General features: G+C 36.2%; 50 protein-coding genes, 2 tRNA genes, 1 rRNA gene and 1 pseudogene (1 of these 54 running past the window's edge). 23 read left to right on the top strand and 31 right to left on the bottom strand.

All coding sequences use genetic code 11. From position 1 onward, the window contains the following. Positions 1 to 82, bottom strand: partial view of a fumarylacetoacetate hydrolase family protein gene (locus tag ACU8DI_RS09360; protein ID WP_447112512.1) — the beginning only. 530 nt of this gene lie to the left of the window's left edge; only the first 82 of its 612 coding nucleotides appear in the window; the start codon lies at positions 80 to 82; the stop codon falls past the left edge of the window. Between the two features lie 12 nt (positions 83 to 94). Continuing rightward, the gene (locus ACU8DI_RS09355) at positions 95 to 871 is read right to left on the bottom strand and encodes an exonuclease domain-containing protein (protein ID WP_447112511.1); all 777 of its coding nucleotides are present in this window, start codon (positions 869 to 871) and stop codon (positions 95 to 97) included. A 172-nt stretch (positions 872 to 1,043) separates the two neighbouring features. Between ACU8DI_RS09355 and ACU8DI_RS09350 the strand changes: the two genes are divergently transcribed. The 3 genes from ACU8DI_RS09350 to ACU8DI_RS09340 are packed head-to-tail and all read left to right on the top strand — an operon-like array spanning position 1,044 to position 2,234. After that, positions 1,044 to 1,583, top strand: a complete 540-nt coding sequence (locus tag ACU8DI_RS09350) for an RNA polymerase sigma factor (protein WP_447112510.1) — start codon at positions 1,044 to 1,046, stop codon at positions 1,581 to 1,583. An 11-nt stretch (positions 1,584 to 1,594) separates the two neighbouring features. Beyond that, complete coding sequence (locus tag ACU8DI_RS09345) at positions 1,595 to 1,990, top strand: hypothetical protein (RefSeq protein ID WP_447112509.1); 396 nt, start codon at positions 1,595 to 1,597, stop codon at positions 1,988 to 1,990. Then, a complete protein-coding gene (locus ACU8DI_RS09340; protein ID WP_447112508.1) occupies positions 1,971 to 2,234 on the top strand; it encodes a hypothetical protein in 264 nt (87 codons plus the stop codon). Before ACU8DI_RS09345 ends, ACU8DI_RS09340 begins: the two co-directional genes overlap by 20 nt. Positions 2,235 to 2,319: 85 nt before the next feature. On the opposite strand, the gene ACU8DI_RS09335 is transcribed toward ACU8DI_RS09340, so the two are convergent. The 4 genes from ACU8DI_RS09335 to ACU8DI_RS09320 all read right to left on the bottom strand — a co-directional run bounded on the left by ACU8DI_RS09335 (position 2,320) and on the right by ACU8DI_RS09320 (position 8,070). After that, entirely contained in the window at positions 2,320 to 3,654 is a 1,335-nt protein-coding gene (locus ACU8DI_RS09335; RefSeq protein WP_447112507.1) for a dihydrolipoamide acetyltransferase family protein, read from the bottom strand. Positions 3,655 to 3,740: 86 nt separating this feature from the next. Continuing rightward, entirely contained in the window at positions 3,741 to 4,841 is a 1,101-nt protein-coding gene (locus tag ACU8DI_RS09330; RefSeq protein WP_447112506.1) for a glycosyltransferase family 2 protein, read from the bottom strand. 7 nt (positions 4,842 to 4,848) lie between these two features. Continuing rightward, positions 4,849 to 5,466 (bottom strand): recombination mediator RecR, encoded by a 618-nt coding sequence (gene recR, locus ACU8DI_RS09325; protein WP_447112505.1) that lies wholly within the window; start codon positions 5,464 to 5,466, stop codon positions 4,849 to 4,851. Positions 5,467 to 5,553: 87 nt separating this feature from the next. Continuing rightward, positions 5,554 to 8,070: a T9SS type A sorting domain-containing protein gene (locus tag ACU8DI_RS09320; RefSeq protein ID WP_447112504.1), complete on the bottom strand. Its 2,517-nt coding sequence runs from the start codon at positions 8,068 to 8,070 to the stop codon at positions 5,554 to 5,556. Between the two features lie 160 nt (positions 8,071 to 8,230). Here ACU8DI_RS09320 and ACU8DI_RS09315 point away from each other — a divergent pair, with 160 nt between their 5' ends. Next, complete coding sequence (locus ACU8DI_RS09315; RefSeq protein ID WP_447112862.1) at positions 8,231 to 9,706, top strand: sodium:solute symporter; 1,476 nt, start codon at positions 8,231 to 8,233, stop codon at positions 9,704 to 9,706. On the opposite strand, the gene ACU8DI_RS09310 is transcribed toward ACU8DI_RS09315, so the two are convergent. Then, on the bottom strand, positions 9,703 to 10,065 hold the full coding sequence (locus tag ACU8DI_RS09310; RefSeq protein ID WP_447112503.1) for a CoA-binding protein: 363 nt from the start codon (positions 10,063 to 10,065) through the stop codon (positions 9,703 to 9,705). The genes ACU8DI_RS09315 and ACU8DI_RS09310 overlap by 4 nt on opposite strands. A 159-nt stretch (positions 10,066 to 10,224) precedes the next feature. Here ACU8DI_RS09310 and ACU8DI_RS09305 point away from each other — a divergent pair, with 159 nt between their 5' ends. Then, on the top strand, positions 10,225 to 12,708 hold the full coding sequence (locus ACU8DI_RS09305; protein ID WP_447112502.1) for a TonB-dependent receptor domain-containing protein: 2,484 nt from the start codon (positions 10,225 to 10,227) through the stop codon (positions 12,706 to 12,708). Between the two features lie 435 nt (positions 12,709 to 13,143). Here the strand turns inward: ACU8DI_RS09305 and ACU8DI_RS09300 are convergent, their stop codons facing one another. Then, positions 13,144 to 14,154 carry a 3-oxoacyl-ACP synthase III family protein gene (locus ACU8DI_RS09300; RefSeq protein WP_447112501.1) on the bottom strand — a complete coding sequence of 337 codons (1,011 nt, stop codon included), beginning with the start codon at positions 14,152 to 14,154 and terminating at the stop codon, positions 13,144 to 13,146. Positions 14,155 to 14,338: 184 nt separating this feature from the next. Here ACU8DI_RS09300 and htpG point away from each other — a divergent pair, with 184 nt between their 5' ends. The 7 genes from htpG (at position 14,339) to ACU8DI_RS09265 (ending at position 23,299) form a co-directional block, all read left to right on the top strand. Further along, positions 14,339 to 16,249, top strand: coding sequence for a molecular chaperone HtpG (htpG, locus tag ACU8DI_RS09295; protein ID WP_447112500.1), 1,911 nt, complete (start codon positions 14,339 to 14,341; stop codon positions 16,247 to 16,249). A gap of 128 nt (positions 16,250 to 16,377) precedes the next feature. Next, complete coding sequence (locus tag ACU8DI_RS09290; protein WP_447112499.1) at positions 16,378 to 17,505, top strand: META domain-containing protein; 1,128 nt, start codon at positions 16,378 to 16,380, stop codon at positions 17,503 to 17,505. Positions 17,506 to 17,761: 256 nt separating this feature from the next. Then, on the top strand, positions 17,762 to 18,346 hold the full coding sequence (locus tag ACU8DI_RS09285; protein ID WP_447112498.1) for a Crp/Fnr family transcriptional regulator: 585 nt from the start codon (positions 17,762 to 17,764) through the stop codon (positions 18,344 to 18,346). Positions 18,347 to 18,629: 283 nt separating this feature from the next. Further along, complete coding sequence (locus ACU8DI_RS09280; RefSeq protein ID WP_447112497.1) at positions 18,630 to 19,949, top strand: MFS transporter; 1,320 nt, start codon at positions 18,630 to 18,632, stop codon at positions 19,947 to 19,949. 95 nt (positions 19,950 to 20,044) lie between these two features. Further along, positions 20,045 to 20,569, top strand: coding sequence for a nuclear transport factor 2 family protein (locus tag ACU8DI_RS09275; RefSeq protein ID WP_447112496.1), 525 nt, complete (start codon positions 20,045 to 20,047; stop codon positions 20,567 to 20,569). 108 nt (positions 20,570 to 20,677) lie between these two features. Then, positions 20,678 to 21,913 carry a DEAD/DEAH box helicase gene (locus ACU8DI_RS09270; protein WP_447112495.1) on the top strand — a complete coding sequence of 412 codons (1,236 nt, stop codon included), beginning with the start codon at positions 20,678 to 20,680 and terminating at the stop codon, positions 21,911 to 21,913. A gap of 60 nt (positions 21,914 to 21,973) precedes the next feature. Beyond that, positions 21,974 to 23,299, top strand: coding sequence for a hypothetical protein (locus tag ACU8DI_RS09265; protein WP_447112494.1), 1,326 nt, complete (start codon positions 21,974 to 21,976; stop codon positions 23,297 to 23,299). On the opposite strand, the gene ACU8DI_RS09260 is transcribed toward ACU8DI_RS09265, so the two are convergent. Further along, positions 23,300 to 23,713: a hypothetical protein gene (locus ACU8DI_RS09260; protein ID WP_447112493.1), complete on the bottom strand. Its 414-nt coding sequence runs from the start codon at positions 23,711 to 23,713 to the stop codon at positions 23,300 to 23,302. Beyond that, positions 23,694 to 24,284, bottom strand: coding sequence for an RNA polymerase sigma factor (locus ACU8DI_RS09255; protein ID WP_447112492.1), 591 nt, complete (start codon positions 24,282 to 24,284; stop codon positions 23,694 to 23,696). The genes ACU8DI_RS09260 and ACU8DI_RS09255 overlap by 20 nt, the downstream gene beginning before the upstream one ends. A 139-nt stretch (positions 24,285 to 24,423) precedes the next feature. Between ACU8DI_RS09255 and ACU8DI_RS09250 the strand changes: the two genes are divergently transcribed. From ACU8DI_RS09250 to ACU8DI_RS09240, 3 genes are all read left to right on the top strand, one after another. After that, the gene (locus ACU8DI_RS09250) at positions 24,424 to 24,768 is read left to right on the top strand and encodes a DUF6249 domain-containing protein (protein ID WP_447112491.1); all 345 of its coding nucleotides are present in this window, start codon (positions 24,424 to 24,426) and stop codon (positions 24,766 to 24,768) included. A 177-nt stretch (positions 24,769 to 24,945) separates the two neighbouring features. Next, positions 24,946 to 25,932 (top strand): hypothetical protein, encoded by a 987-nt coding sequence (locus ACU8DI_RS09245; RefSeq protein WP_447112490.1) that lies wholly within the window; start codon positions 24,946 to 24,948, stop codon positions 25,930 to 25,932. Continuing rightward, complete coding sequence (locus ACU8DI_RS09240) at positions 25,925 to 26,281, top strand: DoxX family protein (RefSeq protein WP_447112489.1); 357 nt, start codon at positions 25,925 to 25,927, stop codon at positions 26,279 to 26,281. Before ACU8DI_RS09245 ends, ACU8DI_RS09240 begins: the two co-directional genes overlap by 8 nt. Positions 26,282 to 26,325: 44 nt before the next feature. Here ACU8DI_RS09240 and ACU8DI_RS09235 read toward each other — a convergent pair whose 3' ends face one another. Then, positions 26,326 to 27,216, bottom strand: a complete 891-nt coding sequence (locus tag ACU8DI_RS09235; protein ID WP_447112488.1) for a DUF4349 domain-containing protein — start codon at positions 27,214 to 27,216, stop codon at positions 26,326 to 26,328. Between the two features lie 179 nt (positions 27,217 to 27,395). On the opposite strand from ACU8DI_RS09235, the gene ACU8DI_RS09230 reads away from it, so the two are divergent. The 4 genes from ACU8DI_RS09230 (at position 27,396) to ACU8DI_RS09215 (ending at position 29,960) form a co-directional block, all read left to right on the top strand. After that, a complete protein-coding gene (locus ACU8DI_RS09230) occupies positions 27,396 to 28,223 on the top strand; it encodes a hypothetical protein (RefSeq protein ID WP_447112487.1) in 828 nt (275 codons plus the stop codon). After that, positions 28,220 to 28,687 (top strand): hypothetical protein, encoded by a 468-nt coding sequence (locus ACU8DI_RS09225; RefSeq protein ID WP_447112486.1) that lies wholly within the window; start codon positions 28,220 to 28,222, stop codon positions 28,685 to 28,687. Before ACU8DI_RS09230 ends, ACU8DI_RS09225 begins: the two co-directional genes overlap by 4 nt. A 77-nt stretch (positions 28,688 to 28,764) precedes the next feature. Further along, complete coding sequence (locus ACU8DI_RS09220; protein ID WP_447112485.1) at positions 28,765 to 29,667, top strand: DnaJ C-terminal domain-containing protein; 903 nt, start codon at positions 28,765 to 28,767, stop codon at positions 29,665 to 29,667. Next, positions 29,664 to 29,960, top strand: a complete 297-nt coding sequence (locus ACU8DI_RS09215) for a chaperone modulator CbpM (protein WP_447112484.1) — start codon at positions 29,664 to 29,666, stop codon at positions 29,958 to 29,960. Before ACU8DI_RS09220 ends, ACU8DI_RS09215 begins: the two co-directional genes overlap by 4 nt. Positions 29,961 to 29,963: 3 nt before the next feature. Here the strand turns inward: ACU8DI_RS09215 and ACU8DI_RS09210 are convergent, their stop codons facing one another. The 7 genes and pseudogenes from ACU8DI_RS09210 to porU all read right to left on the bottom strand — a co-directional run bounded on the left by ACU8DI_RS09210 (position 29,964) and on the right by porU (position 40,155). Next, the gene (locus ACU8DI_RS09210) at positions 29,964 to 30,650 is read right to left on the bottom strand and encodes an SDR family NAD(P)-dependent oxidoreductase (RefSeq protein ID WP_447112483.1); all 687 of its coding nucleotides are present in this window, start codon (positions 30,648 to 30,650) and stop codon (positions 29,964 to 29,966) included. Further along, on the bottom strand, positions 30,640 to 31,593 hold the full coding sequence (locus tag ACU8DI_RS09205; RefSeq protein ID WP_447112482.1) for a M28 family metallopeptidase: 954 nt from the start codon (positions 31,591 to 31,593) through the stop codon (positions 30,640 to 30,642). The genes ACU8DI_RS09210 and ACU8DI_RS09205 overlap by 11 nt, the downstream gene beginning before the upstream one ends. Positions 31,594 to 31,690: 97 nt before the next feature. Beyond that, positions 31,691 to 33,370 (bottom strand): pyruvate dehydrogenase complex dihydrolipoamide acetyltransferase, encoded by a 1,680-nt coding sequence (locus tag ACU8DI_RS09200; protein WP_447112481.1) that lies wholly within the window; start codon positions 33,368 to 33,370, stop codon positions 31,691 to 31,693. Between the two features lie 3 nt (positions 33,371 to 33,373). Further along, the gene (pdhA, locus tag ACU8DI_RS09195; RefSeq protein WP_447112480.1) at positions 33,374 to 34,372 is read right to left on the bottom strand and encodes a pyruvate dehydrogenase (acetyl-transferring) E1 component subunit alpha; all 999 of its coding nucleotides are present in this window, start codon (positions 34,370 to 34,372) and stop codon (positions 33,374 to 33,376) included. Between the two features lie 90 nt (positions 34,373 to 34,462). Then, entirely contained in the window at positions 34,463 to 34,945 is a 483-nt protein-coding gene (gene cdd, locus ACU8DI_RS09190; RefSeq protein WP_447112479.1) for a cytidine deaminase, read from the bottom strand. Between the two features lie 72 nt (positions 34,946 to 35,017). Next, positions 35,018 to 36,247, bottom strand: a pseudogene (gene porV, locus ACU8DI_RS09185) (type IX secretion system outer membrane channel protein PorV). A 65-nt stretch (positions 36,248 to 36,312) separates the two neighbouring features. Beyond that, entirely contained in the window at positions 36,313 to 40,155 is a 3,843-nt protein-coding gene (gene porU / locus ACU8DI_RS09180) for a type IX secretion system sortase PorU (RefSeq protein WP_447112478.1), read from the bottom strand. Between the two features lie 251 nt (positions 40,156 to 40,406). Here porU and gldJ point away from each other — a divergent pair, with 251 nt between their 5' ends. Both gldJ and ACU8DI_RS09170 read left to right on the top strand, forming a co-directional pair. Beyond that, positions 40,407 to 42,092 (top strand): gliding motility lipoprotein GldJ, encoded by a 1,686-nt coding sequence (gene gldJ, locus ACU8DI_RS09175; RefSeq protein WP_447112477.1) that lies wholly within the window; start codon positions 40,407 to 40,409, stop codon positions 42,090 to 42,092. A 69-nt stretch (positions 42,093 to 42,161) separates the two neighbouring features. Next, a complete protein-coding gene (locus ACU8DI_RS09170; protein WP_447112476.1) occupies positions 42,162 to 43,442 on the top strand; it encodes a UDP-N-acetylmuramoyl-tripeptide--D-alanyl-D-alanine ligase in 1,281 nt (426 codons plus the stop codon). A 97-nt stretch (positions 43,443 to 43,539) separates the two neighbouring features. Here ACU8DI_RS09170 and ACU8DI_RS09165 read toward each other — a convergent pair whose 3' ends face one another. From ACU8DI_RS09165 to ACU8DI_RS09155, 3 genes are all read right to left on the bottom strand, one after another. Continuing rightward, positions 43,540 to 43,938, bottom strand: coding sequence for a VOC family protein (locus ACU8DI_RS09165; protein WP_447112475.1), 399 nt, complete (start codon positions 43,936 to 43,938; stop codon positions 43,540 to 43,542). A gap of 283 nt (positions 43,939 to 44,221) precedes the next feature. Next, positions 44,222 to 44,296 (bottom strand) — tRNA-Val (locus ACU8DI_RS09160). Positions 44,297 to 44,342: 46 nt separating this feature from the next. Next, positions 44,343 to 44,417, bottom strand: a tRNA-Val gene (locus ACU8DI_RS09155). Between the two features lie 159 nt (positions 44,418 to 44,576). Between ACU8DI_RS09155 and ACU8DI_RS09150 the strand changes: the two genes are divergently transcribed. Next, entirely contained in the window at positions 44,577 to 46,196 is a 1,620-nt protein-coding gene (locus ACU8DI_RS09150; RefSeq protein ID WP_447112474.1) for a hypothetical protein, read from the top strand. Here ACU8DI_RS09150 and ACU8DI_RS09145 read toward each other — a convergent pair. The 9 genes from ACU8DI_RS09145 to ACU8DI_RS09105 form a co-directional block, all read right to left on the bottom strand. Beyond that, the gene (locus tag ACU8DI_RS09145) at positions 46,193 to 48,685 is read right to left on the bottom strand and encodes an Hsp70 family protein (protein WP_447112473.1); all 2,493 of its coding nucleotides are present in this window, start codon (positions 48,683 to 48,685) and stop codon (positions 46,193 to 46,195) included. The genes ACU8DI_RS09150 and ACU8DI_RS09145 overlap by 4 nt on opposite strands. Positions 48,686 to 48,691: 6 nt before the next feature. Continuing rightward, entirely contained in the window at positions 48,692 to 48,985 is a 294-nt protein-coding gene (locus tag ACU8DI_RS09140; protein WP_447112472.1) for a hypothetical protein, read from the bottom strand. 44 nt (positions 48,986 to 49,029) lie between these two features. Then, positions 49,030 to 50,247 (bottom strand): bifunctional folylpolyglutamate synthase/dihydrofolate synthase, encoded by a 1,218-nt coding sequence (locus ACU8DI_RS09135; protein ID WP_447112471.1) that lies wholly within the window; start codon positions 50,245 to 50,247, stop codon positions 49,030 to 49,032. Positions 50,248 to 50,249: 2 nt separating this feature from the next. Then, entirely contained in the window at positions 50,250 to 51,107 is an 858-nt protein-coding gene (locus ACU8DI_RS09130) for an energy transducer TonB (protein ID WP_447112470.1), read from the bottom strand. Positions 51,108 to 51,176: 69 nt separating this feature from the next. After that, positions 51,177 to 51,572 carry an ExbD/TolR family protein gene (locus ACU8DI_RS09125; protein ID WP_447112469.1) on the bottom strand — a complete coding sequence of 132 codons (396 nt, stop codon included), beginning with the start codon at positions 51,570 to 51,572 and terminating at the stop codon, positions 51,177 to 51,179. Continuing rightward, positions 51,572 to 52,267 (bottom strand): MotA/TolQ/ExbB proton channel family protein, encoded by a 696-nt coding sequence (locus tag ACU8DI_RS09120; RefSeq protein WP_447112468.1) that lies wholly within the window; start codon positions 52,265 to 52,267, stop codon positions 51,572 to 51,574. The genes ACU8DI_RS09125 and ACU8DI_RS09120 overlap by 1 nt, the downstream gene beginning before the upstream one ends. 70 nt (positions 52,268 to 52,337) lie before the next feature. Then, positions 52,338 to 53,735 (bottom strand): sodium:proton antiporter NhaD, encoded by a 1,398-nt coding sequence (gene nhaD, locus ACU8DI_RS09115; protein WP_447112467.1) that lies wholly within the window; start codon positions 53,733 to 53,735, stop codon positions 52,338 to 52,340. Positions 53,736 to 53,745: 10 nt separating this feature from the next. Then, the gene (locus tag ACU8DI_RS09110; protein ID WP_447112466.1) at positions 53,746 to 54,972 is read right to left on the bottom strand and encodes a Glu/Leu/Phe/Val dehydrogenase dimerization domain-containing protein; all 1,227 of its coding nucleotides are present in this window, start codon (positions 54,970 to 54,972) and stop codon (positions 53,746 to 53,748) included. 66 nt (positions 54,973 to 55,038) lie between these two features. Further along, complete coding sequence (locus ACU8DI_RS09105) at positions 55,039 to 56,097, bottom strand: anhydro-N-acetylmuramic acid kinase (protein ID WP_447112465.1); 1,059 nt, start codon at positions 56,095 to 56,097, stop codon at positions 55,039 to 55,041. 92 nt (positions 56,098 to 56,189) lie between these two features. On the opposite strand from ACU8DI_RS09105, the gene ACU8DI_RS09100 reads away from it, so the two are divergent. Then, positions 56,190 to 57,332 carry an acyl-CoA dehydrogenase gene (locus ACU8DI_RS09100; protein WP_447112464.1) on the top strand — a complete coding sequence of 381 codons (1,143 nt, stop codon included), beginning with the start codon at positions 56,190 to 56,192 and terminating at the stop codon, positions 57,330 to 57,332. 249 nt (positions 57,333 to 57,581) lie between these two features. On the opposite strand, the gene rrf is transcribed toward ACU8DI_RS09100, so the two are convergent. Further along, positions 57,582 to 57,671: ribosomal RNA gene (gene rrf, locus ACU8DI_RS09095) — 5S ribosomal RNA — on the bottom strand; the annotation flags it as partial.

The raw sequence follows: 57,671 nt of genomic DNA, 5'->3' as shown, positions 1-57,671 counted from the left end.
ACACTACAGGATCTGTTGGTTTTTCATTGGCCAATTCCTTAATATGATCGGTGTAATTACGTCCTATACAAATAAGTTTCATCTCCTTAAAATCTTACTGTAATTTATTATTAAAGGCTCGCAGCTTAATAGCGGTCAATACTTTCTTCGTATACAGAGGAAAATCTGCATTGAGCAACCAACCAAAATAGCCAGGCTCTTTTTCTAGTATTTCAGTGACTAACTTGCCTTTGTGTTTTCCAAAAGAGAAACATTCTTCCCCTTCCTTATTATACGTGATAAAGCCCGCAAAATCAGCAAATTTTTTGCGCGAACTAAATTCAGCCAAAAAGTTAGCATCATTTTCTAAGGTCTCGTATTTATCTAATTGTGCTTTAAGTACTTCATAAGTTGCCAAGGTATCTGCTTCTGCACTATGGGCATCATCTAAGTTCTTATCACAGTAAAACTTATAGGCAGCACTCAAGGTACGTTGCTCCATTTTATGAAAAATGGTTTGCACATCTATGGACTGTCGGTTCTTCATATCGAAATCGACTTCAGCACGTAACATTTCCTCCGCAAGTAAGGGTATATCAAACCTGTTGGAGTTAAAGCCACCTAAATCGGAATCCTTAATCATGTTGTGTACATCCTTTGAAATTTCCTTGAATGTTGGTTTATCAGCTACATCTGCATCTGAAATACCATGAACTTGAGTCACGGCAGGAGGTATCGGTATGGTTGGATTGACTCTTTGGGTATACGTTTCCTCTTTACCGTTTGGGTGTACTTTTAAAATTGAAATTTCAACGATGCGATCGTTAGTAATATTAACTCCCGTAGTTTCCAAGTCGAAAAAACAGATAGGTTTCGTAAGATTGAGCTGCATGTACAATTAATTTTTCACAAAGGTAATTAGAATAATGAATTAATAAGTTAACGGCTTCATTAACTTATAATATATGAAACAGATTCTCATCTAATTCGTCAATTTATTAATACACAAATGCAATAGATTTAAAAAGTTACGTCTTTATAATTGAAAGCTCTAAAAAAGCATCATGAATCAATCAAAAAATAGTGACAAACTCAACACGTTCTTTAATGAAGAGTACGCTTCTCTTAAATCCTATGTTCGTTCTAACCTAAAGGCAAGTGTTCATAGAGATGCTGAAGATTTAATTCAGGATGTAGCATTAAAATTATTTACAAGTGCCGACAGATATTCTCCTATTAACAATGTAGCAGGTTTTGTATATCGCGCGTTAAGAAATAAAATCATCGATGTTATGAGATCCAAAAAAAAGAACTTGGAGTACTATTCACAAAACGAATCAAAACTAAATGAATTTGCAGCTTTAATTTATGAGGCTCCTTCAAACATGTATCCTGAACAAATAAAAGAAGCCTTAAAAAAAGCGATTATTGATCTCAAGCCAAATTATAAGGACATCATAATCGCTGTCGACTTTGAAGGCTACACGTACAAAGAAATTGAGCAAGAAACTGGCATTCCTATTGGCACGTTAATGTCGAGAAGACACAGAGCAATTTCGCTCCTATATAAAAACTTAAAATCTAAAGAAGAATTAATCAGTTAAAAACAAACAATATGTCAAATTACTTTAAACACAAAATGCGCGGGAAATCTCCAGGAGAAATGATTGGAATGATCATCTTTGGCGCACTATTCATCATCGGATTGGCCATTCTCTTTGGCTTTGGAATTATGTGGCTTTGGAATTGGTTGATGCCCATGATTTTTGGATTACCTACACTGACTTATTGGGAGGCTGTTGGTATTTTCATTCTATCTAAAATTCTACTTGGTGGCTGTGGAGGATTTGGAGGAAAAGATAAGTCTTCTAAAAAGTCGAAGTGTCATAATGATACCAAAGCAGAATTCTCAAAGTGGAAACATTATGATGATTTTTGGAAAGAAGAAGGCAACAAAGCTTACGAAGATTATTTAAACCGTCTAACCCATAATGAAACAACCAATGATTAGTCAATTCTACTTAAAACCTAAAAACACTGTTGATATTCATATTTTCAAAACGAATATAAGAACCGAATTAGAGGCAGATCATGTCATAAAAATACTCAACGTCATGACAGGTATTCGACAGATTACCATAGACTTAGAAGACATTGATAAGGTCTTAAGAGTTGAAGCTAATAACAATTTGAATAAGAGAGATATTATAGCTCAAGTGGCATTTCAAGGTTTCATTTGTAAAGAACTCCTATAAACTTTATCTCTCAGTATAGCTTACAAGTAAGAAAGCACAACGTTTAGGTTGTGCTTTCTATGCATCATTAAATGCGTGGTATTTTTTAAATCTCTCTATCCGTATCCCAAGCCTCTAAATAATCTTTAACAGCTTTAACAAACTGTCCGCCTAACGCACCATTCACAACTCTGTGATCATAGGAATGCGACATAATCATTTTGTAGCGAATACCTATAAAATCTCCTTCTGGTGTTTCCACAACAGCTGGCATTTTTCTGATGGCACCTAAGGCTAAAATTCCTACTTGAGGTTGATTGATAATTGGCGTTCCCATAATACTGCCAAACGTACCCACATTGGTGACGGTGTATGTACCACCCTGAATATCATCTGGTTTCAATTTATTCTCCCGAGCACGTCCAGCCAAATCATTCACTTTCTTGGTCATTCCCACCAAATTTAGTTGATCTGCATCTTTTATTACTGGAACAATAAGATTGCCGTCTGGCAAGGCTGCTGCCATTCCTAAATTGATATGTTTTTTCTTGATAATCTTATCACCTTGTACTGAAATATTCAGCATTGGATAATCTCGTAACGCTTTAGCTACGGCTTCCATGAAAATCGGTGTAAAGGTTAAATTTTCACCTTCTCGGTCTTTAAATTCTTTTTTGACTTTATTACGCCAGTTCCAAATTTTGGTAACATCTGCTTCAATAAAACTTTGAACATGGGCAGAGGTTTGAACAGATTCTACCATGTGATGTGCAATGAGCTTGCCCATTCTAGTCATTTCTATAATCTCATCATCACCAGAAGCTAGCACAGGTGTTGAAGAAGGTGCCTTTTCTGCGGGTTTCGATGCAGTCACAGTCGTTTCTACTTTTTCTTTCCCTTCAGATTTAGTAGGTTCATTTCCTCTTGTATCTAGATAGGCTAGAATATCATTTTTAGTCACACGACCATCTTTTCCAGTACCTGGTAGAGCATCCAATTCAGACTGTGATATCCCTTCTTGTTTAGCAATATTTTTCACCAAAGGTGAATAGAATCTATTGTCAGAATTTACAATAGGTGTTGCTGTATCCTGAGCTTTTGTAATCGTCTTTTCAACCTCAGCTACTGCTGCAGGCTCATTCATTACCTCCTTCGTTTCAGGTTCAGGTTGTTGTGAAGATGCATTAGATCCTTCATCGCCATCTGTTTCAATAATGGCAATGGTTTGTCCAACTTGAACCACAGCATCTACGTCAAAGCACTTTTCAACCAAAACACCATCTACTTCACTAGGCACTTCACTATCGACCTTATCTGTAGCAATTTCAAAAACTGCTTCATCAGATTCAATAGTATCACCTACTTCTTTTAACCAAGATGTAATAGTTGCTTCCGCAACACTTTCTCCCATTTTCGGAAGTTTTAGTTCAAATTTTGCCATATCCGTAATCTAAGGTCAATAATTGGTTTGTCGATTGCAAAATTAATGAAAAAACAATACAATCGTTGAGATTTTTTCAAATAAAATCAATTGAGAGAAATAACTTCTCCACGATATTTGGAGCTATTACTTCCGATGATAAAGTTAGAGTTTTTTGGTAGAATTTTAAATGTTGCAGTGCAATTTTTAGGTGTATTGGACAAGATTTCGATGATTGACTTAAAATCCAAATAGTTATTATCTAAAATATATTCCGTTCTATTTTCATACGTCTCCATATTCGGAGTAACCTTCAGTTTTCCTTGGAAACGGGTTTTTAAATTAGGATACTCTTGGTTTGATATCAGTTGATACGCCAAAGGCTTTAAATCACGAGGCTCCTCATGTCTTTGAAATATTGGTCCCAATTTTGTGCCCAACCAAACCAAACTATCAAATATGATATTGGATTTGAAGTGCTTCTCATAAAATATCTGCATGGCACCATAAAATCGTTGTGCATATACTTCATTCTTCAGTGTACTTTCACCCTTGTAATGAATCACTGTGGTACTTCCGTGATAAATATTATCATAACCTGCAAGTAGCACCTTGTAAGAGAGGTCTACATCTTCGCCATACATGAAATAATCTTCATCAAATCCACCAACTTCATGGTATATCGCCTTAGGCATTAACATAAATGCACCCACAAAAATAGGCACCTTAGCCGTTCCCTTATCATGTAAGTTAGATACATAATAAGACCTCGATAATCCCATAATTTTTTTCATCGCGACCAAAGGTGTCGGAATATTCCGCTTGCATTCCGGAAGAAATCGACCCTGACCATCAATAAGTCTACAAGATAAAATGCCAAGGTTGTTTTTTAATTCAGAAAGGTTTAAGAGTCGCGTAAATGTATCTTCAGCCACTACAGTATCAGGATTCAAAATACAAACAAACTCACCTTTGGCTTTTTTAACTCCAATATTATTTCCTACTGAAAACCCAGAATTCTCCTTATTTTCGATCAATATAACCTTTGGAAAGTTGGATGTAACCATCAGGCAACTATCATCATCAGAATGGTTATCCACTACAATTATTTCGGCATCTATGTCAATTAAAGCTGCCTCTACACTTTTAAGACAAAGCTCTAAAAAATGACGAACATTATAATTCAGTATGATGACAGAAAGTTTCAATCAGTCTTTAGGATTTTAAGGAAGCTTCAAATGGAATCCTATTGATAATGCTTCGACCGAGGGTGACCTCATCGGTATATTCTAGTTCGTTCCCTACGGAAATTCCTCTGGCAATGGTTGATGTTGTTATATCACAGCCTTCTAATTGTCTGTAAATATAAAAATTAGTTGTATCACCTTCCATCGTAGAACCAAGGGCAAAAATTAATTCTTTAATCTTTCCTTGTTTCACTTTCTCTACCAAAGATTGGATATTTAAGTCGTTAGGTCCAATGCCGTCCATTGGAGATATCTTACCTCCTAGCACATGATACAATCCTTTAAAAGAACTGGTATTTTCTATGGCCATGACATCTCTGATATCTTCCACAACACATACCACATCTTCAATCCTATTGGGATTAGCACAAATCTCACAAAGTTCAGTATCACTAATATTATGACAGTTCTTACAATGCTTAATTTCAGTACGCATCTTCGATAGTGCTGAAGCAAATGTCAAGGTTTGCTCTTCAGGTTGCCGTAATAAATGTAGAACAAGTCTCAATGCTGTTCGCTTACCTACACCAGGCAATTGTGACATTTCATTAACAGCATTTTCCAGTAATTTAGATGAAAATTCCATAATGGCGAATTTACAATTTTGTAAATGAATTTATAGACTATACCATCAGAAATCCATTTCTCGATTGTCTCCAGATTTACTGTAAAATTAGTGAATCATTAGCTTTTTTGTCACCGAACCTTGTGTATTATTCACCCTAACAAAATAAAGTCCGCTTGCAAAGTTTGAAACGTTCACTTGAGTAGGCTCAGCAATATTTTTTTCTTTTGCGAAGTACATGAGTTTTCCTTGGGCATCAAAAATTCTTATCGAGATACGATCACTTTTGCTCCAACTTAACGTAATGACATCTTGTGCAGGGTTTGGATACACACTAAAATCTTCCAATTCAAAATCACTGATACTCAAGGTGGCATCATACACATCGGAAGCCCATAAACCTCGTCCATAGGTCGCTGCGTAAATCTTATTATTGACGGTGTTGATTTCCAATTCACTAATCGTCACATTTGGAATGCCATTGCTAAATGGTTGCCATTCGGAATTAGAAAAAGTGGTGTCGTCAATAAATGTATTATCTATATAGTAAATGCCATAATTCATTCCTAAATATAGACCATCTTGCCCATTGTCGTGCCACACCAAAGCTCTTGCACTGAAACCAGGTAAATTTAGCCTGTAAGACACCCAAGTATTTCCACCATCATTAGACACATACACTTTTTGACTGCCCGTTGTTGCAATAGCTACTTTATTAGGATCTACTGGATGAATCGCAATAGAATTGATATTACCACTGAATCCCGTCAACTGTGTCCAGTTAAAGATGGTGCCAACGTCTGTATTTTTATAAAGATTACTTCCACGAGCCGCATATTGAAAATTACCATTTGAAGGTGCTATTTTAAGATGGTTAAGGTTCCCACCAAAATCTTGGGACACAGGCGTCCAATCAAGACCTCCATTTGTAGATTTTAGAACTTGGCTATACCCTGTATAAATCGTGTTAGGTGCCACAGGATCTTGTTCAAAAGGCGTGATCCAATTTCCGGAATCAGGTGTCGTGATACCTGCTAAACTTTGGCCACCATTAAATGACTTATACAAGCTCCCGAATTGAGAAGTTCCATATAATATGTTTGAGTCGTCTTTATCCACAAAAGATTCCATGCCATCTGCACCCAACCAATCCGTCCAATTGCCGTTGCTATCCATAACCGACGAACCATTATCTTGTGCACCACCAGTCACGACTACAGGGTCTGTTTGGCTCACACCAATTTTGTAAAACTGTCTGATTCCCATCCCTGTTGTTAAATCTGTGTAGTATGTATTGTTAACCACTGTTGGATTTTCTGCAACAAATAAACCACCATCGGTTCCTACGTAAAGTTTATCGTTGACAAACTGTAAGATATCAACATCGGCATGGCAGTATCCAATATTTTGCGCAAAGGCGTTATTAGGCACCCATTGTGACGTAATATTAAAAGTAACACCACCGTTTGTTGATCTCCAAGTATTGATTCCTGCGATATGCACATCATTGACGTCATTAGGATTAACAGCAATATCCATATCTCTTGGAGCCTGACCTCTCCCTACGTCATTCAAATCTTCAGGATCTGAGCTGTAGCCGAAATAATTTTTACCCACATGTCCTAGCTCTGTAAAAGGAGAAAAAGACACCGATTTGTAAAGTGCTCCAAAAGCACTACCAGAAGCTTCCAGCACATAAATAACTTCAGGATCGTCTGGAGAAACACCTATCATTTTTGGCCCTCCTGAAAAACCTGAAGCTGGCACAAAACTAGCACCACCATTAATGGAAACGTAAAAGCTCGTACCAGTAGCATAGATGATGTTAGTATCATTCGGTTTAAATTCTATATCATAACCATTGGTAGCATTGGCGTTTATGAGAGACCAATTTGCACCGGCATTTGTCGACTTAAAAATACCACCACCTTCAACAGTACAATACATTTTGTTCGTATTGGTTGGGTCTATTAAAATCTTATTGACAAAGCCATCTCCTGTATCTGCTAACAAACTCCAAGTGGCACCACTATCTGTAGATTTAAAAATGGTTCCACTGCTCGAACCCCAATAATAGGTAGTATTTACCAAAGGATCAATAGTTAAGGAAGAGACATTTAAATTTGATAAGTCATCTGTTAAGACCGTCCAAGTCTGTCCACCATCTGTAGACCTCCAAACACCTCCTGTATCAGCTCCTGCAATGATATGCAACGGATTTGATTCTTCAACCGCTATGGACGTAATACGTCCCACACCTGGATTCCAACCACTTGTAGCGTTCCATGATGTTGGACCTAACTGTTCCCAAGTTCCAACTGTAGTTCTTGAAGCCTCAAAATTTTGATTGAGATAGCTGTTATATCTTGCCAATTCATTGTAATAGAATTCAGGAGATTTTAACATGCCATTTTCATCCATATTGTTTAAAGCTTGATACTCCCAGCGTTTATAAGGCTTATAACCTTTTCCTCTTTCGGTACCAACGCTATCAAAATGAGCTTCTGCAACTGCTTGAATTTCAGAAATAGTGAATGTCCCTTTTGCGATCATTTGTCTGTAATCTTGGGACCAAATTGAACTTACAGATAGCAATAAGGCGAATAGTAGGTAATAATTTTTCATATTTGTAATGGTTAGAACATAAAGTCATTTAAATAGTTTAGCTAGAACTGTTTTTGTATTCTCAAAAACTAGTACGCTTAATTATAAATTACTTAATATTGTTTTGCAATTTTTAGCAAAAATAAGACAATTCAATGAAACCCACATCAAATTAACAGCTATGTCCATAAATGCCATTATTCTTTTAATTGTAGCCTATTTTGCTGTGCTAATTCTGATCTCCTACTTCACTGGAAAAGAAGACTCTAACGAAGCTTTCTTTAAGGCAAATAAGTCGGCTCCATGGTATTTAGTAGCTTTCGGTATGATTGGTGCTTCACTTTCGGGAGTGACCTTTATATCTGTTCCAGGCGCTGTAGAAACGAAACAATTTGGCTACTTTCAAGTTGTCTTAGGCTATTTTTTCGGGTATTTAATCATCGCATACGTCCTCTTACCCTTGTATTACAAACTCAATCTTACGTCCATTTATACCTATTTAAAGGAACGATTTGGCAACACGAGTTATAAAACAGGATCTATTGCGTTTTTAGTTTCTAGAACAGTTGGCGCAGCTTTTAGATTATTTTTAGTAGCGAAAGTATTGCAACTACTAGTTTTCGATCACATTGTCATTTATCAAAATCAAAGCATACCATTCCCGGTAACCGTCATCATTACCATTGCATTAATTTGGCTCTATACATTTAAAGGCGGTATTAAAACCATCATATTCACTGATACCCTTCAAACACTTTTTATGCTGGTTTCGGTGGTGGTGACCATTTCATTTTTGGCGAATGCTTTGGATCTCAATAGCGCTTCGGAAATTTATCACAGTGTTAAGAACAGCGACCTCAGTAAAATGTTCTTTTTTGAAGATGTGAATGACGCACAATATTTTGTCAAGAGTTTTTTAGCTGGCGTGTTTATCACCATCACTATGACAGGTTTGGATCAAGATATGATGCAAAAGAACCTCACTTGCAAATCCTTGAAAGACGCTCAGAAAAATATGGTCAGTTTTAGTGTAATCCTCATTTTTGTGAATCTTCTATTTTTAGCACTAGGAGTGTTACTGACACAATATGCTAATCAACATGGAATTACGGCGAAAAAAGACGATTTATTTCCTACAATCGCTATGCTACCTGAAATTGGATTTGTAACCTCAGCTTTCTTTTTACTGGGACTAATAGCGGCTGCTTACTCAAGTGCAGATAGTGCCTTAACCTCACTCACGACATCCTTCTGTATTGACATTATAGAATTGGATAAGAAACCTAAAGACAGTCAAAAACGCGTTCGAAAGCGCGTTCATATTTTGTTTAGTGTGATCCTAATTGCTGTCATTATTATATTCGATGCCTTGTTTAAAGATGTGTCTGTGATTTGGGAATTGTTTAAAGCTGCAGGTTACACCTACGGACCATTACTCGGTTTATTTGCTTTTGGTATTCTCACAAAGAAGCATTTAAAAGACAAGTTTGTCTGGATTATTGCATTGATTGCGCCTTTGGCATCTTATTTTATCAATCTCTATTCTGTAGACCTCTTAAATGGTTATCAAATCGGATTTGAAATATTGATTGTTAATGGTCTTATAACGTTTTTAGGGCTGTTACTCATTTCCCAAAAAACTCAGATACCACATTAGTATTGCTGTGTTGCCAACAGCACGAGCGTACAGGAAGACTCGAAGTACATCCCTTCCTTCTTTAAAAGATTTTGAAATTCAGGGTTTTCAGTTCCAGGATTAAAAATCACACGCTCAGGATTCAGCCCAATGATGTAGTCATAGAAAGGCTTTTGGCGCTGTGGATTCATGTAAAGCGTTATGGTGTGAACAGCTTTAAATGACATCAATTTGGTTTGAATACTAACACCCGATACTTCGCCTTCTCGCATGCCAAATGCAACGACATCTTCACCGTGATTTACTAAACGATGGATCGCAATATTAGAATACCTATTTGGTTTTAGTGAGGCTCCAAACACTAGGGTTTTGTTTTTCATATAAGTTGTTTTTTGTAAAAGTAAGTCTCTAAAAACAATCGACCTTACAAATGTTAAAAACATGTTAAGCTCTGTTAAAAAGAGTAACAGATTCAGATCCCTATCGTCTATGCTATAACAACCTTTATTATTAACACCAATCTAATCAATCAAAAATCAATGAAAAAAATCATGCAATTGTGCATTTTAATGCTCACCATCATGGCGTATGCACAACCTCCAAAAATGGACTTAAAAGATGGATCTGTCTCAGGTCGTGTTATAGACGCCACACTTAATCAGCCGTTACCTTACGTCAATGTCGTTATTAAAGACGCTTCAGAAACAACCATCACAGGTGGCATCACTAATGACGATGGTACTTTCAAAATAGAAAACATTCCAGAAGGAAAAATCACAGTTTCCATTCAATATATTGGCTATAAAACAATTTCAAAAACCGTCAACCTTGGTGCAGATGGTTATAAAATTGATCTTGGCGATATTCGACTAGAAGAAGATGTGGCTAGCTTAGATGAAGTAACCGTCGTTGCAGAGGTCACTACCATTCAGCAAAAGGTAGATCGCAAGGTGATTAATATCGGAAAAGACCTTACAACTTCTGGTCCTACAGCCAGCGATATTATGAATAACTTACCTTCAGTAAACGTTGACCAGCAGACTGGTAATATTAGTCTTCGTGGTAACCAAAATGTACGTGTCATGGTAGATGGCAAACTATCCAACGTTCCTGTAGCGCAATTACTTAAACAAATTCCTTCAGCCTCTATCAAGCAAATTGAATTGATTACCAATCCATCCGCGAAATACAATCCTGAAGGTATGAGTGGTATCATTAATATCATTTTGCATAAAAACACCACCATAGGGTTCAATGGCAATATTAATGTCGGATTAACCAAGGAAATCAATGCACGATTCAATAGTTCTATAGATATGAATTACCGAAATGGGAAGTTTAATCTCTACGGTAACTACGGAAACAATATTGGTAACAGTGCGAATTACGGAAATATCACGCGTTTGGATGACAACTCAGTTCAGTTATTCGATTTTGCAAATAACAATAAATCACACCTTTATAAAGTAGGACTTGATTTCTATATGAATGATAACAATACGTTTTCCTTCTTTACCAATCAAAATTTGTATGATGGTTTAGGTAGTGGCACCACGGGTATCTTATATGTCGATCAGCCATTTCAGGAACAAACCTTCAATAATGATACTGAAAATATAGTCTCACAGTACAATGGTGTTTATAATCATAAGTTTAAGAAAGAAGGTGAAAAATTAGATCTTGAGGTAGATTACAGTGTTTTTGCACAAGATGAGATTGCCAATTTCAGATTTCAAAACATTGTGTTTCCGCCTAATTACACAGACTTTGTTGATACCGACAGAGATCAAACAGTTGTGAATTTGGATTATACGAATCCTTTATCGGACAAAGCAAAATTAGAAGTTGGTGCTGAAGCACGTTTATTTGAGACAAATATTGACTACAGGTCTACAGGTCTTTCAGTCAATGAGAACCAAGACGATGTGCCTAATAATGGTGATGAATTTATACCAACACCTTCAACAGATTTTACCTATAAAAGAGATATTTATTCGGTCTATATGACCTACGGCAAAACATTTGAAAAATGGAGTTATCAAGTGGGTGCAAGAGCTGAAAGCGTGAAAGAAGAAGCTTCTGCTATAAGAGAATTAGAGAACAGTGTGGAAAACACACCTTTCGAAAACGATTATATTCAAGTGTATCCATCGGCATTTTTAACCTATTCACCAGGTGAGAAAAACAGCTATCAAATGAGTTTTAGTCGTCGTGTCGATCGTCCAGGTTTACAACAAGTAAACCCTATTAGAGAATGGAGTACACCTTTAATTTCTTCCTTCGGAAATACGAACCTACAACCTCAGTTTACAAATTCAATAGAATTGAACTATACAAGAAAACTAGAAAAAGGAAGTATCACAGGAGGTGTATTTTTCAGATTGGTAGAAGATGAAATAAATAGAGCCGTTTTTATTGACCGACTAGACATCAATAAAAACATTTTAACCTATGATAATTTTGAAAACACCACGGCTTTTGGCATTGAAATTAGTAGTAACTACAGACCTACCAAATGGTGGAGCTTGAACGGTAGTTTCGATTTATTCGCAAGACAGCAAAAAGGAATTGCGGAAGTCCTTACGGCTCCGACTGATATCGCTACAGCTGATGACATACTCAGAACTACTATCGAAGTAGACAATATTGTTTACAATTTTAGATTGTTCAATAACTTTAAAGTCACGAAAAAACTGAACTTATCATTGTTCTCCATGTATAGAGGCGAAGAAAAAGGTCTTCAATTTACTAGAAAACCAATGTTTATGGTCAACACAGGCCTTAGATACAGCTTCCTTCAAGACGACAGAGCCACCTTTAGCTTCAATTACAGTGACATATTCAACACCATGAAATTTGAATTTGAAGGCGACCGACCAACACCTCAAGTAGGACAATTCAACTGGGAAAGTAACACTTGGAATATTGGTCTCTCCTATCGTTTTGGAGGCGGAAAATACCGTGCTTTGAAACGTAAGAACAGAGATGACAATGAAAAATCAGGAAGCGGTGGATTCATATAATGGTAATCGTAAATTTAATAGCCTTCATATTAATAGTTGATGGTTAGTGTTAATGTTTGGTTATTAAATAAGAAAACCCAAGACAGATTGTCTTGGGTTTTTGCTTTCAATTATTTGACGCAACTGTAATCATTTGAATGGCGTAACGACTATCTAACAACTTATGACACAGTGCACTCAATAAGACATATGCTATCTACATCTAAAGCTCAATGTAAAGATCCTTGTTAATTGATAGTTAAAAATGTTAACAGATGAAATAAAAACAACTTTTTAACGTCTTTAGGTTGTGATAAGTTTTAAAGCTAATCAGTTTAAAAGAATCACGCTTTTATAGTTTTAGTGTTTTTAGTAAAATTGGTTAATAGCAGAAAAAACCCAGAGCCTATGGCTTTGGGTTTTTTTGTGATATTAATGAAAAAGACAGCTATCAAACTACCACTTTATGATGACACTTCCCCAAGTAAATCCGCTACCAAAAGCAGCCAGAACTACCGTATCACCTTCTTTAACTTTACCTTCCTCCCAAGCCTCGGTTAAGGCGATTGGAATAGATGCAGCAGTCGTATTACCATATTTTTGAATATTGTTGAATACTTGATGATCTTCAAGTTGAAACTTACGCTGAATAAATTGGGCAATCCGCAAATTGGCTTGATGTGGGATGAGCATGTCGATATCACCCACTTTTAAATTGTTTTTCGTTAAACCTTCCATAATGACCTCGCTAAAACGAACGACCGCATTTTTAAAAACAAATTGACCATTCATATAGGGAAAATAACTTTCGTCGTTTGGATCATTATCTGATAAAATATCATTGATCCATCGCTTACCCATGCCAGGAGCAATTAACACTAACTCTTCCGCGTGCTCACCCTGAGAATGTAGATGTGTGGATAAAATACCTTTGCTTGTATCTTCCTCTCTTGTTAGTACGGCTGCACCTGCACCATCACCAAAAATAACAGAGACACCACGGCCTCGTGTAGTTTTATCTAGACCATGCGAATGTAATTCACTACCAATAACTAAGACATTTTTATACATGCCTGTTTTTATGAAATTGTCTGCGACAGAGATGGCATAAACAAACCCAGAACATTGATTACGCACATCTAGAGCACCCACAGTTTTGATACCTAAGGCATGTTGCACCTGAACACCAGGTCCAGGGAAGTACATATCTGGACTTAAAGTAGCAAATACGATAAAATCAATATCATCCTTATCGATACCAGCGCGTTCTATAGCAATTTTCGCTGCCTTAACACCCATAGTGGCTGTAGTATCATCACTTCCAGGCACCACCCAACGTCGCTCTTGAATACCTGTCCGCTCCTGAATCCATTCGTCACTTGTCTCCATCATTTTAGACAGATCATCATTGGTCACAACGTTATCTGGAACGTAATGTCCCAAACCTATTATTTTGGAATTGTACATAGTCATTTATTATTAAGTAAGTCATGCAATTTAACCATTTCAGGAGTACTTTCTATTTAAACTGAATCTCAATCGTTATGCATGCATAATATCTTAAAAATGTCAGTTTGTCACCTCAACGGTCTTGGTACTTTTTTTGACTATAAGAGAACAGAACATAAATCAAAAATAAAACATATATATCATGACAAAAGGAAACATTAATGTATCGGTAGAGAATATTTTTCCGCTCATTAAAAAATTCTTGTACAGTGATCACGAGATCTTTCTTCGTGAGCTGATTAGTAATGCGACAGATGCCACTCTTAAAATGAAGCATCTTACAAGTATTGGTGAAGCTAAAACAGAGTACGGTAATCCTAAAATTGAAGTCAAGATTGATAAAGAGGGTAAAAAATTACACATTATTGATCAAGGTTTAGGAATGACCGCTGAAGAAGTTGAGAAATACATCAATGAAGTTGCATTTTCTGGGGCTGAAGAGTTTTTAGATAAATACAAAGATTCTGCTAAAGATTCTGGTATTATTGGTCACTTTGGACTTGGATTTTACTCAGCATTCATGGTGGCAGACAAAGTGGAAATTATTACGAAATCTTATAAAGATGAACCGGCAGCACATTGGATTTGCGATGGGTCTCCAGAATTCACTTTGGAGCCTTCCGATAAATCTGAGCGTGGTACGGAAATCATCCTTCATATCGCCGAAGACTCTACAGAATTCTTAGAAGAAGGTCGCATCAGAGAGTTGCTTCAGAAATATAACAAATTTATGCCTATCCCAATTAAATTTGGGACTAAGGAAATTAACGATCCTGATTTTACGCCGAAAACGACTACGGATAAAGATGGAAAAGAAACAACTGAACCGCACAAACAGATCACTATAGATAATATTATCAACAATCCGAATCCAGCTTGGACCAAGCAACCTACCGATTTGGAAGATGATGATTACAAAAATTTCTATAGGGAGCTGTATCCAATGCAGTTCGAAGAACCGCTTTTCCATATTCATTTAAATGTGGATTATCCGTTCAACTTAACGGGAATTTTGTACTTCCCAAAAATGACGAACGATCTTAATATTCAAAAGGATAAAATTCAACTTTATCAAAATCAAGTTTTTGTAACCGATAATGTGGAAGGTATTGTTCCTGAGTTTTTGACCATGCTAAGAGGTGTGATTGACTCACCAGACATTCCTTTAAATGTTTCACGTAGTTACTTGCAAGCCGATGGTGCCGTTAAGAAAATTTCGTCTTACATCACGCGAAAAGTGGCTGACAAGTTGAAATCGTTGTTCAATAACAATCGTGAAGATTTTGAGAAGAAATGGGATGATATCAAAATCGTTATCGAATATGGTATGCTTTCCGAAGAAAAATTCTTTGAAAAAGCGGATGCCTTTGCCTTATATCCAACTGTAGATGGTAAGTATTATACCTATGATGAGCTTTATAACAACATTAAAGCGAATCAGACAGATAAAGATGACAAGTTAGTTATTTTGTATGCTTCTGATAAAGATGCACAACACGCTTATATAGAAGCTGCCAAGGATAAGAATTATGAAGTCCTCTTATTGGATTCACCAATCGTATCGCACTTGATTCAGAAATTGGAAACAACTAAAGAGAATATTTCCTTTGCGCGTGTTGATGGTGACCATATTGACAACCTTATCAAGAAGGAAGATACTGCCATTTCTAAATTATCAGACGATGAAAAATCGAAGTTGGATGAACTTCTGAAAGAAGTTGTTCCCGCGGAAAAATTCACCGTTCAATTGGAAGCTATGAGTAGTGATGCTTCGCCATTCATTATCACGCAACCGGAATTCATGCGTCGTATGAAAGAAATGCAGCAAACTGGTGGTGGTGGAATGTTTGGAATGGGACATATGCCAGAAATGTATAATCTCGTTGTAAACACGAACTCAGAACTTGTTAATGACATTCTCAATACCAAAACCCGTAAGAAGCAAGAACGCCTTATAAATCAAAGTTTGGATTTAGCGCGTTTGTCGCAAGGACTTTTAAAAGGGAAAGAATTAACGGATTTTATTAAGCGTAGTTACGAGATGATCAAATAATAATCGTTTATAGTAAATCCATAGATTATTAGTTAAAACCACCTTGTCTTTCAAGGTGGTTTTTTATATCTTATTCATTATTTAAATTGACATCTGATTAATAGAAATATATTATAAAACTAAGACGAATGAAAACGAAGGCCATTTTTTACATGCTTATTAGCGTACTCGGTTTGGTTTCCTGTGAGGAAAAAACAACCGACAAGGAACAATTATACAATACGTCATGGGAACTAGAGTATATTTCTGGTACGCGAATCGCTTTTGAGGGGTTGTATCCTGATAAAAAACCCATATTGACATTCGACAAATCCAAAAATCGTGTTTCTGGTAACAACAGCTGTAACGGATATGCCACAGATGTCACCATAGAGGACGATCAAATATCATTTGGTGAGCCCGGAATCACGACTATGATGTATTGCGGAGAAGGTGAAAATCAGTTTTTAAACATGATGAAAAAAGTCAATAAATTTGGGTTTGATCAAGAAGGCAAGTTATTACTTTATCACGATAACGTCGTCCTGCTTAAATTTCATAAAGCTGATAAAACAGCAGAAGGCCATAGTAATCCTAGTAGTATGACCACCCAACATCAAACATCAAAATCATATTTTAAAGCCACAGGTACTGAACCGTTTTGGAGTTTGCGTATTTCTGAAAAACAAATATCCTTTACAACACCATCTGACTCCATCATAACACCTTATGCAAAACCTATAGCTGCGATGGACAGCAATGTTAAAACCTATAAAGTAGCCACAGAAGCTCATATGCTTCATATTCAGATTTCTCAAAAAGAATGCACCAATGCCATGTCAGGTGAAGTTTCCCCTTACAGTGTCACGATTGATTATGGAAAAACAAACACCAAGGAACCAACGCATGTTGAAGGTTGTGGTCAATACATGACAGACTATAGACTTCATGATATTTGGGTATTGAAGACATTGAATGGCATGAATATCTCTACTGATGACTTTGCAAAGGAGCTTCCTAACATTGAAATCAACACGACAAAAAATAGGTTTGCTGGATATGCTGGCTGTAACCGTATGACTGGTCAAATTTTCTTTGAAAAACATCTTTTGAGGTTTACCAATGTCGCAATGACCAAAAAAATGTGTCCAGGATCCAATCAAGAAAGCCAATTTTTAGAAGCATTAAAAAAAGTGACGCGCTACAACATTGAAAACAACCAATTAATCTTGTCAAATCCTGATGAGGAGTTGCTTATTTTCAAAAAAGTAGATTGATTATTGGCTTTTGAAGCTAGAGTGATTCAACTCATGCTATTATTTAAACAGCTGTTAATGTGCTTTTTACATTAAATACCTTGATTATAACCTATCTAAAGAATGTAAGGCTCAAGGATTGTACTGTCTGTTAAAATCCATAGGATCCATTTTACTGAAGCTCAAAAACCGATTAACTGATTTATTTTGAGAACATCGACTTACTGCCTTGAATCTCATTAGATTTGCGTATCTTAAAAAGGTCAATTTCAATCAAATGCAATCCGATAATTCAAAAATCAACATGATATTCAAGGATATTTTGTTTTCAGAGAGGGAAATAAAAATCATTGAGAAGGTTTTTGAGAGAGTACATCATAAGAAAGGCGAAATGATTCTACTTGCTGGAGACACTGTTCATGAACAATATTACATCTTAAGTGGTTGTTTACGCTCTTTTTACATAGATCCTAGTGGCAAAGAGTACACAGTACAATTTGGAGTACGAGATTGGTGGATGAGTGACTACACGGCTTTTTTTTCTAAAACCAAGGCCGTTTTAAATATCGAAGTTATTCAAGATGCGGTGATGTACAAATTCAGAAAGAAGGATAAGGAATATTTGTATTCTGAAATTCCAAAAATCGAAACATTTTTCAGAATCAAATTAGAGAAAGCATTTGCTGCTTTTCAAAAGCGAATTATCGCTGGTCTATCGCAAACGGCCACCGAACGATATATCAATTTTATGAATACCTATCCGAATATTGAAAGGCAAGTCAAAAATTACCATATTGCCTCATATTTAGGCATCACTACAGAGAGCTTAAGTAGAATTCGTAAAGAATTGATAACGCACTAGAAATTTTATTATCATACATCAATTTTTATTTCAAGTTAGAAGCCTACTTTTGCCCCATTAGTAGATTAATATAACTATTAAAAAATCCCTAATGATTAATAGCTAACAAAAGCGCAAGTTGAAGAAACTTGCGCTTTTTTAGTTTTTGGAGTTGACTTGAGTTTCAAACAAAAAACAATTTGCAAATCAAGTTGTCAAGCATTTGAGCTTATTTTTTCTATCATTGGAATCAACGCAATTCGAAATTTGAATGTAATTTGCAGTCTCATTAAATTTGAATCTCTTGTCTAGCACATTATCAAAAAAATTATATCAAAAGCTCAATAATGAAAAAGGTGAGCGAGTTTGTAAAGATATTACGACGGAAGCATGTGAGCATGTTACAACTAATTATTTCCTTATTCTATTAAGTACAACCTTTACAAAACTAGGCGACACCTTAAGTAATCCCAAAACCGTTTTGACTTGGCTCATGAGTTATGTGAATGCGCCAGTCTACCTCATCAGTTTAATTGTGCCAATTCGAGAATCAGGCTCTATGGTTCCGCAAATAATATTAGCAGATTATATCAAAACAAGACCCATTCGAAAATGGATTTGGGTTTTAGGTGCTTTTCTGCAATTTACAGCGATAGCCTCCATAGGATTTATTGTCCTAAACTTTGAAGGCACCACAGCAGGATGGTTAATCATTGCGGCAATTGTTTTATTTAGTTTAGCCAGAAGTATTTGCTCGGTCACTTCAAAAGATATCACAGGGAAAGCCATACCGAAAACAAGACGCGGACGACTAAAAGGTTATACTGCCTCATTTGCTGGTGTTTTAGTTTTGTTGGCTGGATTATTCATCCTTTACAAATCGCAAAAAGAAGCGACCATAGAATTTTACAGTTATTTGGTGTTTTTTGCGGCAATTATGTGGCTTTTAGCAGCGATATTTTATGCCAAAATTAAGGAGTTTCCTCATCCTATTTCCGAAGAAACATCCAATAACAGGCATCCCTTGTCTCGTCTTTCATCTAAATTCAACCTTTTGAAAGAAGACACACAATTTAAAAATTTTGTCATTGCCAGATCCCTGTTGCTTTGTTCAGGTTTGACTGCGCCTTATTATATTCTGCTTGCCCAAACATATATAGGTAAAGAGAGTTTCCTTTTGGGACTTTTTATCATCGCCAATGGTATTGCCTCGGTAATTAGCTCACCGATTTGGGGCAAATTTTCAGATATATCTAGCAAAAACGTCATGACTTTTGCCGTACTCATAGCATCTGTACTGGGTATTATTACCTTTTTAATTATGTCGTTTTCAGAAACTTTAAAAACAACTTTATGGATCTATCCTGTGGCTTTTTTTATTTTAGGTATTGCCCATGGCGGTGTGAGACTAGGAAGAAAAACATACATCGTCGACATGGCTAAAGGGAATCAAAGAACAAATTACGTAGCTGTTAGTAACACCGTTATCGGACTTATCCTATTAATCACTGGTGGTTTGAGTGCATTAGTGTCTATCATTTCTGTTGAAGGTGTTATTCTTGTACTCTCCCTTTTAGGACTTTATGGCGCTTACAGAAGCTATCAATTACCTAATGTTGAATGATAAACAGCTGCCATTCGGAAAGTTAAAGTTTGATTATCTTAGCTTAAACAAAACTAAAAGCACATGTTTATTTCAACTTTCTAATCGTCTTAATTATGCTCAAAAAAATTATACTTACCATCTGTTTTTTGTGCACCACCAACGTGTCTATTCATGCGCAAACAGAAACGAGTCTCAAAGCTGTGAATCAAGTTTGGGAAAAATTCTATGACGCTTTTGCGAATTTGGATGAGACCATCATGGCAGAAATACATTCTAAAAATCTCATCAGAATTTCAGGTGGGAATCGCATTTTAGACTATGACAACTATATCAATAATTACAGAAGGCAATTTGCAAGTAATAAAGCGAATCAACGGACTAATCATATTGCCTTACGTTTTTTCGAGCGCCTGCATGACGAATCTATAGCAAGTGAAAGAGGTGTGTATAGACTAACGATTAACAAAGGAAAAGAAAACGAACAACATTATTACGGCCAATTTCATGTTATTTTAGTAAAAGAAAATAAGGTTTGGAAGATTTTAATGGACTATGATTCTACAGCGTTTGATACCATTGGTAAAGAAGCTTTCGACAAAGCTTATAGCATCACAGACTTTGATAAATTCTTAAATTAAACAGGTCCCTTAGAGGTGGGACACAAACACGCATACCTGCAAGGTTAACTTGGCATTTCAAAAGATTTTTGTCATTAAAATACCATACCTTTGCTTAAAATTATTTGAATGTCATTTAAGGACTTAAAACTCAACAAACCCATTTTAAGAGCTATTGCCGAGGCAGGTTACGATGAACCAACCTTAGTACAAGAACAAACCATCCCTATTGTATTAGAGCATACGGATGTTATTACGTCTGCTCAAACAGGTACAGGTAAAACAGCTGCATTCGCACTGCCTATTTTGCAGTTATTGTTTGATCGACAAGATGCCCCTAAAAAAGGTAAAAAAATTCGTGCTTTAATTGTAAGTCCGACGCGAGAATTGGCCATTCAAATTGCAAAAAATTTCAGCACTTATGGCAAACATACCAATTTAAGGTCTGCTGTGATTTTTGGCGGCACATCCATAGAGCCACAAAAGGATATTTTAGAAAAAGGGATAGATATATTGGTTGCAACACCTGGTCGGTTATTAGATCTTCACAAACAAGATCTAATCAATTTAGACTACATCGAAATATTTGTATTAGATGAAGCCGACTTAATGTTGGATATGGGCTTTATTGATGATGTTAAGAAGATTGAACGTCTTTGTCCAGAATCTAAACAAACGCTGCTATTCTCTGCCACCATGCCATACAAAGTAGAGCAGCTGGCGAATGACATTCTTAAATCACCAAAACGCATTGAAGTAACACCCACCTCATCTGCAGCAAAAAATGTAAGTCAGGTTTTGTATTATGTGCCGAAACGCAACAAAATTGAATTGTGTCTTCATTTGTTACGCAACGAAATAAAAGGAAGTATTCTTATCTTTAGACGTACAAAATTTGGCGTCGATAAATTGCACCAAACCTTATTGAAGAACGGTTATAATGCCGAACGTTTGCATGGCGACCGATCTCAGACTGAGAGACAAAATGCCTTGGCAGATTTCAAGCGTAACAAAGTAACTATTCTGATAGCAACAGATGTTGCTGCTCGTGGGATTGACATAGACGCCTTAGATGCTGTCATCAACTTTGATTTACCCAACGTTCCTGAAACCTATGTTCACCGCATTGGTAGAACTGGACGTGCTGAGAATTTAGGACATGCTTATTCGTTTTGTTCAGCAGATGAAAAGACCTATGTCAAAAGTATTCAGCAATTGATTAATGTTCAAATTCCAATCGCAGAAAACCATCCGTATCCTTTAGATCCAAAGGCAAAACCTATCGTTCACAAGAAAAAAGGAAGCAAATATAAAAAAGGCCGTAAAAGTCAGGCTTCCAAGAAGAAAAAGAAACGATGGTATTAATTATTTGTGCTATTATATTCTAAAAGTCAGTATATTTAAATCTGTATTGTAAACTTACAGATGAACAACGATTACAAAAAGGCTGGATTTAAAGAACTTCTAAAACGTCTGCAAGAGGAAAGCTGGCAACTAGAGCTTATTATCTCTGGGTTTGCCATATACGGTTTATTTACCTCATTAGAGGCCATTTCCAATCAATTAAAAGAGGCCCAAAACGAGCAAATGATTGTGTCGTTTATTTTTTATGCTGTCATTTTAGTATCTGCAGGTATTTTACTCTTCAACTTATTGCTTCATGTGCTCTTGCGCGGTTTATGGATTGGTGCTTTGGGTTTGCGCTATGTATCAGGTGATATTGACTACAAAAAGCTTAATTATAGTGAAAAATTTGATCGCTATCTCCGCAAACGTGTTGGTTCATTTGATAAGTATATTGCCACACTAGAAAATTACTGCAGTATCATATTTGCGGTATCCTTTCTACTCATTTTTTATGTCTTAGCGTTTACATTCACTCTGGTGACCATTGTATTAATTGGCCGCTATATAATAGATAATGATGCGCTCCCCTCATGGTTGTCTAAATTTATAGGGATTAGCTTAATCATATTCCTCATTTTTGGGATGCTTATCACCTTTGTAGACTTTATCACACAAGGCTTTCTCAAAAAGAAAAAATGGCTTTCCAAACTCTACTTCCCTATTTATTGGGTCTTTAGTTTTATTACATTATCGTTTTTATACAGACCTTTGGTTTATAATTTTTTAGATAATAAATTCGGAAAACGCTTAAGTTTTTTACTGATACCTGTGTACTTCGGTATCTTACTTTTAACCTCATTTAAATATAAAACCTCCAATTATTTTGAGCTTAATGATAGGTCTAGCAGCTATTACGCTAACCCTAAAAATTATGAAAACGAATTAGTGGGTGAAAAGGAATATATTGACGACGTCGCTATTCAATCTAAAGTAATAGACGAGCATTTTGTGAAGGTCTTTATTGTGTTCTCTGAAAATGTAGAGAATCGTATTTACAGATTAAACCCATCGCTACAACCAGAAGAAGACCAACGAGGATTTGGAAGTGAAATTAACGTTAATTCTGAATGGTCCACAAAATTCATCAATGACAGTACAAAGCTGGAATACATTAAAACTTTCAATCAGATTTATGGTGTCTCTATCGATAGTATTAGCTATCCTTCAGATTTTATCGTGTCTCGAAGTAAAACGAAAGAATTAGGCTTTGAAACCTATTTAAGCACTAAAAATCTAGCCGAAGGCAAGCACTTACTGAAAGTCAATCGCATGGCAATTGACCCAAAAGACAAAGACACGAGCTATTGGAAAGTCGCTCATATTCCCTTTTGGCACTTCAAGTAATTAGGTGTCTAATCGGTTATCAAAATAGCGCTTTAGCAACGGGACTTGAATACAAATCATCAGTGCAAATAAAACTAAAGTGTAGATTAAAGTCTGAGAGAGTTTCACCTCTTCCATTGGATTCTTAACGCTGTAATCAGCATAGTGCTCTAAACCTAATCGAGTCATCCATGAGCTATCCATTTCCGCAGTACCAAAGGCAACATAGGCAACAATTGTGGCAACACCAATAGCAATAAACACCCACACACGTTTTGAAATAAGAGGTACATACGTTGTTACCTTAGATTTTTTCAAAGCTAAAATCTCAGACATCACACGTTGCGTAAAATCTAAGGAGGGCTGCTCCAAAGAGGCTTTACCTACCAACTTACGGGTTAAGTTATCAAGGCTTTTATCTGCGTTCTCTTTCATAATACTCTAATATTTCAGGTTCCAATTGCTGTTTTAAAATAGTTGCCAGTTTTTTTCGGCATCTAAACAATTTTACTTTAATGGTGTTTGCCGAAATTCCAACAATTTTTGATATTTCCTCCAAAGACAAATCGTCAAAATAATACAAGGTTAATAAAAAACTATCTTCACTTGGTAATTGATCGATACAGTTCGCAATAGCTTCTTCTCGCTCCTTTATCTCCATGCGCTCCAAAGCATTGTCAATAGTTTTTACTTGATGCTCTGTAAACGCATTGATTTCAACATCGTTCATAAATTTCCTGTTTTTCTTAATACGATCCAAGCAGGAATGATATGCGACTTTATAAATCCAAGTCGATAATTTAGAATCACCTTTAAACGTATCTAACGATTTAAAAATCTTAACAAATGTGTCTTGCGCCACCTCCTCTGCTTCCTCTCTATTTTTGAGCATACGCAGTGCCAAAGTAAACACCAAATCTTTGTAATTATCAACCAATGCCGAAAAGGCGCTCGTTTGGCCATCGATAATTTGATTGATGAGTATTTGATCGTTGTTGGTGGTCATTTTTACATTTTGACGACACCTTACACGACTTGGTTACACCAATTGCAAAAAACTTTTTTCATAAAAAGTGTAACCAAAATTCAAAACTCGTCGTCATAAGCTCAGAACACATAAAATTAATCAATTAAAAAACAACATTATGGAAGAACTACTTATACCACTCAGCTTTTTTCTAGCCATCTTCGGAATGGTTTACCTGTATCTATCAACACGCAACAAGGAACGACTTGCGCTCATTGAAAAAGGAGCAGATGCTAGCATATTCATGCGTGGCAAGTCTCATACTGCACCCATTTGGAAAGTGCTCATCTTAAATCTGGCACTCTTATTAATGAGTATAGGTGTGGGTATTTTTATCGCTTCCATCTTAGATTACAGTCTTGGAGTTGATGAAGATGTCGCTTATCCAGGCACCATATTTTTAATGGCAGGAATCGGACTCTTTGTAGGCTTTACCATGACCAAGAATTTAGACAAAGAGTAACTTCCAACAAATCGCTAATCAATCACTAATGAAACCGCTAACGATGTTAGCGGTTTTTTTGTTCCAATCAATTAAAGAAATATTAAATATGAGACACTCAATCCTATATTGGTAAATGTCATCGCACTCTAAACTAGATTATGTATCTTTAAGTTTTATAACACTCATAGCTACGTCATGTACCTAAAAACAACCTACATCACCATATTAAGTCTTTTGTGCCTAAATGTCGGAATCGCACAAACCCAAATCCTTGATAGCGACACTAGCTATCCTGTTTCTTACGCTACCATTTCTTTTGGTGACGGACAAGGTTTATTTGCTGATGACGATGGTGTGTTTATTTTCACAAAAAAACTTTATTCAGACGTAGATACACTATACATTTCTGCACTTGGTTATAAAGATGTGTCAATTGCAACCAACCAATTACCCAAAACCATCCCAATGCAGATGCAGGCCGATAAGTTGGATGAAGTTATTGTAAATGTTATTGTAGATAGAAAATTTAAAGAGGAGACTCTTAAACCTTATCTCGATGATGACTATTACAAATGTTGGCTTCCCACCATTGAAAGTGAGATCGCTGTGTTTTTTGATAATAATGATGAGCAATTAAAAAAAATCACTTCTGTCATTTTTCCTATCACACTGGAATCCAGAGATTGGAAAAAAAGAAAACGTGCCAATGCTGATAAACGAAAATTCTCAACCTTATTCAAAGTGAAATTTTATAAGAATGATAATGGTTACCCAGGAGATGTTATGACCTATACCAATATTGTTTTTAGAGCTACAGAGAAAAATGGTGATACTTTCGAGCTCGATGTTACTGAACACGACTTATTTTTCCCAGACGACGGCTTTTTTGTCTCGCTGCAAGTATTAGGTTACACTGACGATAATGGCAAACTATTGCCTAATAAAAAATATAAAGAAATTAAATCCAAAAATGGTGTTGTAAAAATACCAACCAACTTCAGACCGTTGTTACCCTTTACTAATGAGATTGACGCGCACAAGACCTATATTAGGCGGGTTTTTATCAATGGTAACGAATGGGTACAATTTAAGCAAGGAAATGGTATCGAATCGAGTTTATTACGCTCAAACCTAAAAAATTATGGTGTTGGGTTAAATTTTAATCGTTATAAAGATGACTAATCCGTGGCACTTATACCTTATGGCAATCATCTACGTTCTGGCTGGACTAATGCATTTTGTCAAGCCAAAAATGTATATGCGAATTATGCCACGATATCTACCTAATCATAAATTGCTAGTATATTTAAGCGGTTTTGCTGAAGTGATTTTAGGCATTGGTTTACTATTCGCTTCAACGAGATCATTAGCCATTTATGGTATTATAGCGATGCTTTTAATATTTCTGCTGGTGCATTTCTATATGCTTTCGAGTGAAAAAGCAGGTGCTGGCATTCCAAAATGGATACTCATTCTCCGGATTCCATTGCAGTTTGCTCTAATGTATTGGGCTTGGACCTATCTTAGCTGAAACGTTCTGTTTTTAACCAAAAAGTTCCAAACCCAAATTTCAACTTATGTGGTAGGTGATTGTCGTTGTTTGATTTTTCTTCTGATAATAAGAACCGTCACAATTCCTACAAGAATCAATGGCCAGAAATAGAAAAGTCCGATAATGACATTCTCGATCAAATTCCAACCAAAACTCAAACCTTCTTTACTTTTAGACAAAAAGGTTTTTGAATAGCTTTCTGGCTCCTCTTGATAAGCAACAGTTTCATACAAATCTATTTGAATTGTACTATAAGACACTTTGTGAGTTAAATAGTTTAGTCGGCCTTCAGCTGCTTCAATTTCTTCTTGAATGAGGCGTAATTTTTCTTCGGTCTTTAAAATATCTTCAACGGTTTCAGCATTTTTCCGAAGTATCGTTTCATAACGTCGTTTTACTTCTTTTTTGGTTTCCAAACGCGATTGAATATCCATATATTCTTCGGTCACATCTTTGGTTGTAATGTTTTCATAATCAACAAATTCCACAATAGCTCCAATGGAGTCCATCATCACATCAAAATAATTTTGAGGCACCTTAATCGTAAATCGGTTCTCTTTCTTGTAAAGATTGTTTTCAAACCGTAATTCAGATATATAAGCATGGTATTTCTGAGCCATGACTTTGATGCTTTTCGTGGTGTGATTTACATTGTCTACTTTATAACGTGCAGATGCGGTTTTAATAATCTTAATATCCTTCGGAATTTGGCTCGTAGCCATACCTGTTTGAATGTGTTTTTCCTGCTCCTGGTCTTCCAGTAAACTCAAAGCATTATAGTCCTCTTGCAACGCTACACTTGACACCGAAACTTCTTCTTTATATAAACCGTTTTCCTGACAAGCCGATATGGCTGTAAGCCCTAAAAGGAAGATGAGTAATTTAATTGTTGATTTCTCTAAGATTGCTTTCATAATTTTATATTTTTAATGATTATGTCACGAATTTAGATACCGAGTTGGAGCAGCCTTTGTAAAGGGCTTGTAAAGCTTTGGTAAATTAATTTACAACCTACTAAACAGGTAATAGTCAATTGAATCCAGAACAGTCATATCACTTTGAAAGTTTAAAAAATGCCGTGCGTTCTAAATTTTTGGAAACGCATAGTGCACCAAATAACTTTAGTGATTGGGATGGCGAAACAATCGTTTTGTTTCAAGAAGATTTAAGCGCTATCGTCAATGCCAAAGTGAGTGAAAAATGGTTCTATACGTATTTTAAGAATAATGCGAACAAATTACCAAGAATAGACATGCTTCATCTTTTAAGTGCCTATGCTGGTTTTGACAATTGGCATGTCTTTAAAAGTAACCATGTTTTTAATCCCACAACCAACTCAAAAAGAAAATTTCCGTGGCTCGTCATGCTCCTTCCAGTCATTGTCGTTTTTTTTGTGACCATGAAATCCAAGAACACTTTCGAGTTTTGTTTTGTGGATGATCTCTCCTATTCATCGTCAATAAACAAACCTATTGACATCAAAATTCTAAAAGAAGGTGAGTCGCCTCTATATTTTAAAACCGATAGCCTCGGTTGTTTTAATTACAAGACGCGAGAGGATGCCATCACTTTTGTAGTGTCGTCTCCCTACCACAAGACGGATACCATCATAAGAAGCATTGACCACAACAACAATAAAACAGTGAAGCTTACTAGCGACGTTTATGCCTTAATGTTAGAGTATTATACCCACGGCAATATCAAAGATTGGTCCAAGCACAAATCAAAACTTGAGCAGCTCATTCATGATGACGCTCAGATCTACAGACTTTACAGTCATAATATTGGTGTGGAAGTCTATTCTAAGGATGAATTTGTACGCTTATTAACCATTCCTACGAAAGCTTTAAAGCGTATTAAAATATTAGATAAGCACTCTAAAAACAATCAAATAACCACCTTAAAATTTAGTATTGAATGAGACCTATTATCTACATATTGTGCTTCTTAATGTTCTGGTCTTGTAAGGATAATCTCGAAAAGAGTACAGACCTTAAGATGCTTGAGGAATCTAAATCTGATTTTATGGATGCGCCATTTTCTGCGGAAGACTACAGCATTCAAAAACTTGAGGAATATGTTGATCTTATACAGTTGAAAAATGATCATCCGGAGTTTAGAAACACTATTGATGATGAACTTAACACCTATATAATAGATAGCTTAACAGCCTTAAAATATCCTAAAGGATTTAAAATTTCGAACATCCAAGCCAAGAAAAAGGAAAAGCCATTACAACCCATGCAGGATATGATACAGCTAACATACACTGTAACTACAAGCGAAGCAACCGTAAAAGACTCTATCATAGCTATTATTAGTAGTGCTTATATTGACATGGATGGTACCACACAAATTTCTAGATCCATTCATTTTATAAAGTGAATTGATATTTCCCATAGAATACCTTAAATTAGTAGAACAACTAAGAACCAAAATAGAAAATCAAACAGCATAACGATATGGCTTTTATCGATTATTATAAAATATTAGGAATTGACAAAAACGCGTCAGTAACCGACATTAAGAAAGCTTATCGCAAATTAGCGCGTAAATATCATCCAGATTTAAACCCTAATGATAAAGAAGCTGAGCTCAAGTTCAAACAGGTCAACGAAGCCAATGAGGTTTTGAGCAATCCTGAAAATCGCAAAAAATATGACACCTATGGCGAAAACTGGGAACACAGTGACGCCTACGAACAAGCTAAGCAGCAGCAACAGCAGCAGCGACAATCACAACAACAATATCAGCAATCAGCTGGATTTGAAGATGGCGATTACTCCGATTTTTTTGAGAGCATGTTTGGTGGTGGCTTTTCTCGCAGCAATCGTCAAGGACCTATTAAATTTCGAGGTCAAGATTTTAATGCCCAATTACAGCTGACGCTCCGAGATGTTTACACCTCCCAAAAGCAAGTGCTTACGGTGAACGGGAAAAATATTCGGCTTACCATTCCTGCAGGTGTTAGCAATGGGCAAATCATTAAAATAGCTGGAAAAGGCGGCAAAGGAAGAAATGGCGGACCTGATGGTGATTTATACATTGAATTTAATATTCGTAACAACACGTCTTTTAAACGCGATGGAGACAACCTATACACAAAAATCGATCTTGATCTTTATAAAGCGATATTAGGTGGTGATATGACCGTTAACACATTTGACGGCAAAGTTAAGTTGCAATTAAAACCATTAACTCAAAACGGCACTCAAGTAAAATTAAAAGGGAAAGGTTTTCCTAAATATAAAAAAGACGGGCAATACGGTGACTTATACATCACTTATAACATTAAAATTCCAGAAAAGTTGACCGAGAAAGAACGTTCGCTTTTTGAGGAACTCTCAAAATTGAAATCGGCATGAAAGATTCACAACTAATACCCATAAAAGATCTCTGTACACATTATCAAGTTGAGATGACATTTTTTAATGAATTAAAAAGTCACGGACTTATAGAAGTTGTCACAATGGAGGAGACCTACTGTGTACACCAAGATCACATTGCTAATTTGGAAAAAATGATTCGACTACACAACGAATTAAACCTCAACTTTGAAGGGATTGATACCGTATTCAATATGCTTGAAAAAATTGAAGACTTAAAGATGGAACTCAATGCCGTTAAAAATCGACTTCGTCGTTATGAAGATTTCTAATAATTAAGGCGTTGAGTTGGAGACTTGCAGCACTTTACCATTGTAATACTTATTCCCTGTAAGTGCGAAGTCTTGTATGTATTCTGCCATTTGTAATGCTGTTGTTGGTGCTTGATAATCTGGAAATGCTTCTTTTAACATTTCAGTTTGAACGGCACCTAAAGCCAAAACATTAAACTGCGGACCTGTCTCCTTGTATTCTTCGGCCCATAGTTCGGTTAGAGTAATGACAGCGCCTTTACTGGAGCTATAGGCTGCCAAACCGGGAAATTTCATACTTCCTTGTATGCCTCCCATGGAACTAATGGTTACCACATGGCTATCAGATTTCATAAAAGGTAAGATAACCCGTGTCAATTCTGATACACCAAAAACATTGGTTTGATACACTTTGGAAAAATCCGCTAATGTGGTTTCTGAAAATGGTTTATTCAATAATAACCCTGCATTGTTGATCAGTATATCCACATGTTGAAACTCTTCTGAAACAAACCGCTCAACTTTTTTATAGGCTTCAGCCTCACACAAATCGAATTCGAATGCTGAGATAGTGTCAAGCTGAAGGTTACTAATAGGTTTTGCATTTCTGGATAAGGCCAAAACACGATGACCTTGACGTGCAAATAATTGTACAAGCTCAAAGCCTATACCTCTACTGGTTCCAGTAATGATGATGTTTTTACTCTTCATACATCTTAATTTCTCGAGTCGCTGTGCGGCTCATTTTTTCAATAGCAGGTATGGTTTTATTTATCAGATTTGCCATAAATTCATAATCCAATTTATCAATTTCATCATCGACATGATGATAAAAATCAAAGTTGGTCAAATCACATGACGAGATAGTTTGGCAAGGCAAATTAAACTGTTGGTAAAACGGATAGTTATCTGATCGTTTAAACAAACTGTACTTTTTAGCCACTTCAGAATAACCAATGAGCTTGTTACCAACATATTCGTTTATTTTATCCGCCATATTCGAAAGTTCATAGCCTGTTACAAAAGCCTCATAATCGCGATCCTTAAAAGGCACACCAATCATTTCAAAATTAAGCATCGTATAGAGATTCACATCGTCTTGCTTTAGTCTTTCAGCCAAATGTTTAGAGCCCAACAATCCCATTTCTTCTGCCGTAAACAAGGCCACAATAATACTTCGTTTATTGCTTTTATTGGCGGCGAAATATTTGGCTATTGCCATCACAGCACTCGTACCAGCTGCATTATCATTAGCGCCATTGGCTATAGAATCACCATCCACAACTTTACCCTTGCCAATATGATCGTAATGTGCTCCCAAAAGAATGACTTCATCCTTGAGTGCTTCATCAGAACCTTCAATAAAACCAACGACATTAAACGCATCCAATTCCTTTACTTTAAATTGATCGCGATAACTGTCGCCAAAATAAGGTTTGACACCATAAGACTTCAACTGATTTTCAATAAAGGTAGCAGATTCATCAATACCAGATGTACCAGTATTTCTTCCCATTCGGTCATCGGATGCTAAATAGGCCACTAAGTCTTTGACTTCTGAACTTGTCACCTCTGAGGTTTTGGACTCCTTGTTACCTGATGATTTACAACTGAATACAAGTAACAAAACAAGCAATGATAAAATATGTCTCATGTGATATAAATTTAGACTTTAAAGATAAAAAAACCTGAATCAAATTACCGATTCAGGTTTCTAATATTAAAACTATTTTAGTATTTAAATAAGCGTTTTACACCAACATGGTCACTGGGTTTTCAATATAACCTTTCAATGTTTGAAGGAATTGAGCACCTGTGGCACCATCAACCGTTCTATGATCACAGGCTAAACAGAGTTTCATGGTATGACCTACCACAATTTTCCCCTCCTTAACAACTGGTTTCTCTACAATATTTCCTACGGAAAGTATGGCTGAATTAGGCTGATTGATAATAGACGTAAAACTATCAATACCAAACATACCTAGATTAGACACGGTAAACGTACTACCTTCCATTTCTTGAGGTGTCAATTTTTTATTCCTAGCTTTACCAGCCATTTCTTTAACCTCAGCGCCAATTTGTGGTAAGGTTTGCTCATTGGCAAATCGAACAACTGGCACTACCAGACCATCTGGAACCGCAACCGCCACACCAATATGAACGTGGTGGTTCAGGCGCATTTTATCAGCAAACCACTGTGAATTCACTTGTGGATGCTGCTTTAAGGCTAAGGCACAAGCCTTAACAATCATATCGTTGTAAGAAATTTTGGTATCTGGAATGGAATTAAATTGCTGACGGAAAGCTATCGCATTTTCCATATCAAACTCCACGTTCAAATAATAATGAGGTGCCGTAAATTTAGACTCAGCCAAGCGCTTCGCAATCACTTTACGCATTTGTGAATGATTGACCTCTTCAAAATCCTCTTGACCCATTGGCACAAATTTCCCAACAGATGCAGCAGATGTTCCTGGAGTGAAATTCTCTATATCACGTTTTACAATTCTACCATTTTCTCCTGTACCATTAACTTGAGACAAGTTAATACCTTTATCTTCAGCCATTTTTTTAGCTAAAGGTGATATGAAGATACGACCATCGTTGGACGTGCTCGTCTTTACTTCTTTAGGTGTTTCCTTTTTGGTTTCAGTAGCTGGTTGAGGCGCTTCAGCTTTGGATGCTTCTTTTTTAGGAGCTTCTGATTTTTCCGCTTTTGAAGACGAATCACCTTCAGCTTTAAAGTTCTTAGCAACATTAGACACATCGGTGCCTTCAGGTCCTATGATTGCTAAAAGAGCATCAACCTTGGCAGATTCTCCTTCGTCCAAGCCTACGTGCAATAAGGTTCCAGATTGAAACGATTCAAATTCCATCGTCGCTTTATCGGTTTCAATTTCAGCTAATATATCGCCTTCTTCAACAGTATCACCTACCTTTTTCAGCCAAGTAGCCACTGTACCTTCTTCCATTGTATCACTTAGTCTAGGCATCGTCACAACAGTAACACCTTCAGGAATCTCAGCATCTTCTGAGTCCGATTCAGAAGATTTAGATTTAGAGTCGTCAGTATCTGTTTCTTTACTTTCTTCCGTAGCCTCAGGTGCTGATTCTTCGGTATCATCTTCTTGAGATGTTTCTTTTTCTGCTTCGGAAGTATTGCCATCTAACAGTCCGGAAATGTCTTCACCCTCATCACCAATAATGGCCAACAGTGTATCAACTTTAGCTGTTTCACCTTCCTCAATTCCAATATGTAGCAAAGTCCCTTCATTAAAGGATTCAAACTCCATTGTCGCTTTGTCAGTTTCTATTTCAGCTAAAATATCACCTTCCTCTACCTTGTCACCTACTTTTTTCAACCAAGCAGCAACAGTGCCTTCTTCCATGGTGTCGCTCAAACGCGGCATGTTAATTACTTCTGCCATAGTTTATATTTTGTGTTGTATAAATGGATAATCTTCTTGCTCATAAACCGCATCGTACATTACATTCTTCTCTGGATATGGCGATTCTTCAGCGAACTTTTCGCATTCGCTCACTAATTTCTTGACACGTTTATCAATAGCTTTGATCTCATCTTCAGTAGCATATTTATTCTCTAAAATAATATCCTTAACCTGAGTAATCGGATCAATTTTTTTGTATTCCTCAACCTCGTCCTTTGTTCTGTAGTGCTGAGCATCACTCATTGAGTGTCCTCGATAGCGGTATGTTTTTACCTCTAAAAATGTTGGTCCTCCACCTTTTCTTGCGCGTTGAATGGCTTCATCAAAGGCCTCTGCTACTTTAATAGGATTCATGCCATCCACTGGTCCACAAGGCATTTCGTAACCTAGTCCTAGTTTCCAAATATCTGTGTGGTTTGCAGTTCTCTCGACTGACGTTCCCATAGCGTAACCATTATTCTCACAGACAAATACCACTGGTAAGTTCCAAAGCATTGCTAAATTAAATGTTTCATGTAATGATCCTTGACGAGCAGCACCATCACCAAAGCAACAAATAGTCACAGCGTCAACATCATGATACTTATCACCAAAAGCTATGCCTGCACCTAAAGGAATCTGTCCGCCCACAATGCCATGCCCACCGTAGAAACGATGCTCTTTTGAGAAAATATGCATAGATCCTCCTAAACCTTGTGAAGTTCCAGTTGCCTTTCCATACAATTCTGCCATGACGCGTTTGGGATCAACGCCCATTCCTATCGGCTGTACGTGGTTTCTGTAAGCCGTGATCATCTTATCCTTTGTTAAATCCATAGCGTGTAAGGCTCCTGCCAATACCGCTTCTTGACCATTGTATAAGTGAAGAAAACCTCTTACTTTTTGTTGAATATATACTGCGGCTAGTTTGTCTTCAAACTTTCTCCAGAATAGCATATCCTCATACCATTTGAGGTAAACCTCTTTTGTGATTTTTTGCATTGGTAACGTTAATTATTTAAACGAATAACAAAAGTAACACTTTAGTTAGTAATGAAAAAACCCAAAATCGTAAAATTTCTTTCGAAAACGTTATAGAAAACTCCTATCGAAGCCTAATGGTAATAAATTAGCCAAAGAGTTTGATTTTACCACCTTTCCTGAAGTACCCATGAAATATATTTCAATAGGCAAGTCTTGTTTCACTTCATATTCGGCAATCGATTGTCTACAGGCACCACAAGGTGGAATTGGTGTCTCAGTACCATTAGATTTTGAGCCTGCAGTTATCGCCATTTTTATAATTTTCGCTTCCGGAAATTTAGCGCCTGCATAGAAGATCGCTGTTCGTTCTGCACATAATCCAGATGGATAGGAGGCGTTTTCCTGATTGCTTCCAATAACCACTTCTCCATTATCTAATAGAATAGCCGCTCCAACCAAAAACTTCGAATAGGGTGCGTAAGCTTTTAATCGTGCCTCTTTCGCTTTTTCCATAAGGGATATAATGTCATTTGGCAATTCATTAAAATCATCATATACCGTTAACTCCGACGTTATTTTTACTTGCTTCATCAGTACCTATTTTAGACAAAAAAACTATTGTTTTCAGACAATAGTTTTTTGTAAGATCCTATTTATTGACTACTAATATTCATCATATTCTCCATCACCAAAATTAAAGGTCAATGAAAATCTCAATGTATTTTCTAACGGACTCTGTATTTTAGAGGCCGAAAACAAATATGACAAGTCAATATTAATTGTTGTATACTTAAAACCTGCACCTAGAGCAAAGAATTTTCTAGCCCCTTTTTCATCACTTTCATTAAAGTAACCTGCTCTAAACGCAAAAGAGTCTTGGTAAAGGTACTCAGCGCCTAAAGCCCAAGTAAATTCTTTTAATTCTTCACTAAAACCTCCTGGTGCATCACCAAATGATTGAAAAACACCCGACAAGAAACTAACATCGTTAGACTGTCCACCTGTAATAATAGTCGGCTCACTTTCATCAATATCTGGTGTTGATGTATCATCAGCTGTTTGTTCGCCATCACCATTGGTATCAACAAACCCAAAAACAGGCGGAGTTGGCACTAAAAGCTTAGTTACCTCAGCCGTAATTCCTAGTTTATTATAATCGTCAAAGATAAAATCGAAGCCACCTCCTACTCTCAAGTTCGTTGGTAAAAAGTTTTCTCTTCCGCCATCATCATATTTAATTTTAGGCCCTAAATTTTGAATAGCAAAACCTAAACGTGTTCTACCATTAAAACTGTCGTAGGCTTCTTCTTCACTTTGGTAAAATCCAGAGATATCTACACCAAAAGACCCAGCAGCACTTGCATTCGCATCTACCGCCTGGATTCTTAGGTCTGAACGTAAGTATCGTAAAGCAACAGACATTGCAAATTGATCAGCCAATCTTAAAGAATAGGACGCATCTACTGTAAACTCATTCGGTTTTTCAATCAATGGCTCTGAAAACTCGTCAGGACGAATTTCTATTTCACCTAACCCAAAATATTTAAAGCTAAAACCAAATGAACTTCTTTCATCGATACGGTTAAAGTATGTAAGATAAGCGATAGATATGTCATTTACCAATTTACTCAAGTATGGTGTATAACTCACAGCGATGCCTGATTTGGCTTCAGAAAACGTGTATTTGGCAGCATTCCATTGCTGGGAATAGGCGTCTACCGATGTGGCAACTCCCATATCTCCCATTCCAGCGGATCTAGCATCAGGTGCAATCAACATAAAAGGCACACCAGTGGTTATAACTGTTGACTAATTTGGAAATGTGATTGTTTCTTGAGCATTACTAAGGTTAAATACTGTAAGTGCAATTAGGGCTAAAATGTATTTTTTCATATGTAATTTCATGTTCATATCAATGCAAAGCTGCAGAGATTATATTAAGCAAATATAAATTTTTATTATAGTATGACAAGTTTTTCAATTTTTTCAACCTGTTTATTCAAACGATTAGATCTCACTTTTAGTTTATAAATATAAACACCTTTACCTATTTTGTCTCCAAAATCATCACGACCATCCCAAACAATATCCTTAGATAGCGAGCTAGTGACCTTACCACCTCCTGAGGTTTGACCATTTAAAGTTCTGACCAATTTACCAGAAACAGTGAATATCTGTACTGAAACGTCTAAAACATCAGAACTATTGTGACTGAACCAAAATTCCGTGTAATCAATAAACGGATTCGGGTAATTTAAAACATTACTAATCACTAATTCCTCGTCTTTATCGCGCACCACGAATTCTATTTGTGAAACGGACGCATTGTTATATACATCCCACGCCTTTAAGGTCAACGTATGTAATCCTGGTTCCAAATCTCTGAAAGGATAGGTAACTTCGCCATTTTGATAATCATCAACATTGGATTGATAGTAATCGTTCAAAACAAAAGGATTTGTTTCATCTCCATCTATGATGGCCGTGATATCATGCCCAATACCGCTGGCCGTATTGATCCCATTCTCATCCTGAAGCTTCGCTAGCAAGGTGGGCTGTTCATTCGTGATACCGCCTGACACAAAATTCTCATCATTCATGAATAACGTAATGACAGGACCTTGGTTATCTTCTTCAGCGTTTTCATTGATCCCTCCAAACTGGAGGTCAAAATTAGAACCTGATTTATCATCTAATATATTGTCTTGTTTAGAATAGAAACTCACCTTTCCTGGTCCCACCGGAATGCCTAAATCACGTGGCACTACAAATTCAAATTCAAATTCACCATTCGTTACTGTCGCTTGACCTTTAAATAAGGTTTCGCCTAAGGTTTTGAAATTTAAAATTATTAAAGAGCCGTTCTCCGTCACACCATTATTACCTAAGGTTTGTCTGTCGATTTCTTTATCAAAGACTGTAGCTGTTAAGATCCCATTATAATTATCTAAGAAATTTCCGGCTGTGTCGTAAACTTGACCTGATAATTTGACTCTATCTAATGCTTTAATCGGTTCATTGAATTCACTTAAATTCACATCGTTAACTTTCGTTAATCGAACTTCTGGTTTCGCAAATGCTAATTTCATGGCTGGATCTCCAATATAAAACACTAAAGACCTCTGGTTAATCCCTACAATGGAAGGATCATTTTTCGTTAAACGCAAGGCTTCGGCCATGCTAATACTCTCGTTAGTCCCGAAGTTAAATAAGAATTCACCCAGTTTTTCATTAATCGATACACCAACAGTCACAAAAATTTGTCTGGTCGTTGTGATGAGTGATATCGCACCTCCTTCTTTGTTCCAATACGTATACTCACCAGCTGTCGGACGTTGTGGGTTATCGAATTTAGTATACTCACACGTTACGGTCACAAATAAGGAGAACTTACATAAATTCCGAACATCTTGAGCATCCACTTTTGTGAAAATTCGTTCAGCCGCCAGACCATCTTCACCGCCGTGACCAAAATAATTAACGACAAGAGCTCCAACATCTAACGCATCTTTAACAGCTTTGTTGACTTTTGGAAAACGCTCGCCACTGGATGTTGATTCTTGCTGAAATGCATCAGAATGAATCTTCACTACATTCATAAATGGTTTTTCATCGGTAACTTCATTGCCAATAGCATCCGTTGTATTTTGTAGTACTTTTTCCCATGCTTCGTCCACATCATCCGAAATCGTCAAAAAATTATTTCTCCAACTTCCAAAAGCTTCCGCAGCATAATATCCTTCAATTTTATCCACCAATTCTTTTGCCTGCTGCGGTGAGTTTGCCAAAATCCGTCCAACGGCTATATCGAGCCTACCATTAGTGACATTCCCTTCATTTTCGTCCATGAAACCGTAGAAATCATCCGATATAAATGAAGACGTTAAACTAAAACTTTCAACAGAATTCCAAATCGGTACAATATTCGTGTTATTTGAAATTCTATTCTTATAATCGTATGAAGCATCACCAAATAAACATAAATACTTTAGACGCCTACCTGGACTACTAGCATTATCATATACATATTTTACCATGTTTCTGATAGCAGCTACGTCCTGATTTCCTGAACTAAACTCGTTATAAATTTCATTTAAGGTCACTACTTTAACATTGAGATTGTATTGCTCTCTGTTTATTTGCGCTAAACGCTCTGCTTGAGTGACGTAATTATTATGAGCCACGATGATGTAATCAATATCCTCGAAAACGCCTTGACTGTTTAAGAAAATTTCACCTTTAATATTTTGGTTACTCACTGAAGTATTGGCATCTCTAGACGGCTGCAAATATTCAAGACTCGTAAGTGTGATATATGTTTTTAGGGATCCAGCCACATCTTTAAAACTGAGCGTTTGACTTTGATCGCTATTCACAACAGTCTTTACGTTGTATTTATCTGAAATATCCCAAACCTCTTGTACGTTGCTAGCATTACTTAAAGTATACTCAGCAATTCCTGACTCTGAAGCTACTTGATTATTTTTAAAAAGTAATTGCGTGCCTTCAAAAATTAATTGACGTGTGGCTTCAACAGAAATATAATCGAGATAACCTAGTGCAGAAGGATTGCCATTGTTGTTGTAAACCAAATCGACTGTAAGGGTTTCAGAATTCAAGGTGACATCGTCACTATACGTTCGACCATATGCTAATACAGGGTCATCGATAGGATTAAAATTCAACGTACTCACGAGGTTGTTATTTAGTAGTACTTGCATATTAGATCCTGCTGTTTCACTGACGCCTGCTACTAAAACTTTGACTGATGCCGGTTCAGAAGTGACAAGGTTTGGAAATTCAAAGGAATAGGATTTTTCATTCTCGATATCAAAACGGTCGCCAAACCATCGTCTTCCTATTTTGGCAATATTAAACTCATCTACCTCGTAAAACTGATAATCTTGAAAGGTATCGATTTGCAAGGTACTGTCACCTGTTGGCTGATTTAAGGGCTGAATACGTTTTCCAAAACCGCCATTGGTAGTCACAAAGAAATAAGCTTTATCAGAATAGGCATTGATGTTTGTATTACTATCTGCATTGTACCCTGTAGGTCCTTCAGCATAAAATAAAATGTAATCGTCATCATTAAATACACCATCGGATTCACCAACGAAACGAATCGCATTTTCTTGAAGGTCTAAAGGATAAAACTCGCTGTTGGCTTTTGGAAGCATACTACCACCATTACCATACACCTTAATGGTTCTTGGATCTACATTAGTGTTTACGCCAATCGAGTTCAAAAAACTTTTACTCAGTCTAAAGATACCTGTTTTATCTACATAAAATTTATGCCAATCTCCTGTTCTTAATACGGAATTCGTAATTTCTTGAGTGGATGCACCAGACCTATTTGGATTGTTTCCATATTGATAGGTCACAGAAAAACTCGTGATTTTTTTATAAACCCCTTGATCTTTAATAATTGGCGTTATCTCTAAATATGCGGAAATATTCCCGCGTTCTATGGCATTCTGAAGTGTTATTTTTGGTGCTTTTGGTAAGTTTTGAAGTGGTAGTTCTTTGAGATCTGCTACAGCAATAGTTTGATAAGTGACTTGTGACAGCTCTACAGAATTTTCATCAATGTATGACGACTCTTCCCATTGTGCAAAAAATCGCAACCCTGTATTTCTAGTAAAACTAAAATGATTCTTATCAAACGACGGAATTTCTATTTGAGAAGACGCCGTTCCAAATAGTTTAGAAGATTCCCAACTAATTGTGAATTCTTTTTGCTGTGAAAAACCAAATACAGAGGTTAATATTGAAAATAATAGTAAAAATTCTTTCATAGTTACATAACGTCTACACCTTCATGATATTATAAGGTCTCAATTTTTTATTCAAAATTACAACAATAATTAATTTATTCAATCGTTATTAAAGACAAAATACATCGATAAACTGGTTAAAAATCCGTTATTGTGTACAAAAAAGAGGATGAAATGCATTTTTTTTTGCATGAATTTGCCAAAAAATGTTGTTAGTTTACCTTTAATTACTATATTGCGTCTCTAAAATTAAATTAGCTTACTTAAAAAGTATGGATATGAAAAACGTCTTAAATCTAAAGATACTATTAGCCCTAGTACTATCTTTTACAATTGTTAGCTGTAGTAGGAATTCTTCCTCAAGTAACGTCTCTAGAGCAACAGGATGGAAAATCAATGACAAAAACGGTGGTTTTCAATATAATGACAAATTCCAAGAACAAGAAACTGGACCAGGTCTGGTTTTTATTGAAGGTGGTACATTTACCATGGGAAAAGTTCAAGATGATGTGATGCATGATTGGAACAATACACCAACACAACAGCATGTTCAGTCTTTTTACATGGATGAAAGTGAGGTGACCAATAAAATGTACACCGAATACTTGGATTGGATTAAAAGAACCTATCCACCAGAAGAAGAGAATTACCGATTAATTTATGAAGGTGCTCTTCCAGATACCTTGGTTTGGAGAAATCGTTTAGGTTATGCTGAAATGATGACTGAAAACTATTTACGTCATCCTGGATACGGTGAATACCCTGTTGTTGGAGTAAGCTGGATTCAAGCGGTTGAATTTGCAAACTGGAGAACAGATCGTGTCGCTGAAATGGATTTACAAGAGGCAGGTTATTTAGAGAGAGATTCTCATTTAACTTCTTCAGCGGAAAGTAATTTCAATGTAGACACGTATATCAATGCTCCTACACAAACCTATGGTGGCAATGATTCAATTATCAATCCAGAAAAGACGAGACGTCGTGCACAAGTTACGGCTGCGGGTGATACTATTAATCAATATGCTAGAAGAGAATCTGGTCTCATATCACCAGATTACAGATTACCGACAGAAGCAGAATGGGAATATGCAGCACTTGGAATGAGTGAATTGAGAAGTTTTAATGTTTACAGAGGACGAAAAAAATATCCTTGGGACGGTCAATATACCCGTTCAGGAAAGCGTAAAACTAAAGGAGATCAATTAGCAAACTTTAAACAAGGTAAAGGTGATTATGGTGGTATTGCAGGTTGGTCTGATGATGGCGCTGATATTACTGCGCAAGTAATGTCATACGAACCAAACGATTACGGTTTATATGATATGGCTGGTAACGTTGCCGAATGGGTGGCGGATGTTTACAGACCTATCGTTGATGATGAGTTTAATGATTTCAATTATTATAGAGGTAACGTTTATACGAAGAATGCCATTAATGAAGATGGAACTGTAAAAATTGTAACACCTGAAGAAATTGTTTATGATACTTTAAGTAACGGACAAATTGTCGCAAGAAACTTACCTGGAGAGATTCTTCAAGTGGGTGTTGACGAAGATGACACTTACCTAAGAACTAATTTTGATAAGAGCGACAACAGAAACTTTAGAGATGGTGATGTAAGATCGTCTCGTCAATATGCGGATAGCTTTGGAGATGAAGATGTTGACGATGGTGAAACATCTACACGTAAAATGTACAATTCGCCACAACACAATGTTGAAAGAGACTCTACAGGTGCTTTAATTAAAGAGTATGACACCTCTAACCAGAGAACATCCTTGATAAATGACGAAGTTAGAGTTTATAAAGGTGGTTCATGGAGAGATAGAGCTTACTGGATTGATCCAGCGCAACGAAGATATTTCCCACAAGACATGGCAACAGATTACATCGGTTTTAGATGTGCAATGTCTAGAGTTGGTTCCAAATCACAAGGAGGCGGAAAGAAAAGAAATTAATCTTTTTTAATAGATAAAAAAAAGTCCTAGTCATTTTGATTAGGACTTTTTTTTTATGACATTTAATTTATGAATTTGGAGACGATTTACGACTACTTTCTCACCTGTGACTCAGTTTGCACAGATACACGGAAAATCACGAAAAACTGTATGTTTTTTGCTTTGAAAGGTGATCACTTTAACGGTAATGAATTTGCTGAAGAAGCCATTCAAAAAGGCGCATCCTATGCGATCATAGATGAAAATATAGAGAACAACAATGAGCAATGCATCGTTGTTGACAATGTATTAATCACCTTACAGCGCTTAGCCAACTACCATCGTAAACGGCTCAATGTTCCAATAATCTCTTTAACTGGAAGCAACGGAAAAACAACCACCAAAGAACTCATTAATAGTGTTCTGTCTACAACTTATAATACGCTCGCTACTCAAGGTAATCTCAACAATCATATTGGTGTACCTCTTACATTATTACGACTGACGAGTACTACAGAAATTGCCATTGTAGAAATGGGTGCCAATCACCAGAAGGAAATTGAATTTTTATGTGGCATCGCACAGCCAGATTACGGACTCATCACTAATTTTGGTAAAGCACATTTAGAAGGATTTGGCGGTATTGATGGTGTGATTAAAGGAAAATCAGAATTATATGACTATTTAAAAGCCAATCAAAAAACAGTTTTTATTAATACGGACGATAAAAAACAAATGATCCAAATTGGAAATTACACTAATGTTAGCACGTATGGAATGCGTTTAGATAATGATTGTGTAATTACTTTTGATAGTGCTAATCCGAATGTATCCTTAATTTATGATGATATTAAAATTGATAGTCAGCTTATTGGTGATTATAATTTTGGGAATATCGCTGTGGCAGTGGCTATTGGAAAGTATTTTGATGTTCCTTCTGAAAGCATCAAGCAAGCCATCGAAAATTACCAACCAAAAAATAATCGATCTGAAATTATAGAAAAAGGTGATAACAAGATTGTTCTCGATGCTTACAACGCCAACCCTACAAGTATGTTAGCTGCACTCCAAAATTTTAAACAATTACGAGCTGAGAAAAAATATTTGTTTCTAGGAGACATGTTTGAATTAGGTGCCCATGCTGAAATAGAACATCAAAGGATCGTTGACTTTTTAGAACGTCATTTTGAAGCTCAAATTTTTATCATTGGACAGAATTTTAAGAAAACCATCAGCAAAGAATCCACTCATGCATTTTCCAGTTTTGAGGATTTACAACCTATTCTTAAAACTCTTGATCTTCATAATGCCACGGTTTTAATTAAAGGCTCTCGAGGTATGGCTCTAGAACGGATTTTAAATTTTATTTAAAATTGTGTTTATGGTTTGAATTATTTGATCAAGCATAAAAAATCCATCCATAATAACATGGACGGATTAATAATTATCCAAATTTTGGTTTAGGTTTTTATTGATTACAATTAACCATCCATCCAATGCCGTATTTATCAGTGCACCGCCCAAAATAACCCCATTCTCTTTCTTTATAATTATGGTGTACTTGCCCTCCTTTAGATAAGGATTCGAATAAATTTTCACCTTTTGTTTTATCAGTAACGTCAATACTCATATTAATTTGATTTCCATTATTAAGAGGTGTGTCTGGTGATACATCATAGGCCATAAAATGAATATTCTTTCCTTTCAATTCGGCATGTTGTAGTTTATTTCTATATGAAGAAGGCACATCTATTTTTTTATCTTCATAAGTTTGATGATTGATGATTTCAGCATCAAACAATTCACCATAATAAGTTAATGCTTCTCGACAATTGCCATTAAACGATAAATAAGCTTGAATTTTCATGATTTTAAATTTTTAATTCTAATTAAGTTCAAATTTGAATTTAAAACAATCAAGGGTTAATCCTTAGCTGTTTTAAAACAATTTATTGCTCGTTTCCATTCTGCTAATCTGCAAACTCACATGAAGAAATTGGTAAGTAAAGCTTATGCCTTGGTCTCCGTAAGTTAGAAAAACGACACTCAGATCAAACACGTATCGCTAATTAAAATTTATGGGCAGTTAAAATTTATACCGCTTGTTTTTTGGACAAAAAAAAATCTACACTTCCGTGTAGATTTTTTTGTGGGTCATACTGGATTCGAACCAGTGACTTCTACCCTGTCAAGGTAACACTCTAAACCAACTGAGTTAATGACCCAAAACACTCAAAAAACCAAAAAAGTCTACATCTCTGTAGACTTCTGTGGGCGCGAAGGGATTCGAACCCCTGACCCCTTGGGTGTAAACCAAGTGCTCTGAACCAACTGAGCTACGCGCCCTAATTATTGGACTGCAAATATAGTCTAGTTTTTTAATTACCAAAAGCTTTTTTAAAAAAAAATTCAATAATTTTTGCAAATAATTACTAGTCAAAAAACTAAGGTTCTATATCCCTTTCTAATTTATTTTGATATTTTTAAACTTTATAAAATCGCAGCTTGAAATATATCTCTTTTATAGACCAACTTGGCATTGACATCCATCAATTAAAGCACATTGATGCCCAAGGCATTATTAAATTGCAAAAGCAGCTTAAAGCGAAAGCTATGCTAGGGGATGCGAACAATCTTGGAGATCTTGCCAGTTTAATCGAAAAGCTGAAAGATGCATCCACAAGGGATTGTCATGTATTTGTTGAAAATCACGTTTGGCTAAAACAGTTATTGTCTGGAAATTTTAATGACATCCAGCAAAATGAAATTTCAGTCAATGATGCATTGATTTCAGACGAGGAAAATCTCAAGTATTTTTTGGCGCCTTTTCTCAGAGAACACATCAAACTATTTTTATCGGAAACATTAAATAAAGGCAAGTATGTTCTGATATTAAAAGTGCTCACTCATCACCATCAATTATTTTCGGAAGAAATCAATCAATTGGTCATCAATTTTTTTAAAGCGCGTTTAAACTATGCGGCTGTATACTTGCGGGAAAAGCGTTTAAAGGACAAGGAATATCCAATAGCCTATATAAAAAATAAGGTTTTTATCAATTGCTTAAACGAATATCCTGATTGCTTTAACCTAGAAATGCAAGAACTCAATTCCGAAGTCATTGAAGTTTATAATTCTAAACGCCGAAATGTAAGCAATCCAGAATTTGTTTTTGCGGCCAAAGCGATGGTGGCCTTTGCCATTTTGGATACCTCGAGTGTCTTCTTGGAACAAACCTTAAAATCTAATGCAGATATCGCAAGGGAGTACACATATCCTTCGCGAAGAAGTCAGCGTACAGGATCTGGCTTTGGCGGTTGGAGTATTTTTGTAATTATTATGATTGTCTTACGCATCATTTTTTGGGCGAGTCAAAGCTCTTCGAGTTCTAACTATGATTATATCAACACGGGCGATTTCAATATTGGCACAAATGATCGCTTTCAACGACAAATAGATAGTATTGAGCGCGTGTACAATATTGAAAATGGTGTTGATATCGAAGAAACCGTTATCGAGTCTACTGAAAGGACTTATGATGATCGCTATAAATTAGAAAATCATCTCAAATTTATTTACACCCTAAAACTCAAAGTGAATAGAAACAAAATCGATGACAACGGTGATTTGACCTTATATCCTTTTTCAAACCCATATCCAATGACTTTTAATGAAATTTATAATGAAGTAGATAGCCAAGACAATACCTTAGTGAAAATAAACAATAAAAGCAGCAAAGACCTTATTGTTTTTAGACTTACTAATGGCGTTGACGAATCCATTTACATTCCAAAAAATGAAATTCTTTCTTTAGATATTACCAATAATGATTCCTTAGTTTTCTACACAGGCTTAACCTTTCTAAGCTCTAAATTTTCGCATTTCAAAACAGATGATGATCTCTCAGAGATGTACCAAATTACCAATGTAGACACTTCTGTAGAGAAAGAAATAACTATTTATCCATTTAAAGAAACGATACGTAAAGTAGAAAGTAGTTCTTCAGATAAAATACTAACCTCAAGAACACGAGAAGAACAATTAGACACTAAAAATGTAGAGCTCATCGAATTAAATATCGATCGCCTTTATACGAATTACTACAATAAAAAATATAGGAATTAGCCTAAACCAGTTCGACTATCATCCTTAAAGTTTTTCTGCTTCTCTTTTTCGTAATCAGGTAAAAGGGCAGACAAACCATAAACGATATGTCTCAAGGACTTATAATCCTGCTTTTCTAAGGCCTGATCACCTTGTTTAAAGAGTTTATCAGCTCTGCGTTGATTCGAAAATTCAGTACAAAACTTCAAATTCAAAAAATAAGAAATAAAGTTTTCATCACTTGATTGGATAATAGCGTCATATAACTCGTCCATTTCCTTTATTTTGGAACGAATTAAATATTTGTTGCCGGAATTAATGACCTCTTTTTCGTTTTTGATCATTCGTGCATACTTATCCCTAAAGCGTTCATTGCTATCATCATTTAAATGACGCTCCAATGTGGCTTTCGCATCGTTGTACTCCTCAATTTCCTTAGCTATAAGTTTATTGCGTGTTAAATCATCAAACTCCTGTATGAACTTACGTTTTTTATCGTCCAACTGAAATTTACTGTCGGATACATCATCATCATCAATGAGTGAGGCAGCAATTTGAGTTTCTATCAATCCAACACGTATGGTTTCCAACTTTTGTGAATATTCAAAATTCTCTTCAGAATTATGTGTTTTTATCAAGGCTTCAACATCTCCTAAAACCGTATTAATTTCTAGGTTTATTTTAGCAATACTAATGGCTCTCTCCGATTCGCTAAACACATTATTGAATTCTTGATCACACGACTGTAAAAAGACGTTGATTTTAAGATCACGAGATTCTGTAACTTCAATTTCTATTTCAATATCTGTCCCTTTTATTAAATCTTCTTCTAGGTCCATACCAGATATCTCAATATATCCAATGCTCAAACCTGAACTCGGCAAACCTTTGGCCTGTCCTTCAATAATATTAATAATGAGATTCGACTTTGATTTTTGTAGAATCGTTTTAGAAGCTGTTTTGTAAATCTTCTTTCTTAATGGTAAAATACTGCCTTTTGCAAAGATTCTTTCAAGTCGTGTCGTGGAGGCATCCAAATCGTCCACTTCCATACAAATATCATTTGGTAAGGGCTGTCCTTGAACATTATAACTACCTTGATTGATAGCCACAGCATGCATAACTTTCAATACGTCCAATTCCGAACTCAAAAATTGAATTTTAAATTGGTTCAACCGACCTTCTAGTAATGGTACAAACTCAGAAAAGGAACCATCTTCCAATGTCTTGACGCCAGAATCATAACCACCATCTTTTCGCATGAGTCTAAAGCTACTCACCTTATCTGAGGATACTTTACCTGAAATTAGCTCTTCAGTGTCTCTTGTGTTTTGTTCATAGAATAATTTTACGTCTACAGTTTCTACCTGTGACTTATCTTGTTCTAAAGGCGATTCTGCGGCCGTAGACGGTTTAGAGCCTGCATAATACGCAGCACCTAGCACCACAGCAGACGTAGGATCAATGGCATTATTAACTTCCACACCAATAACTTCCGAAATACGCTTCTTAATTAGAGGCACGTAAGTACTTCCTCCTATCAATATCACACGAGCTATCTGTGAGTTCAGTAATTGGTTATTGGAGATCACATCTTGAATAAATGTGACCGTTTGTTCCACTTTTGGTGAAATTAAATGCTCAAATTGTTCACGTTTAATCAATAATTGCTCAAAGACATTGGTGTCATGAATATCAATATCTAATTCAATTTCGGTCTCGTCATAGTGTGACAATTCCTTTTTTGCTTCTTCAGCTAATTTCAATAATTCGAAATAAAGACCTTTGTATTGTGTGGTTTTAGATTTGAGGGATTTCCAGAGATTTTCAATACCAAGTTTTTCCTCAATAAAAGGCACAATAATATGCTCAACAATGAGATTGTCAAAATCAGCACCTCCTAAATAATTATCACCTAGGTTATCCCTAACATTCAGCTCGCGATCATTCACTTCAACCAAGGCCACATCAAAAGTACCACCACCAAAATCATATACAATCCAATGTTCCTTATGAGTGATATCTAGATTAGAAGTGTTAGCAAATGCCAAACAAGCGGCAATTGGCTCTTGTAACAAGACAACTTCTTGAAAACCGGCCATGTAACCTGCCTTTTTAGTGGCATTAGACTGAATCGTATCAAAAGAAGCTGGAACGGTGATTACTACTGAATTTAAATTTTCTTCATCATTGACAAAGTTCTTAAGCTCCTTTAAAATGAGTGATGACAATTCAATGGGTGTTAACTCTTTATCAATTGCAGGGACTTCATACGTGTCTTGTGTCCCCATTTTACGCTTAAAAAGCATGCAAATGTTTTCGGCATCCTTCTCTAAATAATCTAGAGCTTTATCGCCTATGACCGTTCTATTTCCACGAAAAGCAACACATGACGGTAATGTTTGCTTTAATCCTAACGGATTGTTATATATTTTGATATTTCCATCATCGTATTTAGCAATAAGACTGTTGGTCGTTCCTAAATCTATGGCAAAGTTTATGGTTTTCATTTGAGACTATTCTACAATTACAATTCCTTTTTGTAGGAGTTTGGTTTCATTATTTTCAATTTGATAAATAACTGGTTTTAAAACTTTGGTGATGGTAGATTTACGACTTAAATCACCTAAAATATTTGCTTCTACATCGGTCATTTCGTTTCGATAAGTTTGACCCAAAGGGTTCACAATTTGAAACCCTAAAGATTCAAATTCATGGTAAATTCGTTCAAAATACCGATGACCACTCTCGTTGTTTTCTTTTTTTAACCTTGAATCCAATGCAAATATTTGGTTGATTATTTCAGTCATTTTAAAAAATTGAATTGAATTTTAAATATACAAATAAATCGAGTTTAGACGATTTCAGCGACAACAAATGTGCTTCCTCCAATAAATATAAGATCTTCTTGAGTAGCCTTTTCTTTTGCCGCCTCAAGAGCCGTTTTTACACTATCATATGTACTTCCTTGAAAACCCTTGGCACTAAAAATAGATTTAAGAGATTTTTCATCAAGTCCGCGTGGAACATCTGGTCTACAAAAATAATATTGGGCCTGTTTTGGTAATATGGGTAAAATGGCATCCACATCTTTGTCGTTAACGACTCCAAAAACAATATGCAGTTGTTTATAGGTTTCCATGCGTAATTGTTTTACGATGTATCTTAAACCCTCTTTATTGTGAGCTGTATCACAAATTATTTTGGGCGATTCTTGCAACACCTGCCAGCGACCTTTAAGTCCTGTATTTGCAACAACATTTGCCAAACCTCTCATGAGACTGGTTTCAGAAATTTGATATCCCTGTTGATTGAGTACTTTAACAGACTGAACTACCGTTTTTTTATTGTGTTTTTGATAGAGTCCTTTTAAATCACTGGAATATTCGTTATCCTGTGACTCGTCCGCAAAAAAGATATCAGATTGTCGTTCTTTGGCTATTTTCAAAAATACAGGTTTTGTCTCATCTTGTGATTCTCCAATAACTACAGGAACATTAGGTTTAATAATGCCTGCTTTCTCATTGGCGATTTCTTCGTACGTATCTCCTAAAAATTGCGTGTGGTCCAAGCCAATATTTGTAATGATGGCTAATTCGGGAACAATAATGTTTGTCGAATCCAAACGACCACCAAGTCCCACTTCAATAATAGCAATATCTACTTTTTTTCGAGCGAAATAATCAAACGCTAATCCGACGGTCATTTCAAAAAATGACAGATAGTGCGACTCAAAAAAAGACTGATGACGCTTTATAAATCCGATGACGTATTGCTTATTTATGTCTTTACCATTAATTTTAATACGCTCTCTAAAATCTTTTAAATGTGGTGATGTATACAAGCCTACTTTTAATCCAGATTCTTGTAAAATAGAGGCCAACATATGACTTGTAGAACCTTTCCCGTTCGTTCCTGCCACATGAATGCTTCTAAATTTTAATTCTGGATGATTAAGATGTTTTGCTAATAGCCTTGTATTGGATAGGTCTTTTTTAAAAGCAGACCTTCCTTGTTTCTGATACATCGGTAACTGTTGAAACATCCAGTTGACAGTATCTTGATAATTCATTGCTAATTCGACGGTGTGAAGTTGACACTTACTTTACCATATTGTCTAGCAGGTGCTTTTGAATCTGCTGGCCATTTATAAGACATGGCAATTTTTCTAGCTTGTTCTTTTAAACAAGCTGTGGCATTACTACTACCCTTAACACCAGGAGTAGCATCAATCACATTTCCGTTTTGATTAACCACAATATCTACCACTATGAGCCCATATTCATTCTCACAGCCCTCAAAGACTTTATAACTCGGTTTACCTCGTCCATTCAATCCGTAACCCATACCACCATTACCAACACCCGGTCTTCCAGTATAAGGAGCATAAGGACTACCATCCAAATCTCCTTTATCTCCTGGACCATCACCTGGTCCTTCACCATCAGAAGTTGGTCCTTCCGAATTTTTTACACCACCAATAAGCGCATCCAATTTATCCTTCTTAGCTTGCTCTTCTTTTCGTTTTCGTTCCTCTTCGGCTTTTCTAAGATCCTCTTGACGTTTTGCTTCTGCTTGAGCTTTGGCTTCAGCTTCTTTGGCTTTTTTTATGGCAATCGCCTCTGCAGATTCATTAGTCAAGACATCCTCTGCCTGACTATTTGGTTTCGACGTTTCTTCAACTTGGGTCTCCTCAGGTTGCGATTCTTTCTTAGTTACTTGTTCTTTAACTCTTGATTTAATGGGTTCCGTTGGTTGAATTTTACCTGAACCAACTGGTGAATTACCAAAGTTAACAGCCACACCATATTCCAAAGGTGGATCCATATATGCACACCCTCGTACTACAAATAAAAGCAATAGCAGAATCGTCACAATCAAAGTTGTAATTTTTGCTGAATTTTGCTCGTGTTTTGTTTGAAAGTATTTCATTAATTAACTGAGTTGACTAATCCCTTTTAGATTTATAGCAATAGTTGTTCCGAAGATTAAATCAAGGTCTTAATTATTGGGTTTAACCGCTAAAATGACTTTAAATTTATTCCTATTAGCAATGTCCATGACTTTGACCACGTTCTCAACTGGCACCGATTTTTCAGCTCTAAGAACTACAGTAGGTTGGTCTTGATTAGCCAATGCAGAAATTAATTCATTCTCCAAGACACTTTCACCAACCCGCTTTTGATCGATATAATAGGTCAAATCTTTTTTGATACTGACGGCAACGGAACGCTTGTTTTCTGTTTTACCACTCGCCTTGGGCAATAAAATATCAATAGCATTGGTGGTAACCAACGTTGAGGCCAACATGAAAAAGATCAATAGCAAGAATACAATATCAGTCATTGAAGACATATTGAATTCTGGCGTGACTTTATTTCTTCCTCTTAAATTCATTAAATAGGTTCGTTTAAGTGATCTAAAAACTCCAAGGAGTTGGCTTCCATTTGATAAACAACCTTATCTGTTTTCACTACCAAATGATTGTACGCTATGTATCCCACAATACCAACAATAAGTCCTGCCACAGTTGTAGTCATTGCTGTGTATAAACCATCTGCTAATAATTTGATATCAATTTGACCTCCAGAATTGGCGATCTCAAAAATAGATAGGATCATTCCAATCACAGTTCCTAAAAACCCAATCATTGGAGCTGCACCGGAAATGGTCGCTAAGACACTAACATTTTTTTCTAACCCATATATTTCTAGTCGGCCTGCATTTTCAATGGCGGTATTAATGTCATCTAAAGGTTTTCCTATTCTCGTAATGCCTTTATTAATGAGTCGTGACACTGGTGAATTGACTTGAGCACAAAGCACTTGTGCCGAGTCAATTTTCCCATTACTCACATGGTCTTTAATTTGATTCATAAAATTCGCATCTATCTTGGAAGCTGCCTTAATCGCGAATAGACGTTCGAAATAAATATAAATAGCCACAATGAGTAGAATAAATAAAACAGCAATAATGACTTGACCAGCTGCTCCTCCGCTACTAATGAGTTCTATAATGGATAAAGTCTTTTCAGTGGACTCAGGATCAGTAATGACCTCTGCTCCTTCTTGAATATTACCTTGTAATATCATAGTGTTTAAAATTAAAAATTACGTTTTTAACTATTGTAATAACGACGCTTTTCTGTATTAAGTATGTCTGTTAAAATATTGTTCTGGTAAACATAAAAGCAACAGCGCCCGCCAAAAATCCAATGAGAGCTAACCAAGAGATTTTCTTTAAATACCAGAAAAAGTCAATTTTCTCCATTCCCATAGCTACAACTCCAGCCGCAGAACCTATAATAAGCATGCTACCTCCAGTTCCAGCAGAGTAGGCAATGAAATGCCAAAGTTCGTTATCAATTGGTTCAGAGAACATCCCTAAACTTGCTGCTACTAATGGTACATTATCGATAACAGCCGAACCAACACCTAAGAGAAGTACCACCAAATCGGAAACGCCTTCATGATGTAATTCTGTTCCTAACATTGGCATGTTATCTTGCAGTGTTGTTGCAAATCCGAACAAAATACCCAAGGACTCCAAGGCTGCAACAGCCATTAAAATTCCGAGGAAAAATAAGATACTTGGCAGTTCTATTTTAGATAACGAATGATGAACTGGACTGTGGTGTGCGTGTGCATCGCTTTCGTCAGAATCGTGACTAGAAATACTAAATTTTGAATTACTATAAATTTCAGCAAAAATAGCGACGACGCCTAAAGCCAACATCATTCCAACATAAGGTGGAAGATGGGTCACTGTTTTAAAAATAGGCACTGATACAATACCTCCCAAACCTAAGTAAAGCATGGTTGAACTGAACTTACTTTTAGGTTGTTCACTTCTTTCATCAGTACTTTGATCCAACTTGCCTTTAAATGGTTTTAAGAATGATGCCACAAAAAACGGAACCAGCATACATAAAAGTGATGGTATAAAAAGATACACAAATAAGTGTCCGGTAGTCACCTTGTTGCCAATCCATAGCATCGTAGTCGTTACATCTCCAATTGGTGACCAAGCACCACCAGCATTTGCTGCAATAATAATCAAACCAGCGTACCAAATACGAACATCGCGATCATAGACTAATTTTTGTAAAATTGAAATCAATACAATTGTAGCCGTTAGGTTATCAATAATCGCTGAGAGAATGAATGCTAAAAATCCAAAAATCCAAAGAATTCTCTTTTTACTTTTGGTTTTTATAAAACTCTTGATTGTTGAGAAACCATCAAAATAATCTATAATTTCTACAATAGTCATTGCGCCTAATAAAAACACTAATATTTCTGCAGTTTTGCCTAGATGATGTAAAAGCGTTTCTTCCATGATGTGCATTTTACTATCATGTTCCATTCCAGAAAACCCGTCAACGAGTCCATGATTAGCAGAATCAAACCATTGCGGGAAAGAGTCAATCCCCAAAGAAATTAATGCCCAACTTATGGCCATCATGACCAAAGCTGGAATAAGCTTATCAATTTTGATACTGTGTTCAACAGTGATTGCTAAATATCCTAAGGCAAATACTAAGACTATTATTGTTTCCATAGTTGGTTTATTATATTAGTTGTGTTAAGGCAATTTCGAAGGCTGTCGCACTAACACCAGTTTTCGACTGGTTTTTTTCGTAAACCTTTTGGATTGCTTTTTTTATAATTTCTGAAGTGTCATTAAAAATAGCCTCATCGGTCATTTGCACTTTACGCTCCATAAAATAGGCAAAGACGCGCGCCATTCCGCAATTAGAGATAAAATCAGGAATTAAACTCACACGATTATCGGTATGTTCCATAATACTTCCGAAGAAGATTTCCTTATCTGCAAATGGCACATTGGCACCACATGAAATAACCTCCAATCCCGTATGGATCATTTGATCAATTTGATCCTGTGTGATCAACCTAGAGGCCGCACAAGGCGCAAATATTTCAGTTTCAAGCGACCAAATTCTGTCATTCATTTCTGAAAACGGAATCAAATGCTCACTCACTAATGAGTTCCCTGTCTTATTTAAATAAAGCTCTGTAATTTCTTCAAACGTAAAACCTTCCTCGTTGATTAATCCACCGACAATATCAATGATACCAACGACCTTTGCTCCCATCTGTGCTAAATAAAAAGCTGCTGCGGCACCTACATTACCAAAACCTTGAACAATAGCTCGCTTCCCGATAATCGAATCACCGTGAACATCATAAAAATGCTTTGCTGCCTCTGCCACACCAAAGCCTGTTATCATGTCAGCAACGGTATATTTTTTAGCCACACTTGGTGAGTATTTTGGGTTTTCGATCACCTTGATGACGCCATGACGTAATTGCCCGATTCGATTAATTTTATCGGCTTGAGTGGGTTTAAAATGCCCCTCAAAAACACCTTCTTGGGGATGCCAAACACCGCTTTCTTCTGTGATAGGGATAACTTCGTGAATCTCGTCTACATTTAAATCACCACCTGTTCCATAATAACTTTTGAGTAATGGTGATACGGCTTTATACCAGCGTTCTAAAACACCTTTTTTTCTTGGGTCTTTAGGATCGAAGTTGATGCCTGATTTCGCTCCTCCGATCGCTGGACCAGAAACTGTAAACTTGACTTCCATGGTTTTGGCGAGTGACAAGACTTCATTCATATCCAAACCTTTCCGCATACGCGTACCACCACCTGCAGCTCCACCTCTTAAAGAGTTTATGACTGTCCAGCCTTCAGCTTCAGTTTCAGGGTCTTTCCAATTAAATATAATTTCAGGGTCTTTATCCTCGTACTTTTGAAGTAATTCTTTCATTTAGTTAGTTATTCTTTAACAAATATAAAAAACAAAAAATCGCTTTATATTAATTTTACAATAATTTTAGGGATTAAAAATAGAACCAGAACAATGGTCTTGACTTGCTCCAGTAACACTAGATAAACAATTGATTTCATCTGTTAATTTCAATACTCCTAAAAGCCCAAAAATTAGAGCTTCTTTATAGTCGATTAAGACATTATCTGGTCTATTCAAGGTGATATTTTTTAATTTTTTGATTCTATCAATTAAGAAGTCATTATAAGTTCCTCCTCCTGTGAATAAGACATTGGCATTTATGTTTAAGTTATTTGTAATTTGTATCGCAATGTGCTCAGTGAATGTTCGAAGCATATCCTCTACAGAACATTCATAAGCATCTAAAATAGGATATATCTTTTGTTCCACCCACTCAATACCGAGAGACTTAGGTGGAGATGCCTTATAATATTCGAGGGCATTTAATGCATCCAATAATGTAACATGCACATTCCCAACTTTAGCCATTGCACCGCTCGCATCAAATTCCAGTCCCTTCTTCTTCGCATACTTATTCAATACAACATTAACTGGACAGATGTCAAAGGCTATTCTAGTTGTGTTTTGATCAAAAGAAATATTAGCAAACCCTCCCAAATTTATACAAGCATCATATTCTGAGAACAATAACTTATCACCTATAGGAACTAATGGTGCTCCTTGTCCTCCAAGCTCTACATCCTGAATCCTAAAATCACATACCACTACATGATTCGTCAATTTCGTTAGCAAAGGTAAATTACCAATCTGATGAGTGATGCCTTTATCAGGCTGATGTAATGCCGTATGTCCATGCGAACAGATAGCATCCAATTGCTCAATCTTATTTTTGCCTATAAAACTATTAATGATAGATGCTAAATAGGTGGTATAATCCTTATCTATAATTTTTAATTCCTCGGCATCTAAGCCTACCAAATGAGACAATATTTCAGCCCATTTTACTGAATATGAAACAGTTTCAACGGCAAGCAAATTAAACGACCATATTTGATCATATTTAAAACTTATATGTGCTAAATCAATACCGTCTAAAGAGGTACCAGACATGACACCAATAACGTTGTAATTTGTTTTTGTCATATTCAGTAAAAATAACAATCCTTATTGAAAATATACTTATAAAGAGTTATCTTTGGTCTCTATTTTTATCAAATCAATAATTTACACTTATAATGGATTTTAGTTTAACCGAAGAGCATATTATGATTCGTGATGCTGCTCGAGATTTTGCACAAACCGAATTACTTCCAGGCGTCATAGAACGTGATGAAAAACAACAATTCCCTAAAGAATTAGTCAAAAAAATGGCTGAACTTGGTTTTATGGGAATCATGGTAGATCCGAAATACGGAGGAAGTGGTATGGATGCTATTTCATATGTCCTGATTATGGAAGAATTATCCAAAGTTGATGCATCGGCTTCAGTAATGGTCTCTGTTAACAATTCTTTGGTTTGTTATGGATTAGAAGCTTATGGAACGGAAGCTCAAAAGGAAAAATATTTGACAAAATTGGCAACAGGTGAATTTATTGGTGCCTTTTGTTTAAGTGAACCAGAAGCGGGTAGTGATGCCACTTCTCAAGCGACCACTGCTGTCGATAAAGGTGATCATTATGTGATTAACGGGACCAAAAACTGGATTACAAACGGTGGACGAAGTGATGTTTACTTAGTTATTGCTCAAACAGATAGAGATAAAGGTCATAGAGGCATCAACGCTTTCATCGTTGAAAAAGGCATGGAAGGTTTTGACATTGGTCCAAAAGAAGATAAATTAGGAATTCGTGGTAGTGACACGCATACCTTACAATTTAATGATGTTAAAGTACCAAAGGAAAATAGGATAGGTGAAGACGGGTTTGGTTTTAAATTTGCTATGAAAACACTATCTGGTGGCCGAATTGGCATCGCAGCTCAAGCTTTAGGTATCGCTTCAGGTGCCTATGAATTAGCTTTAAAATATTCTAAAGAACGAAAGGCTTTCGGCACTGAGATCTGCAATCATCAAGCCATTGCATTTAAGCTAGCTGATATGTACACTGAAATTGAAGCAGCTCGAATGTTAGTCATGAAAGCCGCTTGGGACAAAGATCAAGGGAACAACTACGATATGTCGAGTGCAATGGCAAAGCTTTTTGCCTCAAAAGTAGCGATGGAACAAACGGTAGAAGCTGTTCAAATACATGGTGGTAATGGTTTTGTAAAAGAATACCATGTAGAGCGGTTAATGCGCGACGCAAAGATTACTCAAATTTATGAAGGGACTTCTGAAATTCAGAAAATTGTAATTTCGAGAGGCGTAATCAAGGGATAAGTTTTATTTAATAATCTTTATATCAAGCTCTTTGTGAAAACAAAGGGCTTTTTTTGTTGATATTAAGGTTTTTTGTGAAATCAAGTTAATCATAAAAGATTAACCCTCAATAAAAAATGATACTTGACCATTATGTTCAACCGAATGTCAATTCTGTTCAGTTTAAAACCCACTATTTTACACTAACAATACGTTCAAATTGAATATAAAAACAAAAAAGCCCTTCATAATAAAATGAAGGGCTTTCAAAAAAGGCGGCGACCTACTCTCCCACGGATGCAGTACCATCGGCGCAAATGGGCTTAACTTCTCTGTTCGGAATGGTAAGAGGTGAGCCCC

The sequence above is a fragment of the Psychroserpens sp. BH13MA-6 genome (assembly GCF_052983595.1).
This window is presented reverse-complemented; position numbering and strand designations above follow the sequence as displayed.

Bases quoted from the DNA above. Each gene is read 5' to 3' on its own strand.
- ACU8DI_RS09355 (WP_447112511.1), bottom strand. From the start codon at position 871: ATGCAGCTCAATCTTACGAAACCTATCTGTTTTTTCGACTTGGAAACT.
- ACU8DI_RS09350 (WP_447112510.1), top strand. From the start codon at position 1,044: ATGAATCAATCAAAAAATAGTGACAAACTCAACACGTTCTTTAATGAA.
- ACU8DI_RS09345 (WP_447112509.1), top strand. From the start codon at position 1,595: ATGTCAAATTACTTTAAACACAAAATGCGCGGGAAATCTCCAGGAGAA.
- ACU8DI_RS09340 (WP_447112508.1), top strand. From the start codon at position 1,971: ATGAAACAACCAATGATTAGTCAATTCTACTTAAAACCTAAAAACACT.
- ACU8DI_RS09335 (WP_447112507.1), bottom strand. From the start codon at position 3,654: ATGGCAAAATTTGAACTAAAACTTCCGAAAATGGGAGAAAGTGTTGCG.
- recR (WP_447112505.1), bottom strand. From the start codon at position 5,466: ATGGAATTTTCATCTAAATTACTGGAAAATGCTGTTAATGAAATGTCA.
- ACU8DI_RS09320 (WP_447112504.1), bottom strand. From the start codon at position 8,070: ATGAAAAATTATTACCTACTATTCGCCTTATTGCTATCTGTAAGTTCA.
- ACU8DI_RS09315 (WP_447112862.1), top strand. From the start codon at position 8,231: ATGTCCATAAATGCCATTATTCTTTTAATTGTAGCCTATTTTGCTGTG.
- ACU8DI_RS09310 (WP_447112503.1), bottom strand. From the start codon at position 10,065: ATGAAAAACAAAACCCTAGTGTTTGGAGCCTCACTAAAACCAAATAGG.
- ACU8DI_RS09305 (WP_447112502.1), top strand. From the start codon at position 10,225: ATGAAAAAAATCATGCAATTGTGCATTTTAATGCTCACCATCATGGCG.
- ACU8DI_RS09300 (WP_447112501.1), bottom strand. From the start codon at position 14,154: ATGTACAATTCCAAAATAATAGGTTTGGGACATTACGTTCCAGATAAC.
- htpG (WP_447112500.1), top strand. From the start codon at position 14,339: ATGACAAAAGGAAACATTAATGTATCGGTAGAGAATATTTTTCCGCTC.
- ACU8DI_RS09290 (WP_447112499.1), top strand. From the start codon at position 16,378: ATGAAAACGAAGGCCATTTTTTACATGCTTATTAGCGTACTCGGTTTG.
- ACU8DI_RS09285 (WP_447112498.1), top strand. From the start codon at position 17,762: ATGCAATCCGATAATTCAAAAATCAACATGATATTCAAGGATATTTTG.
- ACU8DI_RS09275 (WP_447112496.1), top strand. From the start codon at position 20,045: ATGCTCAAAAAAATTATACTTACCATCTGTTTTTTGTGCACCACCAAC.
- ACU8DI_RS09270 (WP_447112495.1), top strand. From the start codon at position 20,678: ATGTCATTTAAGGACTTAAAACTCAACAAACCCATTTTAAGAGCTATT.
- ACU8DI_RS09265 (WP_447112494.1), top strand. From the start codon at position 21,974: ATGAACAACGATTACAAAAAGGCTGGATTTAAAGAACTTCTAAAACGT.
- ACU8DI_RS09260 (WP_447112493.1), bottom strand. From the start codon at position 23,713: ATGAAAGAGAACGCAGATAAAAGCCTTGATAACTTAACCCGTAAGTTG.
- ACU8DI_RS09255 (WP_447112492.1), bottom strand. From the start codon at position 24,284: ATGACCACCAACAACGATCAAATACTCATCAATCAAATTATCGATGGC.
- ACU8DI_RS09250 (WP_447112491.1), top strand. From the start codon at position 24,424: ATGGAAGAACTACTTATACCACTCAGCTTTTTTCTAGCCATCTTCGGA.
- ACU8DI_RS09245 (WP_447112490.1), top strand. From the start codon at position 24,946: ATGTACCTAAAAACAACCTACATCACCATATTAAGTCTTTTGTGCCTA.
- ACU8DI_RS09240 (WP_447112489.1), top strand. From the start codon at position 25,925: ATGACTAATCCGTGGCACTTATACCTTATGGCAATCATCTACGTTCTG.
- ACU8DI_RS09235 (WP_447112488.1), bottom strand. From the start codon at position 27,216: ATGAAAGCAATCTTAGAGAAATCAACAATTAAATTACTCATCTTCCTT.
- ACU8DI_RS09225 (WP_447112486.1), top strand. From the start codon at position 28,220: ATGAGACCTATTATCTACATATTGTGCTTCTTAATGTTCTGGTCTTGT.
- ACU8DI_RS09220 (WP_447112485.1), top strand. From the start codon at position 28,765: ATGGCTTTTATCGATTATTATAAAATATTAGGAATTGACAAAAACGCG.
- ACU8DI_RS09215 (WP_447112484.1), top strand. From the start codon at position 29,664: ATGAAAGATTCACAACTAATACCCATAAAAGATCTCTGTACACATTAT.
- ACU8DI_RS09210 (WP_447112483.1), bottom strand. From the start codon at position 30,650: ATGAAGAGTAAAAACATCATCATTACTGGAACCAGTAGAGGTATAGGC.
- ACU8DI_RS09205 (WP_447112482.1), bottom strand. From the start codon at position 31,593: ATGAGACATATTTTATCATTGCTTGTTTTGTTACTTGTATTCAGTTGT.
- ACU8DI_RS09200 (WP_447112481.1), bottom strand. From the start codon at position 33,370: ATGGCAGAAGTAATTAACATGCCGCGTTTGAGCGACACCATGGAAGAA.
- pdhA (WP_447112480.1), bottom strand. From the start codon at position 34,372: ATGCAAAAAATCACAAAAGAGGTTTACCTCAAATGGTATGAGGATATG.
- cdd (WP_447112479.1), bottom strand. From the start codon at position 34,945: ATGAAGCAAGTAAAAATAACGTCGGAGTTAACGGTATATGATGATTTT.
- porU (WP_447112478.1), bottom strand. From the start codon at position 40,155: ATGAAAGAATTTTTACTATTATTTTCAATATTAACCTCTGTATTTGGT.
- gldJ (WP_447112477.1), top strand. From the start codon at position 40,407: ATGGATATGAAAAACGTCTTAAATCTAAAGATACTATTAGCCCTAGTA.
- ACU8DI_RS09170 (WP_447112476.1), top strand. From the start codon at position 42,162: ATGAATTTGGAGACGATTTACGACTACTTTCTCACCTGTGACTCAGTT.
- ACU8DI_RS09165 (WP_447112475.1), bottom strand. From the start codon at position 43,938: ATGAAAATTCAAGCTTATTTATCGTTTAATGGCAATTGTCGAGAAGCA.
- ACU8DI_RS09145 (WP_447112473.1), bottom strand. From the start codon at position 48,685: ATGAAAACCATAAACTTTGCCATAGATTTAGGAACGACCAACAGTCTT.
- ACU8DI_RS09140 (WP_447112472.1), bottom strand. From the start codon at position 48,985: ATGACTGAAATAATCAACCAAATATTTGCATTGGATTCAAGGTTAAAA.
- ACU8DI_RS09135 (WP_447112471.1), bottom strand. From the start codon at position 50,247: ATGAATTATCAAGATACTGTCAACTGGATGTTTCAACAGTTACCGATG.
- ACU8DI_RS09130 (WP_447112470.1), bottom strand. From the start codon at position 51,107: ATGAAATACTTTCAAACAAAACACGAGCAAAATTCAGCAAAAATTACA.
- ACU8DI_RS09125 (WP_447112469.1), bottom strand. From the start codon at position 51,572: ATGAATTTAAGAGGAAGAAATAAAGTCACGCCAGAATTCAATATGTCT.
- ACU8DI_RS09120 (WP_447112468.1), bottom strand. From the start codon at position 52,267: ATGATATTACAAGGTAATATTCAAGAAGGAGCAGAGGTCATTACTGAT.
- nhaD (WP_447112467.1), bottom strand. From the start codon at position 53,735: ATGGAAACAATAATAGTCTTAGTATTTGCCTTAGGATATTTAGCAATC.
- ACU8DI_RS09110 (WP_447112466.1), bottom strand. From the start codon at position 54,972: ATGAAAGAATTACTTCAAAAGTACGAGGATAAAGACCCTGAAATTATA.
- ACU8DI_RS09105 (WP_447112465.1), bottom strand. From the start codon at position 56,097: ATGACAAAAACAAATTACAACGTTATTGGTGTCATGTCTGGTACCTCT.
- ACU8DI_RS09100 (WP_447112464.1), top strand. From the start codon at position 56,190: ATGGATTTTAGTTTAACCGAAGAGCATATTATGATTCGTGATGCTGCT.